Annotated in this window: 55 protein-coding genes (1 of these 55 cut by a window edge); 20 read left to right on the top strand and 35 right to left on the bottom strand. The window is 66.7% G+C overall.

The window, feature by feature from the left end; all coding sequences use genetic code 11:
• A protein-coding gene (locus K309_RS0120870; RefSeq protein WP_029048231.1) for an FtsK/SpoIIIE family DNA translocase crosses the window boundary here: on the bottom strand, positions 1-1,953 show its 5' portion. The gene continues 1,461 nt to the left of window position 1, outside the view; only the first 1,953 of its 3,414 coding nucleotides appear in the window; it begins with the start codon at positions 1,951-1,953; the stop codon falls past the left edge of the window.
• Between the two features lie 237 nt (positions 1,954-2,190).
• Between K309_RS0120870 and K309_RS0120865 the strand changes: the two genes are divergently transcribed.
• Positions 2,191-3,411, top strand: a complete 1,221-nt coding sequence (locus tag K309_RS0120865; RefSeq protein ID WP_029048230.1) for an EAL domain-containing response regulator — start codon at positions 2,191-2,193, stop codon at positions 3,409-3,411.
• 16 nt (positions 3,412-3,427) lie between these two features.
• Here the strand turns inward: K309_RS0120865 and K309_RS0120860 are convergent, their stop codons facing one another.
• The 3 genes from K309_RS0120860 to K309_RS0120850 form a co-directional block, all read right to left on the bottom strand.
• Positions 3,428-3,994: a DUF4136 domain-containing protein gene (locus tag K309_RS0120860; RefSeq protein ID WP_029048229.1), complete on the bottom strand. Its 567-nt coding sequence runs from the start codon at positions 3,992-3,994 to the stop codon at positions 3,428-3,430.
• 54 nt (positions 3,995-4,048) lie between these two features.
• Positions 4,049-4,468: a DoxX family protein gene (locus tag K309_RS0120855; protein WP_029048228.1), complete on the bottom strand. Its 420-nt coding sequence runs from the start codon at positions 4,466-4,468 to the stop codon at positions 4,049-4,051.
• A 221-nt stretch (positions 4,469-4,689) separates the two neighbouring features.
• Positions 4,690-5,637, bottom strand: coding sequence for a LysR family transcriptional regulator (locus K309_RS0120850; RefSeq protein WP_029048227.1), 948 nt, complete (start codon positions 5,635-5,637; stop codon positions 4,690-4,692).
• Between the two features lie 118 nt (positions 5,638-5,755).
• Between K309_RS0120850 and K309_RS0120845 the strand changes: the two genes are divergently transcribed.
• Together K309_RS0120845 and egtB are read left to right on the top strand one after the other, a co-directional pair.
• A complete protein-coding gene (locus K309_RS0120845) occupies positions 5,756-6,376 on the top strand; it encodes an FMN-dependent NADH-azoreductase (RefSeq protein ID WP_029048226.1) in 621 nt (206 codons plus the stop codon).
• A 205-nt stretch (positions 6,377-6,581) separates the two neighbouring features.
• Entirely contained in the window at positions 6,582-7,871 is a 1,290-nt protein-coding gene (gene egtB / locus K309_RS0120840; RefSeq protein WP_029048225.1) for an ergothioneine biosynthesis protein EgtB, read from the top strand.
• Positions 7,872-7,908: 37 nt separating this feature from the next.
• Here the strand turns inward: egtB and K309_RS0120835 are convergent, their stop codons facing one another.
• From K309_RS0120835 to mltG, 8 genes are all read right to left on the bottom strand, one after another.
• The gene (locus K309_RS0120835; RefSeq protein ID WP_035878006.1) at positions 7,909-8,316 is read right to left on the bottom strand and encodes a YkvA family protein; all 408 of its coding nucleotides are present in this window, start codon (positions 8,314-8,316) and stop codon (positions 7,909-7,911) included.
• A 13-nt stretch (positions 8,317-8,329) separates the two neighbouring features.
• Positions 8,330-9,088, bottom strand: coding sequence for an ankyrin repeat domain-containing protein (locus tag K309_RS0120830; RefSeq protein ID WP_029048223.1), 759 nt, complete (start codon positions 9,086-9,088; stop codon positions 8,330-8,332).
• Positions 9,081-9,875 (bottom strand): TatD family hydrolase, encoded by a 795-nt coding sequence (locus tag K309_RS0120825; protein WP_029048222.1) that lies wholly within the window; start codon positions 9,873-9,875, stop codon positions 9,081-9,083. Before K309_RS0120825 ends, K309_RS0120830 begins: the two co-directional genes overlap by 8 nt.
• 37 nt (positions 9,876-9,912) lie before the next feature.
• Positions 9,913-10,437: a GNAT family N-acetyltransferase gene (locus K309_RS0120820; protein ID WP_029048221.1), complete on the bottom strand. Its 525-nt coding sequence runs from the start codon at positions 10,435-10,437 to the stop codon at positions 9,913-9,915.
• 35 nt (positions 10,438-10,472) lie between these two features.
• Positions 10,473-10,877: a PilZ domain-containing protein gene (locus tag K309_RS0120815; protein ID WP_029048220.1), complete on the bottom strand. Its 405-nt coding sequence runs from the start codon at positions 10,875-10,877 to the stop codon at positions 10,473-10,475.
• Between the two features lie 63 nt (positions 10,878-10,940).
• A complete protein-coding gene (locus tag K309_RS0120810; protein WP_029048219.1) occupies positions 10,941-11,954 on the bottom strand; it encodes a DNA polymerase III subunit delta' in 1,014 nt (337 codons plus the stop codon).
• 108 nt (positions 11,955-12,062) lie between these two features.
• The gene (gene tmk, locus K309_RS0120805) at positions 12,063-12,674 is read right to left on the bottom strand and encodes a dTMP kinase (RefSeq protein WP_029048218.1); all 612 of its coding nucleotides are present in this window, start codon (positions 12,672-12,674) and stop codon (positions 12,063-12,065) included.
• 7 nt (positions 12,675-12,681) lie between these two features.
• On the bottom strand, positions 12,682-13,680 hold the full coding sequence (gene mltG / locus K309_RS0120800; protein ID WP_029048217.1) for an endolytic transglycosylase MltG: 999 nt from the start codon (positions 13,678-13,680) through the stop codon (positions 12,682-12,684).
• Between the two features lie 203 nt (positions 13,681-13,883).
• On the opposite strand from mltG, the gene ygfZ reads away from it, so the two are divergent.
• The 3 genes from ygfZ to K309_RS0120785 all read left to right on the top strand — a co-directional run bounded on the left by ygfZ (position 13,884) and on the right by K309_RS0120785 (position 16,118).
• Positions 13,884-14,900, top strand: coding sequence for a CAF17-like 4Fe-4S cluster assembly/insertion protein YgfZ (gene ygfZ, locus K309_RS0120795; protein ID WP_156914409.1), 1,017 nt, complete (start codon positions 13,884-13,886; stop codon positions 14,898-14,900).
• A 22-nt stretch (positions 14,901-14,922) separates the two neighbouring features.
• Positions 14,923-15,213 carry a DUF4936 family protein gene (locus K309_RS0120790; RefSeq protein WP_029048215.1) on the top strand — a complete coding sequence of 97 codons (291 nt, stop codon included), beginning with the start codon at positions 14,923-14,925 and terminating at the stop codon, positions 15,211-15,213.
• A 77-nt stretch (positions 15,214-15,290) separates the two neighbouring features.
• Positions 15,291-16,118 (top strand): NRDE family protein, encoded by an 828-nt coding sequence (locus K309_RS0120785; RefSeq protein ID WP_029048214.1) that lies wholly within the window; start codon positions 15,291-15,293, stop codon positions 16,116-16,118.
• Between the two features lie 16 nt (positions 16,119-16,134).
• On the opposite strand, the gene K309_RS0120780 is transcribed toward K309_RS0120785, so the two are convergent.
• Positions 16,135-16,563 (bottom strand): GNAT family N-acetyltransferase, encoded by a 429-nt coding sequence (locus K309_RS0120780; RefSeq protein ID WP_029048213.1) that lies wholly within the window; start codon positions 16,561-16,563, stop codon positions 16,135-16,137.
• A 200-nt stretch (positions 16,564-16,763) separates the two neighbouring features.
• Between K309_RS0120780 and K309_RS36955 the strand changes: the two genes are divergently transcribed.
• The 7 genes from K309_RS36955 (at position 16,764) to denD (ending at position 23,776) form a co-directional block, all read left to right on the top strand.
• Positions 16,764-17,531 carry a FadR/GntR family transcriptional regulator gene (locus K309_RS36955; RefSeq protein WP_051320529.1) on the top strand — a complete coding sequence of 256 codons (768 nt, stop codon included), beginning with the start codon at positions 16,764-16,766 and terminating at the stop codon, positions 17,529-17,531.
• A 51-nt stretch (positions 17,532-17,582) separates the two neighbouring features.
• Positions 17,583-18,476: an L-threonate dehydrogenase gene (ltnD, locus tag K309_RS0120770; protein WP_029048212.1), complete on the top strand. Its 894-nt coding sequence runs from the start codon at positions 17,583-17,585 to the stop codon at positions 18,474-18,476.
• A gap of 12 nt (positions 18,477-18,488) precedes the next feature.
• Positions 18,489-19,760, top strand: coding sequence for a 3-oxo-tetronate kinase (otnK, locus tag K309_RS0120765; protein WP_029048211.1), 1,272 nt, complete (start codon positions 18,489-18,491; stop codon positions 19,758-19,760).
• Positions 19,760-20,413 carry a 3-oxo-tetronate 4-phosphate decarboxylase gene (gene otnC, locus K309_RS0120760; protein WP_029048210.1) on the top strand — a complete coding sequence of 218 codons (654 nt, stop codon included), beginning with the start codon at positions 19,760-19,762 and terminating at the stop codon, positions 20,411-20,413. Before otnK ends, otnC begins: the two co-directional genes overlap by 1 nt.
• Before the next feature lie 148 nt (positions 20,414-20,561).
• Complete coding sequence (locus tag K309_RS0120755) at positions 20,562-21,926, top strand: MFS transporter (RefSeq protein WP_029048209.1); 1,365 nt, start codon at positions 20,562-20,564, stop codon at positions 21,924-21,926.
• A gap of 65 nt (positions 21,927-21,991) precedes the next feature.
• Positions 21,992-22,774 carry a 2-oxo-tetronate isomerase gene (gene otnI, locus K309_RS0120750; RefSeq protein ID WP_029048208.1) on the top strand — a complete coding sequence of 261 codons (783 nt, stop codon included), beginning with the start codon at positions 21,992-21,994 and terminating at the stop codon, positions 22,772-22,774.
• 27 nt (positions 22,775-22,801) lie between these two features.
• Positions 22,802-23,776: a D-erythronate dehydrogenase gene (denD, locus tag K309_RS0120745; RefSeq protein ID WP_029048207.1), complete on the top strand. Its 975-nt coding sequence runs from the start codon at positions 22,802-22,804 to the stop codon at positions 23,774-23,776.
• A gap of 131 nt (positions 23,777-23,907) precedes the next feature.
• Here the strand turns inward: denD and K309_RS0120740 are convergent, their stop codons facing one another.
• The 3 genes from K309_RS0120740 to K309_RS0120730 form a co-directional block, all read right to left on the bottom strand.
• Positions 23,908-24,345: a YbgC/FadM family acyl-CoA thioesterase gene (locus K309_RS0120740; RefSeq protein WP_029048206.1), complete on the bottom strand. Its 438-nt coding sequence runs from the start codon at positions 24,343-24,345 to the stop codon at positions 23,908-23,910.
• Between the two features lie 111 nt (positions 24,346-24,456).
• Positions 24,457-25,440 carry a tripartite tricarboxylate transporter substrate binding protein gene (locus K309_RS0120735; RefSeq protein WP_029048205.1) on the bottom strand — a complete coding sequence of 328 codons (984 nt, stop codon included), beginning with the start codon at positions 25,438-25,440 and terminating at the stop codon, positions 24,457-24,459.
• Positions 25,441-25,497: 57 nt separating this feature from the next.
• A complete protein-coding gene (locus K309_RS0120730; protein ID WP_051320528.1) occupies positions 25,498-26,505 on the bottom strand; it encodes an alpha/beta hydrolase in 1,008 nt (335 codons plus the stop codon).
• 310 nt (positions 26,506-26,815) lie between these two features.
• Between K309_RS0120730 and gbd the strand changes: the two genes are divergently transcribed.
• Positions 26,816-27,964, top strand: a complete 1,149-nt coding sequence (gene gbd / locus K309_RS0120725) for a 4-hydroxybutyrate dehydrogenase (RefSeq protein ID WP_029048203.1) — start codon at positions 26,816-26,818, stop codon at positions 27,962-27,964.
• 62 nt (positions 27,965-28,026) lie between these two features.
• Positions 28,027-28,548 (top strand): O-acetyl-ADP-ribose deacetylase, encoded by a 522-nt coding sequence (locus K309_RS0120720; RefSeq protein WP_029048202.1) that lies wholly within the window; start codon positions 28,027-28,029, stop codon positions 28,546-28,548.
• A gap of 92 nt (positions 28,549-28,640) precedes the next feature.
• Here K309_RS0120720 and K309_RS0120715 read toward each other — a convergent pair whose 3' ends face one another.
• From K309_RS0120715 to K309_RS0120630, 18 genes are all read right to left on the bottom strand, one after another.
• Positions 28,641-29,579, bottom strand: coding sequence for an alpha/beta fold hydrolase (locus tag K309_RS0120715; RefSeq protein ID WP_029048201.1), 939 nt, complete (start codon positions 29,577-29,579; stop codon positions 28,641-28,643).
• 32 nt (positions 29,580-29,611) lie between these two features.
• A complete protein-coding gene (locus K309_RS0120710) occupies positions 29,612-30,514 on the bottom strand; it encodes an SDR family oxidoreductase (protein WP_029048200.1) in 903 nt (300 codons plus the stop codon).
• Positions 30,515-30,578: 64 nt separating this feature from the next.
• The gene (locus K309_RS0120705; RefSeq protein ID WP_029048199.1) at positions 30,579-31,514 is read right to left on the bottom strand and encodes a glutathione S-transferase family protein; all 936 of its coding nucleotides are present in this window, start codon (positions 31,512-31,514) and stop codon (positions 30,579-30,581) included.
• An 81-nt stretch (positions 31,515-31,595) separates the two neighbouring features.
• Complete coding sequence (locus K309_RS0120700; RefSeq protein WP_029048198.1) at positions 31,596-32,450, bottom strand: class II aldolase/adducin family protein; 855 nt, start codon at positions 32,448-32,450, stop codon at positions 31,596-31,598.
• A 78-nt stretch (positions 32,451-32,528) separates the two neighbouring features.
• Positions 32,529-33,539, bottom strand: coding sequence for an NADP-dependent oxidoreductase (locus K309_RS0120695; protein WP_029048197.1), 1,011 nt, complete (start codon positions 33,537-33,539; stop codon positions 32,529-32,531).
• A gap of 87 nt (positions 33,540-33,626) precedes the next feature.
• Positions 33,627-34,064, bottom strand: coding sequence for a PaaI family thioesterase (locus K309_RS0120690; protein ID WP_029048196.1), 438 nt, complete (start codon positions 34,062-34,064; stop codon positions 33,627-33,629).
• Positions 34,065-34,190: 126 nt separating this feature from the next.
• Entirely contained in the window at positions 34,191-34,973 is a 783-nt protein-coding gene (locus tag K309_RS0120685) for an SDR family oxidoreductase (protein WP_029048195.1), read from the bottom strand.
• Positions 34,974-35,028: 55 nt separating this feature from the next.
• On the bottom strand, positions 35,029-36,891 hold the full coding sequence (locus K309_RS0120680; RefSeq protein WP_029048194.1) for an acyl-CoA dehydrogenase: 1,863 nt from the start codon (positions 36,889-36,891) through the stop codon (positions 35,029-35,031).
• Between the two features lie 247 nt (positions 36,892-37,138).
• Entirely contained in the window at positions 37,139-38,317 is a 1,179-nt protein-coding gene (locus K309_RS0120675; protein ID WP_029048193.1) for an acetyl-CoA C-acyltransferase, read from the bottom strand.
• A 46-nt stretch (positions 38,318-38,363) separates the two neighbouring features.
• Entirely contained in the window at positions 38,364-39,008 is a 645-nt protein-coding gene (pncA, locus tag K309_RS0120670) for a bifunctional nicotinamidase/pyrazinamidase (protein ID WP_029048192.1), read from the bottom strand.
• 43 nt (positions 39,009-39,051) lie between these two features.
• A complete protein-coding gene (locus K309_RS0120665; protein ID WP_029048191.1) occupies positions 39,052-41,133 on the bottom strand; it encodes a 3-hydroxyacyl-CoA dehydrogenase NAD-binding domain-containing protein in 2,082 nt (693 codons plus the stop codon).
• A gap of 584 nt (positions 41,134-41,717) precedes the next feature.
• Positions 41,718-43,991, bottom strand: coding sequence for a TonB-dependent receptor (locus K309_RS0120660; RefSeq protein ID WP_029048190.1), 2,274 nt, complete (start codon positions 43,989-43,991; stop codon positions 41,718-41,720).
• A gap of 353 nt (positions 43,992-44,344) precedes the next feature.
• Positions 44,345-45,058, bottom strand: a complete 714-nt coding sequence (locus K309_RS0120655) for an ABC transporter ATP-binding protein (RefSeq protein ID WP_029048189.1) — start codon at positions 45,056-45,058, stop codon at positions 44,345-44,347.
• Positions 45,058-45,831 (bottom strand): ABC transporter ATP-binding protein, encoded by a 774-nt coding sequence (locus K309_RS0120650; RefSeq protein WP_029048188.1) that lies wholly within the window; start codon positions 45,829-45,831, stop codon positions 45,058-45,060. Before K309_RS0120650 ends, K309_RS0120655 begins: the two co-directional genes overlap by 1 nt.
• Entirely contained in the window at positions 45,828-47,141 is a 1,314-nt protein-coding gene (locus K309_RS0120645; protein ID WP_029048187.1) for a branched-chain amino acid ABC transporter permease, read from the bottom strand. Before K309_RS0120645 ends, K309_RS0120650 begins: the two co-directional genes overlap by 4 nt.
• A 4-nt stretch (positions 47,142-47,145) precedes the next feature.
• On the bottom strand, positions 47,146-48,093 hold the full coding sequence (locus K309_RS0120640) for a branched-chain amino acid ABC transporter permease (RefSeq protein WP_029048186.1): 948 nt from the start codon (positions 48,091-48,093) through the stop codon (positions 47,146-47,148).
• A 235-nt stretch (positions 48,094-48,328) separates the two neighbouring features.
• Positions 48,329-49,579, bottom strand: a complete 1,251-nt coding sequence (locus K309_RS0120635; protein WP_029048185.1) for a branched-chain amino acid ABC transporter substrate-binding protein — start codon at positions 49,577-49,579, stop codon at positions 48,329-48,331.
• Positions 49,580-49,720: 141 nt separating this feature from the next.
• Positions 49,721-51,346: a 3-(methylthio)propionyl-CoA ligase gene (locus tag K309_RS0120630; RefSeq protein ID WP_029048184.1), complete on the bottom strand. Its 1,626-nt coding sequence runs from the start codon at positions 51,344-51,346 to the stop codon at positions 49,721-49,723.
• A 432-nt stretch (positions 51,347-51,778) separates the two neighbouring features.
• Here K309_RS0120630 and K309_RS0120625 point away from each other — a divergent pair, with 432 nt between their 5' ends.
• From K309_RS0120625 to K309_RS0120605, 5 genes are all read left to right on the top strand, one after another.
• A complete protein-coding gene (locus K309_RS0120625) occupies positions 51,779-53,374 on the top strand; it encodes a protein adenylyltransferase SelO (protein ID WP_029048183.1) in 1,596 nt (531 codons plus the stop codon).
• Positions 53,375-53,495: 121 nt separating this feature from the next.
• The gene (msrB, locus tag K309_RS0120620; RefSeq protein ID WP_029048182.1) at positions 53,496-53,960 is read left to right on the top strand and encodes a peptide-methionine (R)-S-oxide reductase MsrB; all 465 of its coding nucleotides are present in this window, start codon (positions 53,496-53,498) and stop codon (positions 53,958-53,960) included.
• Between the two features lie 39 nt (positions 53,961-53,999).
• On the top strand, positions 54,000-54,539 hold the full coding sequence (locus K309_RS0120615) for a septation protein A (protein WP_029048181.1): 540 nt from the start codon (positions 54,000-54,002) through the stop codon (positions 54,537-54,539).
• Between the two features lie 38 nt (positions 54,540-54,577).
• On the top strand, positions 54,578-54,892 hold the full coding sequence (locus tag K309_RS0120610; RefSeq protein WP_029048180.1) for a BolA family protein: 315 nt from the start codon (positions 54,578-54,580) through the stop codon (positions 54,890-54,892).
• 4 nt (positions 54,893-54,896) lie between these two features.
• Positions 54,897-55,691, top strand: a complete 795-nt coding sequence (locus tag K309_RS0120605; RefSeq protein WP_029048179.1) for a peptidylprolyl isomerase — start codon at positions 54,897-54,899, stop codon at positions 55,689-55,691.
• 475 nt (positions 55,692-56,166) lie between these two features.
• On the opposite strand, the gene K309_RS36950 is transcribed toward K309_RS0120605, so the two are convergent.
• Positions 56,167-56,482, bottom strand: a 316-nt coding sequence (locus K309_RS36950) for an integrase core domain-containing protein (protein WP_156914408.1), incomplete at its 5' end; no start/stop codon positions are given.

The following is a 56,482-nucleotide window of genomic DNA, read 5'->3' as shown; positions in this document are numbered from 1 at the left end:
GGCGGGCGGCAGGCGGTAGTCGACCGGCGGGCGCGGCGCGGGCGGTTCGGGAACCGGTGCGGGTGCGGGAGCGGGCTGGCTCATGGCCAGCGGCACCGTGCGGCCGACCACCGCCGGCAGCACGATGCGGGGCTTGGCCACGGGCGCGGCGATCACGGGCGGAGCCGGCTCGGATGCGACGGTTGCTTCCGCAGGTCCTGCTGCCGCCTCGAACGCGGCGGCCGCCACTTCTTCCTCTGGCTCGATGGCCTCGGTTGGCTCGACTGTTTCAACTGCCTCAACTGCCTCAACTGCCTCAACTACTTCAGCGGCTTCAGCGGCTTCAGCGGCTTCAATGGCTTCAATGGCTTCAATGGCTTCAACGGCCTCGACGACCTCCGCCTCGGCAGCAAGTTCGCCTGCGTCCATATCGGCAACGGCTTCGCCGACCAGGCCGTTGCCGTCCATCAGCGCTTCCGTGCCGCGGTCAGCGGCAGCTTCGGCCGAAACCGGAGCAGCCCCGCTCCCCTCCTCCATCGCCGAGATAGCGACAGCCTGTGCCACGGCACCGGCATCGTGAATGTCGTCAGACGGCAATGTCCCGACTGGCTGGATTTCCGGCTGTATTTCGTCTGCCTGGACCAGGCCGACTGCCTCGGCCTTCGGCGCAGCATCGATCTCCGCCACAACAGCCGTGGCGTCGGCAACGTCGGCCACCGCTTCGGCGACTTCCTGGGCGGGCGCGGGCAGCGTGCCGGCCTTGCCCGCCAGGGCCTGCAATTCCGCCAACAGCTCCAGTGCTTCCTGCCGGATCGCTGTCAGCGTGGCGGCATCGGTGTCGGCAATGTCCTTGTCGATGGCTGGCAGCGCAGCCGACTCCTCCGGCGCGGCAGCCGGCGCCGCGGCGTCGGGCTCGATCACGACCGCGTCAGCTGCGACATCCACGCTGGCCTCGGCCACCGCCGTATCCGGCACCGCCGGCTCGGCGACGGCAATCGCCGGCCCGACCGCTGCCTGCACAACGCTGGCCGCGGCGGCAGGCGTGAGGGCCGCCGACTGCGCCGCTGTCGCAGTTGCCACCGCCTTGGCCTGCGACTCCGGCAATGTCGTGATTGACGAGCGCACCAGTGGCTGCGGTTGTCGGAACGGACTGCTGACCACGGTCGCGCGCGGGGCTTGCGCAGAACGTGCGGCCGCCGGTGCCGGCGAGGGTGCCGGCGCTGCAGCCGCTGCCGGCTTGCGCGGCACCGGAACCGGCGCCGGTGCGGGCCTTGGCACCGGCACCGCTTGCACAACGGCCTGGGCCGCGCCCATCGCGGCGGAGGTTCCCGCGGCGCGCACGGTCTTGCCCGCCGCCGGCGCATCGGCAGCATGCAGCCAGAGCTCGCCCGGCTGCGGCGGCGATTCACGGGTACGCCGCGGCGGCTGCCACGCGGGCTGGCGCCGCGCCGAAACCGCTTCGAAACTGCGGTGGCGCTGGGGCGGCGCGCTCCAGTTGCCCTGAGCGGCGGTGGCGGCCTCGCGGCGCTCGGCGTCGCGCGGCACCTGCGGCGTGAAGGTATTGGCGAACGGGTTGGTGAAGGCAGGCGCCTGCTCGTCCGCCGGGGCATCAGCGGCCGCCGCGCGGCGCGGCTTGCGCGCGAACAGGCCGCGCCAGGTTTCGCCGAACACCATCGGTGCCGCCAGCGCCAGCACGCCCAGCATCAGCAGCAAGGCACCGGTCCAGCCGAACAGGTTGCCGAACATGCCGGCGAGCGCGCGGCCGGCGGAACCGCCCGCGGTGGACTCCGGATCGGCGCCGCCGGTCAGCGCCTCCAGGGAGGCGCTGGCACACAGCACTGCCAGCGTACCGAGCCAGGTACGCAGCGAACCCGGCCCGGCCAGCCGGCGATCACCGGCAAGCCAGCGCCCGGCCATCCGCCAGACCAGCGGCAGCACCCAGAAAGTCGAGAATCCGAACCAGCCCAAACCCATTATCGACATGCCATGTTCAAAACTACGGGCAGCGATTGTAGCGGGTATGGCAGCGGGTCATTGAACCGGAAAGCGCAAATATTCGTAACGCAGCGCGCTGCACCGGTTTTTATCGCTCGTTTCGCTGCTTCATGGCGACAAATCAGCAACGGCGGTCGGCATGCTCGCCCCACCGCTGGCCGGCACGCCGACGCCGCGCTACCATGCCCGGATGCGCTCGCCGCGCCCTCCCCTGCCATGCCGATCCGTTACGCTACCCTGCGCATCCTCGTTGTCGAAGACCACCCGTTCCAGCGGCTCGCGGCCGAGGGACTGCTGCGGCAATTGGGCGTGCAGACCGTGGTTTCGGCGGAGAGCGGCATGCAGGCCGCGGCACTGCTTGGGCGCCAGCCGTTCGACGCCGTGCTGTGCGACATCGAGATGCCCGGCGGCAATGGCCCGGAACTGATCGCCGAACTGCATCGCCGCGGCGCACACGCGTATGCCGCGGCGCCGCCGGTCTGGGTCTGGGTTACCGCGCTGGCCGAAGACATCCTGGAATCGAACCGGAGCCTGGCGCATGCCGCGGGCATTGCGCACGTGCATGCGTTGCGCAAGCCGCTGTCGCGCGATGCCGTGGAAGAGGTACTGGCCGCCGCGCTGGCGCCCGGCCCGAAAGACGACGCACAGATGCCCGCCGGCTTGCCCGACGATGCCGAGCTGACCGCCGCGGCGCGCTACGGTGATGGGCTGCTGGTGATGCTGCAGCCGCAGCACGATCTTGCCAGCGGCCGCCTGGCCGGTGCCGAAGCGCTGGTGCGCTGGCGCCATCCGGTCCACGGACTGCTGCGGCCCGATGCCTTTATCCCGCGACTGGAAGCGCTGGACGCCGCCCACCTGGTGTTTGAATTCGTCGTGCGCCAGTGCCTGGCGGCACAGCGGCAACTGCAAGCCGCAGGCATCGACATCACGCTGGGCATCAACGCCTCGGCGCAAACCCTGTGCCGGCCAGACGTGCTGGAACGGCTGGATACGCTGGTGTCGGCCAGCGGCGTGCCGCCGCGTGCATTGACGGTGGAACTGACCGAAGGCTATCCCGTGCCCGACACGGTGGCGCTGTCGGTCGCGCTGAACCGGCTACGGCTGAAGGGCTACGGCGTGGCAATCGACGATTTCGGCATCGGCATCGCCACGCTCAAGCTGCTGGCGGACCTGCCCTTTACCCAGCTCAAGCTGGACCGCTATTTCGTCGCGCAGATCGACGGCCACGGCCAGCGCGAAGCCATTTGCCGCCACATGATCGCGATGGCGCGCGACCTGGGGCTGGAATGCGTGGCCGAAGGGGTGGAAACGGAAGCGCAGCGGGCCGCGCTGCGCGCGCTGCGTTGCCCGCTCGGCCAGGGCTACCTGTGGTCGGCGCCCAAGCCCATTGACGCCTTTATCGCCGAGGCGATCGAGCGCGCGCCGCGCCCCGGCTAGCGCGGCCTGGCGCGGGCTATTGCCCCGCGCGGAACGGATACTTGGCGAAGATCTGCCCCACGACCTTGTCGATGCGCTGCTGCGCATTGGCCTTGTCGCCGGTATCCACGCTGCCCACCGCCACGCCTTCCCACACCAGCTTCTTTTCGCGGGCATCGACCAGGTCGATATTGAGCGTGCCTTCGGTATAGGTATAGACATCGTTGTAGAAGCCATAGCCGGGCCACGGCGCATAGAGGCCGCCGCGATAGCCGTAATAGCCCATCATCGGCGCCGGCGCCGGGCTGACCTGAACCTTTTCCTGCAGCCGGGCATTGAAGTTGACCAGCAGGTCCGGCGACTGCTGCGCGTAGCGGTAGCCGCGCGCTGTCATCTCGCGCTGCACCGCGCCCTTCAGGTACTGGGTGGTCAGGCTCTCGTACCCCTGTCGGTCGGTGCCCGGATGCTCGACGAAGCCGAAACTGCGGTAGGCGCCGAAGTTGGTCGAGCGGTTGTAGTCGGTCTTGATGTCAGGCGCGCTGGCGCAGCCTGCAACGGTCAGCGCCACCGCGACCAGCGGAAAGGACAGCCGGAAGGATTTCACGATACGTCTCCAGAGGCCACGGTCATGCTTCCGCGGCGCCTGCCCCACAGGGAGCTAGTTGAGCTTCCCGCTGATGCCGCCCACGCTGAGCCGGCCAGCGCCCAGCAGAGCCACGGCCAGTGCTGCGCCGAGGTACATGCCCTGAAGCTCCAGCGCCCAGCCGCCGGTATCGGCCAGCATGCCGAACTGCTTGCTGTGCACCAGGAACATCGCGAACAGCATGTTGGCGGCGACGACGACCGCCGCCAGCCGGCTCCACAACCCGATGATCAGCAGGATCGGCGCCAGCAGCTCGCCAATATAGACACCATAGGCGACCCAGGCCGGCAATCCCGCATCGGCGACCACCTTCGACACGAAACCGATGCCGGATGCGCCGGTCACCTTGGCGATGCCGTGCATCAGAATCAGCACGCCAAGCACGATGCGCAGCAACGCCTTGCCCAAATCCTGGGAACCCTGAGAGCCACCCATGGCCATTCTCCTTGCCGAGTTGTACGGGAACGGTCCGGCTTCCATGCGCCTTTACCCTCACGCGCTGGCTGCCGCCCCTGTACCTTAGTGCGAGCCGGCGTGAAGGTAAAGCCGCAATTGTCAGACTTACCTGCGCTGCGCCGATGACCCAAGGCCATAGTCCGGGTGCCGCATCCGCGCTCTTGCCGATCGCGCCAGACGTACCCGGCAAGTCGGTGGCGCTAGACCACCCTGTGCATGGCCGGCTGCCTCGCTTCGACCATGCCGGCCTTGCGCGCGCACTCGGGCAGGATTTCGCCCAGGAAATCGAGGAAGCGCCGGGTCGCCGGCGTGACGCCCTTGCGCGACGGGAAGACCGCATGCAGCGTGCCGACCGGCATCTCATATTGGGGCAGCAGCAGTTCAAGCTGGCCGCTGTCGATGGCGTCGCGGCAGTACATGCGCGGCAGCATGGCCACGCCCACGCCGGCGATCGCGGCCTCGCGCAGCAGCGCGAATTCATCGGTGACCAGGCGCGGGTCGTAGGCGATCTGGATGGTCTCGCCGGGCTTGCAGCGCAGCGTCCAGACGTGCTTGCCGTCATGCGGGTGCTGGCCCACGCCGGGCATGCCGTCGAGCGCCTGCGGCGTGCGCGGCCGGCCGATGCTGTCGAGCAGCCCGGGACTCGCCACCAGCATCAGCTGGCTCTCGCCGAAGGTGCGCACGGCCAGGCTTGAGTCCTCCATCACCTCGCGTACTCGCAGCGCGAGGTCGAAGCCTTCCGCGATCACGTCGACACGCCGGTTGGTGGCCTCCAGCTCGATCCGCACCGCGGGGTTGGCCCGCATGAAATGCCCGATGGCCGGCGCCAGCAGGATCTGTGCAATCGCCACCGGGCAGCTCACGCGCAGTGTGCCGCCGGGCTGCTCGCGCGCCTGCTCGATCACTTGGCGCGCGGCTTCGGCTTCATTGAGCATGGCGCGGCAACGTTCGTAGAACGACTCGCCGAGCGGCGTCACGCGCACCTGCCGCGTGGTCCGCCGCAGCAGCTGCACACCCAGGTCGCGCTCCAGCTGGGCGATGCGCCGGCTCAGGCGCGACTTGGGCACGCCGGTGGCGCGGCTGGCGGCCGAGAAGCTGCCGTGTTCCACCACCTGCGCGAACAGGGACAAGTCGTTGAGGTCTTGCATGACGGTTTGGCGTGGCGTTGCATCGATAGAACAATCATTTGCATTTTGCCTCACTACCGATACCAATGGCCAGCCAGTATCTTTCCTCCATCGCAACCGCCCCTTCGTGGAGATAGACATGAACATCCTGCAGATCGATTCCAGCGTCCTCGGCGACAACTCCGTTTCCCGCAACCTGACCGCCAGCGTGGTGGCCGACCTGGTCGCAGCCAACCCGGAGGCCAAGGTCACCGTGCGCGACCTGGACCAGGATGCGCCGGCGCACCTGTCGGGCAACCTGCTCCCGGTGCTGGGCGGTCCCAAGGATGGCCTGAGCGCCGTGCAGCAAGCCGAGCTGGAGCGCACCGAGCAGTTGCTGGCCGAATTCCTCGCCGCCGACGTGCTGGTGCTGGGCGTGCCTCAGTACAACTTCGGCATCCCGAGCCAGCTCAAGGCCTGGTTCGACCGCATCGCACAGGCTGGCCGCACCTTCAAGTACACCGAGAACGGCCCGGTCGGCCTGGCAGGCGGCAAGCGCGTGATCGTGGTGTCGTCGCGCGGCGGCGTGCGCCAGGATGCGAATGCGCTGGACCTGCACGAAGTCACTGTCGACGTGGTGCTGCGCTTCCTCGGCATCACCGACATCACTTACGTGCGTGCCCACGGCCTGGCCATGGGTCCGGAGTTCCGCGAAGCCGGGCTGGCCAGCGCCCGTACCGAAGTCGCGGCGCTGAACGACGCCACCCGGCTGGCTGCCTGAATGGCTTGCCGCAATGGCTGACTGAAGCCAGCGGGCCGCGGCGCACCGTGTAGGACGGCGCCTGCTCGCCCCGGCAACGGATCGGGTCTATGATGGTTCGGGGCGCTACGGCGCCCCGCGTGCCATTGGCGGCACTGGCGCAGCCAGCAAGGACGCGCCGGCCGGCCGCCTGCAGTCATCGATCGATCCATCCCCGGGAGCCCGCATGACTTCAGCCCTGTTGCCCGCCGCCGCCCTCCATCCCCCGCACGAACCTGCCCTCCTTTCGCAGTATCGCCACGTCCGCGCCAGCACCGAGACGCTGGTAGCCGACCTGTCCGATGCCGATGCCACCGTGCAGTCGATGGACGACGCCAGCCCGGCAAAATGGCACCTGGCGCACACCACCTGGTTCTTCGAGGAATTCGTGCTGGCCGCGCGCCTCCCCGACTATGAGCCGGTGGACCCGGACTACCGCTACCTGTTCAACTCCTATTACGAGGCAGTCGGCCCGCGCCATCCACGCCCGCAGCGCGGTCTGCTGACGCGCCCGTCGCTGGACGAGGTGCTGGCGTACCGCGAGGCCGTGGACGAGTCGATGATGGCGCTGCTCGGCAGCGCCCAGACCGACGCCGAGGCCGCGCTGATCACGCTCGGCCTGCAGCACGAGCAGCAGCACCAGGAACTCCTGCTGACCGACATCCTGCACCTGTTCGCGCAGAATCCGCTGCGGCCGGCCTTCGCGCCGGAGCTGCCCGAGCCGGTGATCGCGGACCCGCGCCCGGCGCCCGACTGGATCGGCTTCGACGGCGGCGTGGTCGAGATCGGCCATCGCGGCGAGAGCTTTGCCTTCGACTGCGAGGGGCCGTGCCACAAGGTTTACCTGCAGCCGTTCACGCTGTGCTCGCACCCGGTCACCAACCGCCAGTGGTTCGAGTTCATCGATGACGGCGGCTACCAGACCGCCGGCCTGTGGCTGTCCGACGGCTGGCGCTGGGCCTGCGAGCAAGGCATCCAGGCGCCGCTGTACTGGGAAGCGCGCGAAGGCACGTGGTGGCAGATGACGCTGCGCGGCATGCATCCGGTCGATCCGGACAGCCCGGTCACCCATATCAGCTTCTACGAGGCCGAAGCCTTTGCACGCTGGGCCGAGCGGAGGCTGCCGACCGAGGCGGAATGGGAGCACGCCGCGCGCAGCCTGCCGGCGACCGGGAATTTTGCCGAAGGCCGCGCGCTGCGGCCGCTGCCGGACCGGCAGAACACCTCGGGCGTGCTGCGCCAGATGTTCGGCGATGTCTGGGAATGGACCGGCAGCGCCTTCCTTCCTTATCCCGGCTTCCGCCCGAACCCCGGCGCACTCGGCGAGTACAACGGCAAGTTCATGAGCAGCCAGATGGTGCTGCGCGGCGGGTCGTGCGTCACGCCCGAATCGCATATCCGGGCAACCTACCGCAACTTCTTCTACCCGCACCAGCGCTGGCAGTTCACGGGCGTGCGGCTGGCGGACGACGTCTAGGCGCTGCCCTGCGTTCTAGCGCGGTGTCAGCGCGGTGTCAGCGCGGCGCCAGCCAGCGCCACGCCAGCCATGCCAGCAAGACCCACAGCAGCACGATGACCACGGCGGCCGCGCGATTGCGCGGCCGTTGCGCATGGGTGGCCTGCCAGGCCTCGGCGCGGCCGCGGCATTCCTCGGTGACCACGGGCGGAATCATCCGCAAAGCGAGCCAGATGCCCAGCGGCACGAGCACGACATCGTCGAGGTAGCCCAGCACCGGGATGAAATCGGGAATCAGGTCGATCGGGCTAAAGGCATAGCCGACCACCAGCACCGCCAGCAGCCGCGCGCCCCGCGGCGTGCCGGGGTGGCGGCTGCAGAACCACAGTGTCAGCAAGCTGGCCTTGAGCCGCCGTGCCCACTGGCGCAGGCGGCCCGGCGCGGCCGGGGCTGGCGCAGCATCCATGCCGGGGCGCTCCTTACCAGCCCTTGGTCTGCGGCGCGGCCGGGGCGTTGGCGGGACGCTGGCCGCCCGGCGTTCCGGTGGGCGCCTTCAGCGGCGGCGCCGGCACGATCGGCGTCTGCGGATAGAGCTTCTGCCAGCGCGACTTCAGGCCATTGGCGATCTCGGCCTGGTTGTAGCGCTCGGCAAAGTCGATCACGGTCATGCCCTGCTGGTTCTTCAGGCGCATGTCGGCGCCTTCGTCCAGCAGCAGCTTGACGGTCTCGATATGCCCCGCGCGCGCGGCCATCATCAGCGGCGTGGTGCCGTTGGGCGACTCCGCGTCGATATACGCGGCATGGTCGACCAGGTACTTGACCACGTTGTCATGGCCATTGGTGGCGGCATAGTGCAGCGGGGTCCAGCCGGTCTTGTTGATCTCGGCTTCCATCTCGTCGACCATCAGCTTGACCATATCGAGCTGGCCCTGCAGCGCCGCCATCATCAGCGGGGTCTCCCCGGCGGGGTTGGCCTTGTCGAAGTCGATGTCCTTGGCGCGGATCAGCACCGTTGCCGCCTTGAGCGACTTCTCGCGCAGCGCCAGCACCAGCACCGGGTTGCCGCGGCTGTCGGCGATATTGGGATCGACGCCCTTGGCCAGCAGCTTCTTGACGGTATTGGCGTCGTCGAACTCGACCGCCTTGCGCATGTCATCGGCGGGCGCGGCCTGCGCCAGCGTGGCCGCGGCCAGCACCACTGCGCCGGCGGCGCGGCGGAAAAACTTCAGGTCAAACATGAGCATTCCTGTCGATATGCCTGAATAGGTTGAAGAAATTCTCCGTCGTCTCCTCAGCCACCTGCGCCACCGGCACCCCTCTCAGTTGCGCAATGAACTCGCCTACGTGGCGCACCCAGGCCGGCTCGTTGGTCTTGCCGCGGTACGGCACGGGCGCCAGGTAGGGTGAATCGGTCTCGATCAGCATGCGGTCGAGCGGCACCTTGCGCGCGGTCTCCTGCAAATCGGCGGCGCTCTTGAAGGTGACGATGCCGGAAAACGAGATATGGAAGCCCTGGTCCAGCGCCTGCCGGGCGACGTCCCAGGTCTCGGTAAAGCAATGCATCACGCCGCCGGCTTCGCCCGCGTTCTCCTCACGCATGAGGCGCAGCGTATCGTCTGCGGACGAGCGGGTATGGATGATCAGCGGCTTGCCGGTCTGGCGCGCCGCGCGGATATGGTTGCGGAAGCGTTCGCGCTGCCATTCCATGTCGGCGATGCTGCGGCCGTTGAGTCGGTAGTAGTCCAGCCCGGTCTCGCCGGTGCCGACCACGCGCGGGTGCGCCGACAACTCAACCAGACGCTCGACGGATGGGTCTTCCCCCTCTTCATAGTCGGGATGCACGCCGACCGAGGCATACAGGTTGGGATGCTGCTCGGCCAGCGCCAGCACGCGCGGGAAGTCCTCCAGCGTCACCGAGATGCACAGCGCATGCGTGACCTGGTTGGCGCGCATGTTTTCCAGCAGTTCGGGCAGGCGCGCGGCCAGCTCGGGGAAATCGATATGGCAGTGGGAATCAACAAACATGGGAAATCTCTTGTCCTCGGCACTGATCTTCGGCCGTTCAGGCCTGCTGCCCGTCATCCACGCGGAGGCCGAGGATGATCAGGTCGCGCTCGACGCCGTCCAGCACCGCCACGCGCGGCAGGTCGCCCCAGCGGGTAAAGCCCATCGCGGCGAACAGGCCCAGGCTGGGAGCGTTGTGGCCAAAGATGAAGCCGAGCAGCGTATTCACGCCGACCGCGGGCGCGTGGTCGATGGCCTGCTGCAGCAGGTAGCGGCCCAGCCCCTGGCCGCGGCGTTCTGCGTCCAGGTAGATCGAGACCTCGGCGGTGCCGCCATAGGCCGGGCGGCCGTAGAAATCGGAAAAGCTCATCCAGCCAGCCATGCGGCCGTCGGCATCCTCGCACACCCAGAGCGGGCGGCGCCCGGGCTGGTGGGCGTCGAACCACGCCTGGCGCGAGGCCACGGTAACGGGTTCGGTATCGGCGGTGACCATGCGCGAGGGCACGGTGCTGTTATAGATCGCGACGATGCCCGGCAGATCGCGGGGCTCGGCAATACGCAGCGAAAAACGGGAAGAATTCATTAACAATCAATGGATTGCGAAACTGTTTTCGCACTTCATAAGGTTTGTGTGGGGCGCCCGGACTCCAGCAGCTTGCCCAGGATTTCCTCCACCGCGCGGCGCAGGTTGCGCCCGTTGTCGTCGTCGGGCAAGTGTACGCCGACGCCGGGGGTCTTCATCGGCGTGCCCGCCGGAGTGATCCAGGCCACCTGGCCCGCGATCTGGTATTTCTGCGGCCGGTCCAGCAGCGACAGCACCAGGAACACCTGCTCGCCCAGCCGGAATGGCCTGTTCGACGGCACGAAAATGCCCCCGCGTGCGAGGAACGGCATATAGGCCGCGTACAGACCGGCCTGGTCCTTGATCGACAACGACAGCACATTGGGACGCGATGCCGCCCCGCTGCCGGTCGGAGCGCCCAGCGGGGCGGTCGGTGGCGCCCCGGTCGCTGCAGTGTTCATGGTTGACCCCCCTGAATGACGATGCTGCTTGTTGTTATGGCTTTGTGCTGCAATGGCGCTGCCTTATCGGAACAGCTGCCGGTACTCCAGGAATACTGCCTCCATCACCAGCCTTGCCGCCAGCGGATGGTTCTCGCTGCGGCGATGCGCGGTCAGCCGCGCGGCATAGGCCTGCAGCCGGTGCGCGTCGGTAGCACCGGCGCAGCGCGCCAGCGCGGCGCGCTCCTTGGGGAAGTAGCGCGGCGCGGTGCCGCCGGCGACATCCAGCCGCAGCTTCAGCAGATCGTACGTCCAGCGCTGCAGGATGCCAAGCACGGCGGGCACCGGCAGCTTCTGCAGTTGTTCGGCGGCGGCAGAGGCGTCGAACGCGGCGCCCGCCCCCAGCTGACTGACCAGCAGGCGTTGCAGCGGCTGCTCCTCGGCCTCGGCCGCGTGCAGCGCGGTCAGCGGCGACCCGCCCGACTGCGCCAGCTGGGCCTCCGCATCGGCAACCCCCTGGCCTTGCAGCCACGCGAGCGCGGCCTCCGGCGCCGGGCGTTGCATGGAGAACTGGCGGCAGCGCGACAGGATGGTCGGCAGGATACGGTCGAGCCGGTCGGTCACCAGCAGGAATACGGTCGACGGCGGCGGTTCCTCCAGCGTCTTCAGCAGCGCGTTGGCGCCCTCGGTCTGCAGCGCATCGAGCGGATACACGACCACCACACGCAGGCCCGCGCGGTGCGTGCCGACGCCCACCGCATCGATCAGCGCACGCACCTGCTCCATGCGGATGATCTTGCTCGGCGCCTTTTTCTTGCCGCCTTCATCGGTATCGGGCTCGGCCGAGGCATCCAGCGCCTCGGGGCGCACGACAGTGAAATCGGGGTGGTTTCCCTGGCTGAACCAGTGGCACGCCGAACACTGGCCGCAGGGCTGGCCGTCGGGACGCGGTGCCTCGCACAGCAGCCCTTGCGCGAAATGCAGGGCCAGGTCGCGCTTGCCGATGCCTTGCTGGCCATGGATCAGCAATGCATGCGGGAGCCGTTCGCGCAGGATGCCGAGACGTTGCCAGTCTTCCTTCTGCCAGGGATAGAGCATGTGAATCAGTGGGTTAGCCGCGATCTTTGACGTGTTGGCTTAGAAAATCGGGTTATGGCAGCGCGGGGGCTTCGTCATCATCATCCGCATATAGTGCTGCCAGATCGATTAAAGGGTTGCGATGATTTGCCCAAGTTCCTCGCGGATCGCCTCGATGCTGCGCGTGGCGTCGATCACGCGGAAGCGCCCCGGCGCCGCGGCAGCACGGCGCAAGTACTCATCGCGGGTGCGCTGGAAGAACGCGCGCGATTCCGCCTCGAACTTGTCCGGTTCACGCGCCCCGGCCAGCCGCTCGCTGGCGGTTTCCAGCGGCACGTCGAACAGCAGCGTCAGGTCCGGCTGCAGGCCGTCCTGCACCCAGTCTTCCAGGACTTCGAGCCGCTGCCTCGGCAGGCCCCGGCCCCCGCCCTGGTAGGCGAAGGTGGCATCGGTAAACCGGTCCGAGATGACCCATTCGCCGCGCGCCAGTGCGGGCGCGATGACCTCGGCGATATGCTCGCGCCGCGCCGCGAACATCAGCAGCGCCTCGGTCTCGAGGTGCATTTTCCGGTGCAGCAGCAGCTGGCGCAGGTCTTCGCCCAGCGGCGTGCCGCCCGGCTCGCGGGTGGTGACCACGGCGGGAATGCCGGGGCGCGCGCGCAGCCGCCCCGCCACCCATTCGATATGGGTGCTCTTGCCGGCGCCGTCGATGCCTTCGAAGGTGATGAATTTTCCGCGCATGGAATGCCTATTTGCCGCGCTGGTACTTGTCGACCGCGCGGTTGTGTTCGGGTAGCGAGTTGGAGAAATGGCTGCTGCCGTCGCCGCGGGCGACGAAGTACAGCGCATCGGACGGTGCCGGCGCGGTGGCCGCCGCCAGCGAGGCCAGGCCCGGCAGCGCGATCGGCGTGGGCGGCAGGCCGGTGCGGGTGTATGTATTGTACGGGGTGTCAGCCTGCAGGTCGCGCTTGCGCAGGTCGCCGTCGAAGGTCTGGCCCAGGCCGTAGATCACGGTCGGGTCGGTCTGCAGCATCATGTTCTTGCGCAGGCGGTTGATAAACACCGCGGCGATCATCGGGCGCTCCGTGGCCTGCCCGGTTTCTTTCTCCACGATCGATGCCATCACCAGCGCTTCGTACGCGGACTTGTACGGCAGGTCGGGCGCGCGCGCGTTCCAGGCTTCATTGAGGCGGCGCTGCATGGCGCGATAGGCGTGCTTGTACAGGTCGATATCGCTGCTGCCGCGCGCAAACAGGTAGGTGTCCGGGAAGAACAGTCCCTCGGGCGAAGTCTCGGCGGCGCCGATCGCCTTCATCAGCTCCGCGTCGGACATGTCGCGCGTATCGTGGCGCAGCGCCGGGCTGGCATCGACCGCCGCGCGCATCTTGCGGAATTCCCAGCCCTCGATCACGGTGACCACGTAGTGCGTGACCTCGCCGCGCACCAGCTTGCCCATCACCGACAGCGGCGTGGCGCCGGTCTCGAATTCATAGCCGCCGGCCTTCAGGTCGGACCCGTGGCCAGTCAGGCGCACCAGCAACGCGAACAGCCGCGGGTCCATGCCGACGCCGCCGCGCTGGATCTGGCGGCCGACGCTGGCCACGCCGGAATTGGGCTTGATCACCACTTCGACGACCGGCGAACGGTTCAGCGCCAGCGGGTGATTGGCCCACCACGCAAAGCCGCCGGCGGCCGCCAGCGCAAGTACCAGGACCGCCAGGCCCAGGCGAAGGAAAAAACGTTTCATGTATCAGGATCGGGGGTGAGACTGCGGCGCCCCGGCCGAAAATCTCGTAGCCCCATATAATAACCGGCAGCCTCGCACCTACCATGCGCGGCGGCTCCTGCGCCTCTTGCGCACCCCGGCCGCGCGCGCCGCCAACGGTGCCTATGCAACCCGACACAACCCGACACGACCCGATTCGTCCCGACGATCGCCACGATTTCGCAATGCCAGTGATGAATGCCCAAGCCCCGGAACTCGCCGCCAGCCTTGAATCCTTGCAGTCCGGCGGAATCGTCTGTGCCCCCGCCGGGCTCGGACTGATCCGCGTGGCTGGCGACGATGCCGCCAGCTTCCTGCACACCCAACTCACCAATGCGGTCGAGGACCTGGAGCCGGGCACCGCGCGCCTGGCCGGCTACTGCTCGCCCAAGGGGCGCCTGCTCGCCTCCTTCCTGATGTGGCGCGATGCCGCAGGCATCGTGCTGCAGCTGTCCGCCGATATCCAGGCCGCGGTGCAGAAGCGGCTGTCGATGTTCGTGCTGCGCTCCAAGGCCAGGCTGGCCGATATCACGCCCGCCAGCGCGATCGTCGGCGTCGCCGGTGCCGGTGGCGCCGCCGCATTGGCCGCCGCGGACCTGCCGGCGCCGGAAGCGCCCTTTGCCGTGGCCGAGGCCAACGGCATCAGCGTGATCCGCCTGCCGGACGCCGCCGGCCAGCCGCGCTGGCAACTGGTGCTGCCCGCCGAGCGCGCCGACGCCGTGCGCGCGGCGCTGGCCGGCAAGCTGCAGGACGCGCCGCCGACGCTGTGGGACTGGCTGGAAGTGCAGTCCGGCCTGCCCCGCATCGTCGCCGCGACGCAGGAGCAGTTCGTGCCGCAGATGATCAATTTCGAGCTGGTCGGCGGCGTGAATTTCCGCAAGGGCTGCTACCCGGGCCAGGAAATCGTGGCGCGCAGCCAGTACCGCGGCACGCTCAAGCGCCGCATGTGGCTGGTGCAGGGCGATGGCGAGGTGCCTGTGCCCGCGGCGGAGGTCTACCGACCGGAAGACCCCGGCCAGCCGTGCGGCATGATCGTCAATGCCGCGCCCGCGCCGCAGGGCGGCTGGGCCGGGCTGGCCGAGCTGAAGATCGACGCCGCCGGCAGCGCGCTGCGGCTGGGCAGCGCCGAAGGCGCGCCGCTGGCGACCGCCACCTTGCCCTACGACGTGCCGCTGGGCGAAGCTGCCCAGGCGGCGGGCTGATTTTTCAGAAGCGGAACCTGCCATGAGCGACCACCTGTTCGTCTATTTCCGCGTGCCAGAGGCTGTTGCCGCCGAAGCGCTGCCGCTCTGGCACCGCTGGATGGAGACGGTTGCCGAGGCGACCGGAATTGGTGGTACGCTGATGCGCAGGCCCGAGACCCGAGCCGGCGTGCAGACCTGGATGGAATGCTACGCCGACGTGCCGCCCGCCTTCGATGTCACGCTGGCCGGCCTGTGGCGCCAGAGCGGGCTGGACCAGTGGGTGGACGGCGAGCGGCAGGCCGAACACTTTATCGACCTGGACGTGCTGTAGCGTCCCGGAACTGCCGAAACGCGAAGTACGCCGGAATCACCGCCCCCAGCGCCCCCGGCGGCAAAGGAAGTCGAACGATGTGCCTGATCCTGGTTGCCTGGCAATCCCACCCGGACTATGCCCTGGTCGTCGCCGGCAACCGCGATGAATTCTATGTCCGCCCCGCGGCGGCCGTGCACTGGTGGCAGGATGCGCCGCACGTGCTGGCCGGACGCGACCTGGCGGACGTCATCGGCGAGCCCGGCACCTGGATGGGCGTCAACGCCGACGGACGCTTTGCCGCGCTGACCAATTACCGGGCCCCGTCCGAGAAGCGCACCGACGCCCGCTCGCGCGGCGAGCTGGTGGCCGGCTTCCTGCGCGGCCATGACGCGCCGTCCGATTATCTCGACGGGCTGGCCGGCCAGGACGGCTGCTACAACGGCTTCAACCTGCTAGCCTGCGACCTGCGCGAACTCTGGTGGTACAGCAACCGCTCGGCCACGCGCCAGCCGCAGAAGCTGCGGCCGGGCCTGTACGGGTTGTCCAATGCGCTGCTCGACACCCCCTGGCCCAAGGTGCGCAGCCGCGTAGGCGCGCTCGCCGAGGTGCTGGCGGCCGACAGCGGGCGGGCCGATGCCAGTGCCGAACCGTACCTGCAAATGCTGGCCGACGAGCGGCAGGCTGCGGATTTCGAGCTGCCCTCCACCGGCGTCGCACCGGAGTGGGAGAAATTGCTGTCGTCGGCGTTTATCCGCTCGCAGTCATACGGCACCCGCGCGAGCACGGTGCTGCGCGTGCGGCACGACGGCCGCTTCGACCTGAGCGAGCGCAGCTTCGATGCCACCGGCCGCATCGGCGAGGTCTCATACCACGGCAAGCTGAACCTGCCGCGCGATACCCGCATCATGCAGGCACCGCGGTAATGGTGGCAGCGGGCGCTCAGCCCGCCAGCCGCTTGCGCATCTCGATATGCGGGATGCCGGCTTCTTCGAACTCCTCCCCCGACTGGGCAAACCCGGCGCGCACATAGAACGGCGCGGCATGGGTCTGAGCATTGAGCACCACTTCCGGGTAGCCGAGCTGCGCGGCCTTTTCCATCAGCGCCTGCAGCACCTGCGCGCCGACACCGGTGCCGCGCGCCCCTTTCAGCACCGCCATGCGGCCGATATGGCCATCGGGCAGCAGCCGGCCCGTGGCCACCGGCGTGCCATCCTCGGCCAGCGCCAGCGCGTGCCAGCTGGGCTCGTCCCATTCATCCCATTCGAGTTCCACCGGCACGTTCTGCTCTTCGACGAACACGGTGTAGCGGATCGCACGGGCACGTTCGCGCGCTTCGGACCAGGGGCAGATCAGGACGGTGACTGGCATGTGGTTGGTGGTTGAGGTCTGGCTTGAGTATCAACAATCCCGGACGGGCGCCCATGATACGCCAGCCCCGGGCAAGCGGCGAAGCACCAAAGTGGAGCATTGGCAACGGGAAACGCACCATACTAGGGTTTGCCCGGGGTCGGCATCGTTCCGGCAAATTTGTATGATGACCTTATTACCCAATAACCCGGGGAATCCGCATGTTCCAGAAAGTCCCTGCCCGCGCCCTGACCGACAACGTCGCCGAACAACTGCTGGACAAGATCCAGAACGGAGCCTTTGCCCGCGGCGACAAGCTGCCCACCGAGGCAGTGCTGTCCGAAGAGTTCGGCGTCAGCCGCACCGTGGTGCGCGAGGCGATTTCCCGGCTGAAGTACGAAGGCGTGGTCGAGTCGCGCCAGGGTAGCGGCGTGTTCGTGACGCTGCAGGCCGGCATCCGGCCGCTGCGCATCGACTACACCGACACCGGCACGCTGGAAGCTGTGCTGCAGATCGTCGAGCTGCGCCGCGCGATCGAGGCCGAAGTGGCCGCGCAGGCCGCCCGCCGCCGCACCGATGCGTCGATGGCCGCCATCGATGCCGCGCTGGCGCGCATCGACGAGGAAGTCGGGCAAGGCGGCGACGGCGTGGCCGCGGACGTGGCCTTCCATCGCGCCATCGCCGGCGCCACCGGCAACCCCTACTTCCTGAAGACGCTGGAATTCCTCAGCCAGTACCTGGAAACGGCCACCCGCGTGACCCGGACCAACGAGGCGCGCCGCGCCGACTTCTCGCGCCAGGTGCGCGAGGAACACCAGGCCATCGTCGCGGCGATCCGCGCCGGCGACCCGCTGGCCGCGCGCAATGCCGCGCAGAACCACATGTACAACGCCGCCCGCCGGCTGGCCCAGCTGGGCGCCGACGAGGATGCCGATGGTAGCGGCGCCGCCGGCGATGAAGCCGCCGGCACGCGGGGCGCGTCGAACTGACGCCGTCCGCACCCTTCAAGCCTTTCCCGTATCAGATTCAGGAGTCCTTCTATGTCCAGGAATATCGGCGTCATCGGCCTTGGTGCCATGGGCTTTGGTGTCGCGCAGTCGCTGCTGCGTGCCGGTTTCAACGTGCACGCCTGCGACCTGCGCCCCGAAGTGCTGCAGCGCTTTGCCGATGCAGGCGGCGTGCCGTGCGCGTCGCCCGCCGAACTGGGCAGCCGCTGCGACGTGGTGCTGACGCTGGTCGTCAATGCGCAGCAGACCGAGGCCGTGCTGTTCGGCGCCAACGGCGCCGTGGCCGGAATGCAGCCGGGCAAGCTGGTGATCGCCAGCGCCACGGTGCCGCCGGGCTTTGCCCAGACCCTGGGCCGCCGCCTCGCTGAAAAAGGCCTGCTGATGCTGGACGCGCCGGTCTCCGGCGGGGCCGCGCGCGCCGCCAGCGGCGAAATGACCATGATGACGTCGGGCCCCGCCGAAGCCTACGCACTGGCCGAGGACGTGCTGGCCGCCATCGCCGGCAAGGTATACCGCCTGGGCGCCGCCCACGGGGCGGGCTCCAAGGTCAAGATCATCAACCAGCTGCTGGCCGGCGTGCATATCGCCGCCGCGGCCGAGGCGATGGCGCTCGGCATGCGCGAAGGCGTGGACCCGGAAGCGCTCTATGACGTGATCACGCACAGCGCGGGCAACTCGTGGATGTTCGAGAACCGCGTGCCCCATATCCTGAAGGGCGACTACACCCCGCTGTCGGCGGTCGATATCTTCGTCAAGGACCTCGGCATGGTGCTCGACACCGCGCGCACCAGCAAATTCCCGCTGCCGCTGTCGGCCGCCGCACACCAGATGTTCATGATGGCTTCCACCGCCGGCCATGGCGGCGAAGACGATTCGGCCGTGATCAAGATCTTCCCGGGCATCGAACTGCCGGGCAAGGCCGAATAAGGGGCACAGACGATGACCGCGCTCCTGGGCTGTATCGCCGACGACTTTACCGGCGCCACCGACCTCGCCAACACGCTGGTGCGCAATGGCATGCGCACCGTGCAGACCATCGGCGTGCCTGAATCCGTGGCCGATATCGGCGCGGCCGATGCACTGGTGGTCGCGCTGAAGTCGCGCACCATTCCCGCCGCCGAAGCCGTGGCGCAGTCGCTGGCCGCGCTGGAATGGCTGCGCGCGCAGGGCTGCCGCCAGTTCGTGTTCAAGTACTGCTCGACCTTCGATTCGACCGATGCCGGCAATATCGGCCCGGTCGCCGAAGCACTGCTGGCCGCGCTGGACAGCGATTTCACCATCGCCTGCCCCGCCTTCCCCGAGAACGGCCGCACTATCTTCCGCGGCCACCTGTTCGTGGGCGATGCGCTGCTGAATGAATCCGGCATGGAGCACCATCCGCTGACGCCGATGACCGATGCAAGCCTGGTGCGCGTGCTGCAGCGCCAGAGCCAAAGCAAGGTCGGCCTGCTGCGCTACGACGCCGTGGCGCGCGGCGCGCAGGCCACGGCCGAGCGCATCGCGGCGCTGCGCCACGACGGCGTGCGGCTGGCGATCGCCGATGCGGTATCTGACGCCGACCTGTTCACGCTGGGCGAAGCCTGCGCCGGCCTGCCTTTGATCACCGGCGGCTCCGGCATCGCGCTTGGCCTGCCCGGGAATTTCCGCCGCGCCGGCCTGCTGCCGCAGCGCGGCGATGCCGACGCGGTTCCCGCCATCGATGGCCCGGGCGTGGTGCTGGCCGGTAGCGCCTCGCGCGCGACCAACGGGCAAGTGGCCCGCTGGCTGGAGCAAGGCCGCCCGGCGCTGCGCATCGACCCGCTCGCGCTGGCGCGCGGCGAAGCCGTGGCCGACGCCGCGCTGGACTTTGCCGCGTCGCATGACGAGCCGGTGCTGATCTACGCCACCTCCAGCCCCGACGAAGTCAAGGCCGTGCAGGCAGAGCTGGGCATCGAGCGTGCCGGCCACCTGGTCGAGCAATGCCTGGCCACGGTTGCCGCCGGGCTGCTCGCACGTGGCACGCGCCGCTTTGTGGTCGCCGGCGGCGAAACCTCCGGCGCCGTCGTTCAGGCGCTGGGCGTGCGCGCGCTGCGCATCGGCGCGCAGATCGCTCCCGGCGTGCCGGCCACGGTCACGCTGGGCGCCACGCCGCTGGCACTGGCGCTCAAGTCTGGCAATTTCGGCGGCCCCGACTTCTTCGACGAAGCGCTGCGGCAGCTGGGAGGTCAATGATGTCCACGGAAAGCCAGCTGCGCGAAGAGATCTGCCGCATCGGCGCCAGCCTCTACCAGCGCGGCTATACAGTCGGCTCGGCCGGCAATATCAGCGCGCGGCTGGACGACGGCTGGCTGATCACACCGACCGACGCCTGCCTGGGCATGATGGATCCCGCCGCGGTCGCCAAGGTAGCGACGGACGGCACCTGGGTGTCGGGCGACAAGCCGTCCAAGACGCTCACGCTCCATCGCGCGATCTACGACAACAACCCCGGGGCGCACGCCGTGGTGCACACGCACTCGACGCACCTCGTGGCCCTGACGCTGGCCGGTGTCTGGCAACCGGACGACGTACTGCCGCCGCTCACGCCGTACTACGTGATGAAGGTCGGCCATATCCCGCTGATTCCCTATCACCGGCCCGGCGATCCCGCGGTCGCCGCGCGCGTGGCTACGCTGGCCGCGCAGGTGCGCGGCGTCCTGCTGGAGCGCCTCGGTCCGGTGGTGTGGGAGTCCAGCGTCTCGCGCGCCGCGTTCGCGCTGGAAGAACTGGAGGAGACCGCCAAGCTATGGATGATGATGAAGGACACACCGGGCTTCGCCGCCCGCGCGGCGCTGCCCGAGGGCGCACTGGCTGAGTTGCGCGACGCCTTCCAGGCGCGCTGGTAGCACAGACACCCGTTTTTTCCTGACCACGGCCATACGGATCTGACCGGCGCGGTTGCCTTGCGGCCACCGTGCGGGGCACGCGCATGCCTGCGCATCGCGTGGCCGCAACCCATTACTAGACCAGACTCACCCTACCCGGAGACCACCGATGCCATCCAACCAACCGGCGGCCAGCGTGCCCGCCTTCGACAGCCTGGGCGGCAACGCCCGGCTCGATACCGACACCCAGATCGAGAAACGCGCCTATAACAAGGTGTTCTGGCGCATCATGCCGTTCCTGATGCTGTGCTACGTGGTCGCCTACCTCGACCGCGTCAACGTGGGTTTCGCCAAGCTGCAGATGGGCCAGGACCTGGCCTTTTCCGAGACCGTGTTCGGCCTGGGCGCCGGCCTGTTCTTCATCGGCTACTTCCTGTTCGAAGTGCCCAGCAACCTGCTGATGCACAAGATCGGCGCGCGCATCTGGATCGCGCGCATCATGATCACCTGGGGCATCATCTCGGCGCTGTTTGTGTTCGTGCAGACGCCGACCCAGTTCTACGTGATGCGCTTCCTGCTCGGCCTGGCCGAGGCGGGCTTCTATCCCGGCGTGATCCTGTACCTGACCTACTGGTACCCGGCCAACCGCCGCGCCAAGATGATCGCGCTGTTCATGTCGGGCATCCCGGTCGCCGGCATGTTCGGCAACCCGCTGTCGGGCTGGATCATGGATGCCTTCAATGGCACGCATGGCATGAGCGGCTGGCAATGGATGTTCCTGCTGGAAGCCCTGCCCGCGCTGGTGATCGGCGTAGTGACGATCTTCGTTCTGCGCGACGGCATCGACAAGGCACCGTGGCTCAGCGCCGATGAAAAGCGCGTGCTCAAGCGCAATGTTGAAGAAGACCAGCAGAAGGCCGGCGCCGCCGCCGGTCAGGCCCACGGCCACTCGCTGGGCGCTGTGTTCAGCGACCGCCGCGTGTGGTGGATGTGCCTGATCTACTTCTGCTTCGTCACCGGCCAGTATGCGCTGACCTTCTGGATGCCCACGCTGGTCAAGGCCAGCGGCGTCACCGGCAACCTGAAGATCGGCCTGCTGTCGGCAATCCCGTTCATCTGCGCCATCATCGTCATGAACATCCTCGGCCACAGCGCCGATGCGCGCCAGGAACGCCGCTGGCACCTGATCGTGCCGGCGCTGATGGGTGCGGCGGGCTTTGCCATTGCCGCCTCGTTCACCAACAATACGACCGTGTCCATCGCCGCGCTGTCGCTGGCCGCCGCCGGGGTGCTGACCTGCGCGCCGCTGTTCTGGTCGCTGCCCACCGCATTCCTGTCCGGCATTGCCGCCGCCTCCGGCATCGCCGTCGTGAACTCGGTCGGCAACCTGGCGGGTTTCGTGTCGCCGTACATGGTCGGCGCGCTCAAGGACCTGACGCACAGCACACAGCTGCCGATGTACGTGCTGTCCGCGATCCTGGTGGTCGGCGCCGTGCTGGTGTGGCTGACGCCGGCTAAACTGGTCAACCGCTGAAATCCGGCCGGTCCGGTCGCGCTGACCGCGACCGGACCGGCTTCGTCCTACGCCCTGGAGTTCCCATGCCGCGCTTCGCCGCAAATCTCTCGATGATGTACAACGAGCACGCTTTCCTGGATCGCTTCGCCGCTGCCGCGGCGGACGGCTTCCAGGCGGTGGAGTACCTGTTCCCGTACGAGCACCCCGCCGCCGAGCTGCGCGCGCGCCTGGACGCGAACGGTCTCACGCAGGCGCTGTTCAATGCCCCGCCGGGTGATTGGGCCGCCGGCGAGCGTGGCCTGGCATCGCTGCCGGGGCGCGAGTCGGAATTCCGCGACGCCGTGGGCCGCGCGCTGGAATACGCCGGCGTGATCGGCAATGACCGCGTGCACGTGATGGCAGGCCTGGTGCCGGCCGATGCCGACCGCGCGCGCTACCGTGCCACCTACCTGGAAAACGTCGCGTTCGCCGCGAAGGCGGCCGCCGCGCAAGGCGTGACCATCGTGCTGGAGCCAATCAACACGCGCGACATGCCGGGCTATTTCCTGAACCGCCAGGACGACGCGCAGGCGATCTGCAAGGAAGTCGGCGCGGCCAACCTGAAGGTGCAGTTCGACTGCTACCACTGCCAGATCGTCGAGGGCGATATCGCCATGAAGCTCAGGCGAGACATGCCCGGCATCGGCCATATCCAGATCGCCGGCGTGCCCGAGCGCCATGAGCCGGACCTGGGCGAGCTGAACTATCCGTACCTGTTCGACCTGATCGACACGCTCGGCTATCAGGGCTGGATCGGCTGCGAATACCGCCCGCGCGCCGGCACGTCCGAAGGGCTGGGCTGGCTCAAGCCCTACCTCGGCCGCTGATCCAACAACCATTACCGATCTCTTGCCATGAACGTACTGATTACCGGCGGCGCCGGCTTCCTCGGCCTGCAACTCGCCCGGCTGCTGCTGCAACGCGGCGCCCTGAACCTGGACGGCCAGGCCGTCGCCTTCGACCGCCTGACGCTGCTCGACGTGGTCGCGCCGCAAGGTCTTGACGATGCGCGCGTGCGCGTGGTGACCGGAGACTTGTCCGATCCTGCGGTACTGCGCCAGGCCATCGACAAGGACACCGGCGCGGTGTTCCACCTCGCCGCCGTGGTCAGCGGCCAGGCCGAGGCGGATTTCGAGCTGGGCATGCGCGTCAACCTCGACGCCTCGCGCGCGCTGCTCGAAACCTGCCGCGAGCTGGGCCACAAGCCGCGGGTGCTGTTCACCAGCTCGGTCGCGGTCTATGGCGGCGAGCTGCCGCCGGTGGTGCAGGACGACACCGCGCTGAACCCGCAATCGTCGTACGGCGTGCAGAAGGCGATCGGCGAACTGCTGCTGTCGGACTACAGCCGCCGCGGCTTCGTCGACGGCCGCGTGCTGCGCCTGCCGACTATCAGCGTGCGCCCGGGCAAGCCCAATGCGGCGGCCTCGTCGTTCGCCAGCGGCATCATCCGCGAGCCGCTGGCGGGCGTGACGGCCAACTGCCCGGTGGCGCCGGAAACGAAGCTGTGGCTGCTGTCGCCGCGCGCGGCGGTGGCGGCGCTGGTCAACGGCATCGAACTGGCCGGCGAACGGCTGGGCAACCGACGCGTGGTCAACCTGCCGGGGCTGTCGGTAACGGCGGCGGGCATGGTCGATGCGCTACGCCGCGTGGCCGGCGATGCGGTGGCGGATCGCGTGACGTGGGAACGCGAAGGGCGCGTCGAGAAGATCGTCGGCACGTGGCCGGCGGCGTGGAATGCCGAGCGGGCGCTGTCGCTGGGGTTCGAGAGCGATGCCAGCTTTGATGCGGTGATCCGGGCTTATATGGAGGATGCGGGGGTGGGGAAGTAAGCTGGCGCCGCGGCAAACTGGTCGTACGCAAAGACGCGGGAGCTTGCCATCACCCCCTGCAATCGCTCCCCTCTCGCGCGAAGTGGGAGAGGGGAGCAAACAAGCGGGATATGAAGCCTCGTCGGGGCGGGCTACCCCGCCGGCTTCACCACCTCATACCCCTCGATAATCTCCCGCACCACCCCCGGGATCGCCGCCGACTTCTGCGTCGCCGGATCCGCGCACACATAGACGATCTCACCGGTGATCAGGTGCTCGTCGCCCCGGTACATCTCCACCCGGAACAACATGCTGGACCGGCCCAGCCGCGCCATGCGCCCGCGCAGTTCCAGCTCATCGTCAAAGCGTGCCGACGCGTGATACTCCAGCGTGGACTTGACCACGAAGATATCGACGCCGTGCGCGTGCAGTACATCCTCCGGATAGCGGATTCCCAGCGCGCGCCAGTACTCGGTCACGCAGATATCGCAATACGTCAGGTAGTGCGCATTGAAGACGATCGACTGCGGATCGACTTCGGACCAGCGCACGCGCAGCGGGATGGTATGGCGGAACGCCTCTTTGGCCATTGACGTGGTCTCCTTGGTTGTTTGTCGGCGCGATGCAAAGCATCAGGCCGCCGTCCCGCCGGCACAGGGCCGGCAGGCGCGGCGGCCTGGTTGAATGCGTCTGGCGCTGGCTTACTGCGGCTTGGCCAGGCCCAGCTTCTCGATGATCGCCTTTTCCTTCTTGACGGTTTCGGCGGCGAACTGCGAGTACTGCTGGCTGTTCATGTAGAACGGCTCCATGTCGAACTTGGCCAGCGATTCGCGGTAGTTGGGCATTTCCATCGCCTTCTTGAAGGCGTCATGCAGCTTCTGCACGATCTTCGGATCGGTGCCCTTGGGCGCGACCAGGCCGAACGGCGAGGTCTGCACGATGCCCATGCCCAGTTCCTTCAGCGTCGGCACATTGGGGAAGCGCGCCGAGCGCTTTTCGCCCCAGGTCGACAGCAGGCGCAGCTTGCCCTGCTCCACGTACGGCGCCCAGGCTGGCGTGTCCGCCACCGACATCACGTGGCCGCCCAGCAGCGCCTGCATCGACTCGGCATTGCCCTTGTACGGGATGTGCGAGAACTGCACGCCCTGCTTCAGCGCCAGCTCTTCCATGGTCAGGTGCAGCGTGGTCATGCTGCCCGGCGAGCCGTAGGTCAGCTTGCCGGGATTGGCCTTGGCGTAGGCGACGTACTCCTGCATGGTCTTGATCGGCGAATCGGCCGGCACCACCAGGCCGAACGAATAGCCGGCCAGGTTGATGATGTAGCTCAGGTCCTTGACCGGGTCCCAGTTGATCTTGGTGGTGTACGGCAGGCGATAGACCGGCATGGCGACCTGCGCCAGCGTGTAGCCGTCGGGCGCGGTGGCCTGCATCATCTGCGCGGGCAGCACGCCGCCAGCGCCGGGCTTGTTCTCGACGATCACCGGCTGGCCCAGGATCTTGGAAGCGTTCTCGGCCAGGACGCGGAACGGGATGTCGGTGGAGCCGCCGGCGGTATAGCCGATCACCAGGCGGATCGGGCGCTGCGGGAACTTGTCTGCCTGCGCCTGGGCAGGCATGGCGGCCAGGCCGATGGCTGCGGTGGCGGCGGCGAGGCCCGCGCGGGCGATAAATTGGCGGCGTTGCATTTGACTAGGTCTCCTTGTGCTGCAAGTCACTGCTGGAAAGGTCGGTGCTGCGTGTTGTCAGGATAGGCCGAACGCGGCTCGCAGCGCGGCGACGGCATCGGCATGTGCCTGCGCCACCGCCGGCACGAACCGGCCCAGCTTGAAGAAATCATGGATCATGCCGGGGTAGTCCGCCAGCGTGGCCGGCACGCCGGCGGCGCGCAGCTTGGCGGCGTAGGCGACGCCTTCGTCATGCAGCGGGTCGTAGCCCGCCACGGTGATCCAGGCCGGGCACACATTGCGCACGTCGGCACCGCTGCCACCGCCGTCCAGCGGGGCGAAGCGCCAGTCGTCGCGGCTGGCTTCCTGGTCCAGGTACTGCGCGAAGAACCAGCGGATCATCTCGGCGGTCAGCAGATAGCCCTCGGCCAGCGCGCGATGCGATGGCGTGTCCTGGCGCGCGCAGGTGCCGGGATACAGCAGCATCTGCAGCACCGGCGCGAGCCCCGCGTTGCGCGCCTCCACGGCGCTGGCAGCGGCCAGCGTGCCGCCGGCGCTATCGCCGCCCAGCGCGATGCGGGCCGGGTCGGCACCCAGCCGCCCGGCCTCGGCAAAGATCCAGTGCAGCGCGTCGAATGCGTCGTTGGCGGCGGTTGGAAAGCGCCATTGCGGCCCGAGGCGGTAATCCACCGACAACACCATGCAATCGGCCTGCCCGCACAGCAGCCGGCACAATGCATCGTGCGAATTGACGCTGCCGACCGTAAAGCCGCCGCCGTGGAAGTACACCAGCAGCGGCAACGGCTCGGCCCAGCTGGCCTCGCGCGGCGTGTACAGCCGCGCCGGGATGGCATGGCCGTCACGCGCGGGCACGTGCAGGTCTTCGGTCGCGTGCACGGCGAGCGGGCTGATGTCGAGGATCGGCGCGCTCTTCTCGTAGGCGATCCTGGCGTCCTCCGGGTCCAGGGCATGGATCGGCGGCCGCTTGGCACGGGCGATCAGTTCCAGCAGCTGTGCCACCTGCGGGTCGAGCGGAGCCGACGGCAGGCCGGGCGTTTGGTTGACGGAGGATGGTACGGCGGACATGAAAAATCAGTTAAACCTGCGCTTCGGCTGCAATGGCGAGCGTCTCGTGGACGCTGCCCGCATCGGTGGAAGTTCGAATAGTGAACGATCGTTCGATTTCAGTATGATGCCAGATGTTTCTGAGACGACGCAGTACGAGATAACCCCGACAGCCCCATGTCAGCCTGCCACGCGGCCAGTTTTTGCGCGATGATCGGCTGACGCGCGGCGCGGGGGCTCCGACAACCCATTGAAACCGAAGGCGGCGCGCCTGGCCAGTGCCTTATCCGGACCCCGGTTCGCGGCAGATCCCTGCAGGAGACAAGCAAATATGGCGTTCATCTACTATCTGACCCACATCCACCTGGATTTCGGCGCGGTAAGCCTGCTCAAGTCGGAATGCGAGCGCATCGGCATCCGCCGTCCGCTGCTGGTCACCGACAAGGGCGTGGTTGCCGCCGGCGTGGCGCAGCGCGCCATCGACGCCATGCAGGGCCTGCCGGTCGCGGTATTCGACGAGACCCCGTCGAACCCGACCGAGGCGATGGTGCGCAAGGCCGCGGAGCAATACCGCGAAGCCAACTGCGACGGGCTGGTAGCCGTTGGCGGCGGATCGTCGATCGACCTGGCCAAGGGCATCGCCATCCTCGCCACGCATCCGGGCGAGCTGACCACCTATGCCACCATCGAAGGCGGCAGCGGCAAGATCACCGACCAGGCCGCGCCGCTGATCGCCGTGCCGACCACCTCGGGCACCGGCAGCGAAGTGGCGCGCGGCGCGATCATCATCCTGGACGACGGGCGCAAGCTGGGCTTCCATTCATGGCACCTGCTGCCCAAGTCGGCCATCTGCGATCCGGAGCTGACGCTGGGCCTGCCTGCCGGATTGACCGCGGCCACCGGCATGGACGCGATCGCGCACTGCATCGAGACTTACCTGGCGCCTGCCTTCAACCCGCCCGCCGACGGCATCGCGCTGGACGGCCTGGAGCGCGGCTGGACCCATATCGAGCGCGCCACCCGCGACGGCCAGGACCGCGATGCGCGGCTGAACATGATGAGCGCATCGATGCAGGGCGCGATGGCCTTCCAGAAGGGGCTGGGCTGCGTGCATTCGCTGTCGCACCCGCTGGGCGGGCTGAAGATCGACGGCCGCACCGGCCTGCATCACGGCACGCTCAACGCGGTGGTGATGCCGGCGGTGCTGCGCTTCAACGCCGACGCGCCCACCGTCGTGCGCGACGACCGCTATGCGCGCCTGCGCCGCGCCATGCATCTGCCCGACGGCGCCGATATCGCGCAGGCCGTGCACGACATGACGGCACGCCTGGGCCTGCCCACCGGCCTGCGCCAGATGGGCGTCACGGAGGACATGTTCGACAAGGTCATCGCCGGCGCGCTGGCCGACCATTGCCACAAGACCAACCCGAAAGAGGCCAGCGCGGCAGATTATCGGCGTATGCTTGAGCAATCCATGTAGTGCATAGCAGCAATGTGGCCCGCCGGCACCGCGGCGGGTGCGCTCTCAAACCAGGAGACGACATGACCGGCGAGCACCTGCAGGTAGTCCATGGCGACATCACCCGGATGGAAGTCGATGCCATCGTCAACGCAGCCAACAGCGGGCTGCTGGGCGGCGGCGGCGTCGACGGCGCCATCCACGGGGCCGGCGGCCCCGCCATCATGGAGGCCTGCCGCGCGATCCGCGACGCGCAGGGCGGCTGCCCCACCGGCGAGGCGGTCATCACCACGGGCGGGCGCCTGCCCGCGCCGTACGTGATCCACGCGGTTGGCCCGGTCTGGCATGGCGGCGGCCAGGGCGAGGACGAACAGCTCGCCAACGCCTACCGCAACAGCATCCGCGTGGCCGCGCAGCATCACCTGCGCACGCTCGCCTTCCCCAACATCAGCACGGGCATCTACGCCTTTCCGCGCGAGCGCGCGGCGGATATCGCCATCGCCGCGGTGCGCGAAGCGCTGGCGGCAGCGCCCGAGATCGAACAGGTGACCTTCGTCTGCTTCGACGACGAGAACTACCGGCTGTACCGCGAGCGCCTGGCCTGACGCTTGCGGCGGGCGTGCGGCGGGGCCTGCGCCAGAACCCGGGGCGCAGGCCCGTCTCCTTTCCGATCTTGTTGTGTCACCGCATGGCGGTACTAACCCGCTGGCAATGCGCTGCGGATCAGCAGATTGACATGCTCCGGCTGCTCGTGGATGACCCAGTGGGTACCGTCCGGGATGCGCTCCAGGCGCAAGTCCGTGACAAAGTCCTCCAGGCCATTGAGCAGCGATTTCGGCAAGGCGCGGTCACGTTCGCCCCAGATCACCAGCGTCGGCACGCGGACAACGAACCTGGCCGGATCTAGCTGCGACAGATCCGGCCCCGCCTCGCCGTCCCCCGGCGGCCGCATCGGCGAGGCGCGGTAGAAATTGACGCCGCCGGTCAGCGGATGCACGCCCTCTTCGCCAGGCTGCGACCACGCGGCATGGTAGCGTTCGCGTGTCTCCGGCGTGTACCATGCGGCCGGCTTGCCGTCGGCCTCGGCCAGCATGCGGTCCAGCAGCGCAAAGTCGTTGGCGGCCAATGCCTTTTCCGAACCGGACTTGCGCAGCCAGTTCATGTAGGCGGAGGCGGCCTGCTGCTCCGGATCGGTGGCCAGCGCGCGCGCGAACAGGTACGGGTGCGGCGAGTTGATGATGACGAGCTGGCGCACGAGTTGAGGGAACTGGATCGCCAGGTTCCAGCAGATCGCGCCGCCCCAGTCGTGCGCCACCACGATGGCCTGGTCATAGCCCAGCGCACCGATGAACTGCACCAGGTCTTCCACGATATGGCGCGGCCGGTAGGACTCCACGTCGCCCGGTTTGCTCGAAAGGTTGTAGCCGCGCAGGTCGGGCGCGACGGCGAAGTGCGTGTGCCCGAACTCGGCCAGCTGGGCTTCCCATTCGTACCAGAACTCGGGAAATCCGTGCACGAACAGCATCAGCGGCTTGCCGCGCTCGCCTGCGCTGGCGTAGTGCAGCCGGGTGCCGTTGGACAGGCTGGCGTATTGCAGGTGCCGGATCACGGCGGGGGCGGCCATGGTGGTCTCCATGTGCGTGGCTCCTCGTTGGTGGCTCTGGCGTGTCAGCCGCGCAGCGCGGCCACGAGGCCCGCGCGGACTTCGGGCTTGTCGGCAAAGGGATCGCCGGGGTTGCGCGGCCCGACGATGTCCTCGAAGCGCTGGCGCACCGGCGCCAGTGCCTGCGGATGCGAATAAATATAGAAGCTATCGGCGCGGATGGCATCGAAGGTTTTGTGCGCGACCTCGGCAGCAGTCACCTTGCCGGAGCCGACGGCCTTGTCGGACAGCGCCTGCGACACCAGCTGCGAGCGCGTCGGCGGCGCCTGGTTGGCCAGCTCCGCGGGCCGGTTGCGCTGCGACTGGCTGATGCCGGTGGGCACGAAGTACGGGCACAGTACCGAGCAGCGCACCTGCTCCGTGACCAGGCCGAGGTCCTGGTACAGCGATTCCGACAGTGACACCACCGCGTGCTTGGACACGTTGTACACGCCCATCGCAGGCGGGTTGAGCAAGCCCGCCATCGACGCGGTGTTGACGATATGGCCCTGGTACGACGGGTCCTTTTCCGCGGCGGCCAGCATCAGCGGCGTGAAAATGCGCACGCCGTGGATCACGCCGTAGAGATTGACGCCGAGCACCCATTCCCAGTCCTGCAGCGAGTTTTCCCAGAGCAGTCCGCCGGCGCCCACGCCGGCATTGTTGAACAGCAGGTTGACCTGCCCGAACGCCTCCATCGCCGCGTCGGCCAGCGCCTGCACCTGCTCGGCGCGCGACACGTCGGTGCGCAGCCCGATCACCGGCACGTTGCGCGCCTTGAATTCGGCCACGGTCGCGTCCAGGGCGTCTTCCTGCACGTCGGCCAGCACCAGCTTCATGCCGAGATCCGCCCCGATGCGGGCGAATTCCTTGCCGAACCCCGAAGCACCGCCGGTGATGACGGCTACCTTGTTGGAAAAATCCTTCATGTCGTCTGTCCTGTCGCGTGAAATCAATTGGAGGAATTGCCGCGCGCAGCGGCGCAGCGCCGGTTCAGGCGGCGCGCTGCACCTGGTAGCCCTGCCGCGGGAAATGCACGTTGAGCGCGCCCGCGCGCGGGTCCTGCCGGCGCAGCGTGACGCGGTGCGGGCCCAGCGCCAGCAGCACGCCGGCCACGGGGTCGCGCGCGTAGTCGCTGGGCGTGACCGTGACGGGGTCGCCCGGCTGCAGGCCTTCGCCCTCGCGCACGCCTTCTTCGAGCGCAACCGGATCCGCGCTGCGCGCCATGCCGATGGCCAGCTCGCCATCGATCACGCGCGGACGCCCGTGGCCGAAGGTATTCATGCGCGCATACCAGGCCTGCAGCCTGGGATAGGCCTCCAGCATCTGCGCCAGCGCGCCGGCGCGCCGGATAAACCAGAGGTTGTGGTACAGCGAGAAGTCCGCCACCGACAGCAATGGTCCGGCGACATGCTCCACGCCCGCGGCGAACTGCGCTTCGACCCTGCCAAAGGTCTCGTGCAGCTGCGCGGTGGCCTCGGGCAGCGGCATGCGCAGCGCATTGGTATCGCCGCGCATGGCCTTGCGGTCGGAGACAAAGGCCTGGATCTGCGCTGGCGACAGATGGCCCAGCATGCTGGCGACGCCGGCCGGCTGAAACACGTAGGTCGCCGCAGCGGTAAACAGCGCGCTGTCGAACCAGGCCGCCATCACTCGCGCCGCCGCGGCCTGCGCGGGTGGATACAGCGGCGGTGACGGCGCCAGCATGTCGATGACTTCGCAGATCAGTGCCGTGTCGCAGTAAATGTCGGCGCCGACCTGCATCACCGGCGTGCGACGGTAGCCGCCGGTCAGCGCCAGCAGATCTGGCTTGGGCAGGATGGCGGGAATTTCCACCGCCTGCCACGCCAGGCCTTTGGCGCCCAGCAGCAGCCGTACTTTTTCCGAGAACGGCGAGGTTGCGTACTGGTGAAGGATGATGTCTGCCATGCGTGCCACCTCACGGTTGTGGATCGACTGCAGGGATGGCCGCCATGCGGCGGCCGCATTGCAACGCTTTGCGGCGGCCGCTCAGTCCAGCAGGTCCGGCTGTTCCTTGACGATGCGCGCATACAGCGGCTGGAACTGGAACCAGCCCGCCTGCGCGGTGCCGACGATCGAATACGCCTGCCGTGCGGCAGCGTCGGCAATCACCTTCAGCGGCGCCTGCGTGCGCGCGGCGGCCGCTTCGGCCAGCAGCTGCACCTGGCAGGAACGTTCCATGGTGATGAACCACCACGCCGCTTCATCCACGGTCTTGCCGACCGTCAGCAGGCCGTGGTTCTGCAGGATCGCGGCCTTGTTCTGCCCGAGCGCGTTGGCGATGCGCTGGCCCTCGTCCAGCTCCACCACCACGCCGCCGAAATCGTCATAGACCGCGTGGTCGTTGTAGAACGCGCACACGTCCTGCGTCAGCGCGTCGAGCGGGCGGCCCAGCGTCGACCAGGCGCGGCCATAGGTGCTGTGCGAGTGCGCGGCAGCGACCGCGTCGGGACGGGTCTGATGCACGCGCGAATGGATCGCAAAGGCCGCGGCATTGACCGGGTAGTCGCCCTCCACCACGTCGCCGTGGTGGTCGCAGCGGATCAGGTTGGAGACATTGACCTGGCTGAAATGCACGCCGAACGGATTGACCCAGAACGTGTCGGGAAACTCGGGATCGCGCGCGGTGATATGTCCGGCCACGCCCTCGTCGAAACCGAATTTCGAGAACAGACGGAAGGCGGCGGCCAGGCGCTGCTTGCGATGCAGGCGCTCCTCGCCTACGGTGGCGAACTGCGGCGGCCGCGGCAGGTTGCGGTAGCGGGCCTTGACCTCTTCAGGCAAGCCGGCGCCGATATCGTCGCTTGTGCCTTGCCGGACTTGCGGAACTTGCGGGGCATTCATGGGTGTCTCCTCCTCTTGTCTTGCCTGCGTTGTCCTGCGCGGCACGCCCCGTGGGAACGCAGCGTGCCGGTGCTGCGCTCAGACCAGCTTGACCAGCTGCTTGCCGAAGTTCTTGCCCTTGAGCAGGCCCATGAAGGCTTCAGGCGCGCTCGCCAGGCCTTCGGCAATGCTCTCGCGGAACTTCAGTTTGCCCTGCGCGACCGCCGTGCCCAGCTCCTTCAGCGCCTGCGGCCACACGTCCATGTGCTCTGAGACGATAAAGCCCTCGATGGTCAGGCGCGAGATCAGGATCAGCTGCGGGTTCTTCAGCGGCAGCGGCTGGCCGTCATAGCCGGCGATCATGCCGCACATGGCGATGCGGCCGAAGGCATTCATGCGCGACAGCACGGCGTCGAAGATCTCGCCGCCGACGTTCTCGAAATAGCCGTCGATGCCGTCGGGCGTGGCCTCCTTGAGCATGGTGTAGAGCTCTTTCGGGTCTTTCGCCGCCTTGTAGTCGATACAGGCGTCGAAGCCCAGCTCATTGACCACGTAGTCGCACTTGTCCTTGCCGCCGGCAAAGCCGACCGCGCGGCAGCCGGCCAGCCTGGCCAGCTGTCCCACCACGCTGCCGACCGCGCCCGACGCGGCGCTGACCGCAATGGTCTTGCCCGCCTTGGGCTGGATGATCTTGTTCAGGCCATACCACGCGGTCACGCCCGGCATGCCGACCGCGCCCAGGTAGGCCGACAGCGGGATATGCGTGGTATCGACCGGCTGCAGGCCGGTGCCGTCGCTGACGCCCATTTCCTGCCAGCCGAACATGCCGACCACCTTGTCGCCCGGCTTGAACTTGCTGTTCTTGCTTTCCACCACTTCGCCGACGGTGCCGCCGATCATCACCTCATTGAGCGGCTGCGGCGCGGCATACGACTTGCTGTCGTTCATGCGGCCGCGCATGTAGGGATCGAGCGACAGGTAATGGTTGCGCACCAGCACCTGGCCGTCGGCAATCTGCGGCACTGGCACTTCTTCCAGCCGGAAATTGGCCGGCGTCACCGCGCCCTCGGGACGCGAGGCCAGGACGATGCGCTTGAACGTGTTGGACATGGTGGGGTTCCTTCCAATGGGAGATGGAAACTGCGTGGAAAGTGCTATGCGGGGCGCGAGCCGCCCCGCCTGCCCTGGTGCCGGCGTTCAGCCGTCGGCGCCGGTATCGGTTTCGCCCGGGCGCTGCGGCGGCATGCGCCGGATGTACTTGAACGTGCCCGAGCCGCGCGCCACGGTCTTGCCGTCGGCATCGACGATCTCGGCCTCGCAGAACACCATGGTAGTGGTGCGGTGCACGGTGGTGCCGCGCGCGGTCAGGTGGCCGCGGCCCGGCGCCATGAAGCTGCTCTTCATCTCGATGGTGACCACGCCGCGGCCATCTGCGTCGCTGCTGCGGCCGGCCACCGCCATGGCCACGTCGAGCAGCGTCATGATCACGCCGCCGTGGGCCATGTCCCAGCTGTTCTGGTGGCGCTTTTCGACCGGCAGCGCGATCTCGCTGCGCCCGCCTTCCGCGAGGCTGCAGGTCACGCCGAGATCAGAAAGGAACGGGATATGGCTCAGGGAGCCGGTGTACTGGTTCATGGCAATGCGAGTGGAAGTGGGGGTTGGAGAGGCGCCGGCGGCAGCTTTCCCGCCGGCGCCGATCCCGCATTATTGCCGCAAACGCCGGCTGTCGCTCACGCCGCGCTCAGACGCGCTCAGACGCGCTCAGACCGCGCTGACGCCGCCGTCGACCGCCAGGATCTGCCCGGTGATGTGCTTGCCGGCATCGCTGGCAAACAGCAGCGCAGCGCCCTTGAGGTCTTCGTCGTCGCCCAGGCGGTGCAGCGGCACGCCGGCGCACATCGCGTCGACGCCCATGCGCTCGAGCGAGCCCTTGGTCATCTTCGACGGGAAGAAGCCCGGCGCCAGCGCGTTGACGGTGATGTTGTGCTCGCCCCACTCGCCCGCCAGCGTGCGGGTGAAGTTGACCACCGCGCCCTTCGAGGTGTTGTAGGCGATGGTCTCCATCGACCCCGGCGGATTGCCGGCCAGGCCCGCGATCGACGCCACGTTGATGATGCGGCCGTAGCGGCGCGGGATCATCGACAGCTTGCCGATGCGCTGGCTCAGCAGGAACAGGCCGCGGATATTCAGGTTCATCACCTTGTCCCACGCTTCCACCGGATGGTCTTCGGCCGGCGCGCCCCAGGTGGCGCCGGCGTTGTTGACGAGGATGTCGACGTGGCCAAGCTTTGCGATCGCTTCGTCGGCGAGCCGCGCGATCTCGGACTCCTGCGAGCCGTCGGCGGCGATCCAGTCGGCCTCGATGCCGAGGCCCTTCAGGTGTTCCTGCGCCGCGCGCAGCTCGTCGGCCTTGCGGGCCGACAGCACGATACGCGCGCCCTGCTCGCCCAGTGCTTCGGCGATCTGCAGGCCAAGGCCGCGCGAGCCGCCGGTAATCAGCGCGGTCTTGCCCTTCAGGTCAAACAGTTGCTGGATGGTGCGCATGTTGTCTCTTCCTTGGTTGTCTTTGAATGATGTAGTACGCGGTCAGAACCAGCGCTCAGAACCAGGCGTCCTGCATGTCCAGCGTGGTGCGGTCGAGCGATGCCAGCAAGTCGAGCTGGGGGCCGACCCTGGGCAGCTCGAAGCGGAAGAAGTACGCCGCCGCCGCCAGCTTGCCGCGATAGAAGTCCTGGTCCTCCTTGCCGCTCGCCTGCGCCAGCGCGGCTTGCGCCAGCAGTGCCTGCTCCAGCCAGATCCACGCGACCACCACGTGCCCGAAGGCTTCGAGGTAGACCGAGGCGTTGGCCAGCGTCACGTTGGCATCGCCGGCACTCCACAGCGTCTGGGTCACTTCGGCAAGGCGCTTCGTTGCGGCGCCGAGCGCGCGCGCCTGCTGGGCCAGTTCGGCGTTGTCCGCGGCCAGCGCGCGGGCGATGGTGTCCTGCACGCGCTCGCCCAGCAGCCTGAACGCGGCGCCATCCTTCATCACCACCTTGCGGCCCAGCAGGTCCAGCCCCTGGATGCCATGCGTGCCTTCGTGGATCGGGTTCAGGCGGTTGTCGCGGTAGAACTGCTCGACGTTGTATTCGCGGGTGTAGCCGTAGCCGCCGTGCACCTGGATCGCCAGGTTGTTGGCTTCCAGGCACCATTGCGACGGCCAGCTCTTGGCGATCGGGGTCAGGATGTCGAGCAGCAGCGCCAGGCGCGCATGCGCCTCCTGGTCGCCGGCGGCGGCAGCGGCTTCTTCCTCGTCCACCAGCCGCGCGCAGTACAGGTTCAGCGCCAGGCCGCCCTCGACATAGCTCTTCTGCGCCAGCAGCATGCGGCGGATATCGGCGTGCTCGACCAGCTTCACCTGCGGGCTGGCCGCATCCTTCCCGCCGGGGCCGACGGGGCGGCCTTGCGGACGGTTGCGCGCGTAGTCCAGCGCATGCAGGTAGCCGGTATAACCGAGCATCACCGCACCCAGGCCCACGCCGATGCGCGCCTCATTCATCATGTGGAACATGCAGGCCAGGCCCTTGTGCGGCTCGCCCACCAGGTAGCCGATGGCACCGGCCTTGCCGCCCGGCTTGTACTTCATGCCTTCACCGAAATTCAGCAGGCAGTTGGTGGTGCCGCGGTAGCCCATCTTGTGGTTCAGGCCGGCCAGCACCACGTCGTTGTGCTCGCCGAGCGAGCCATCCTCGTTGACCAGGTACTTGGGCACGATAAACAGCGAGATGCCCTTCACGCCCGGGATCAGCTTGCCGTCCGGGCCGGGGATCTTGGCCAGCACAAGGTGGACGATGTTGTCCGACAGCTCGTGCTCGCCGGCGGAAATCCACATCTTGTTGCCGCGCAGCCGGTATTGCGCGCCCAGCGGCGATTCGCCCTCATACTCGGCGCGCGTCGTGATATCCGACAGCGACGAGCCGGCCTGCGGCTCCGACAGGCACATGGTGCCGAAGAAGCGCCCTTCCATCTCCGGCTTGACGAAGGTCTCGACCTGCGCCGGCGTGCCGTGCGTCAGCAGCAGGTTGGCGTTGCCGATGGTCAGGAACGGGTAGGAGCTGGTGCCGACGTTGGCGCCCTTGAAGTAGGCGAAGCCGGCTTTCTCGACTACCACCGGCAGCTGCATGCCGCCCAGTTCGTAGTCCTGTCCGGCAGCCATCAGGCCGGCCTCGCAGAAAGCCTTCAGCGCGGTGCTGACCTCGGGGATGATGCTGACGGTCTCGCCGTCGAATTCGGGTTCGTGCTGGTCGTTCTTTTTGTTGTGCGGCGCGAACAGGTCGGTGGCGATCTTCTCGCAGGTATCCAGCGCGGCATCGAAGGTCTCGCGCGAGTGGTCGGCGTAGCGCGGAATGCGGGTCAGTTCATCGACCTTGAGCCATTCGTACAGAATGAAGTTCAGGTCGCGGCGGGAAAGGATCATCGACATGGTGTCTCCAGGCGGAGCGCTGCATGGGCGCTCGCGAATTCATGTAGCTTTCTTGCCCGAACCGCCGGAACCCTGGAATACACCCCGTGGGTGCTCCCTCTCCCGCTTGCGGGAGAGGGTTGGGGTGAGGGCCGGGCGGTACTACGAAGTCCGGGCCGGCGGCATGCCACCGCCTGCCCTCACCCCTGCCCCTCTCCCGCGAGCGAGAGAGGGGAGCAAACCGGCAGCGCGCCGGCGTCGCTGGCGATTACAGGACTTCGAACAACCCCGCTGCGCCCTGCCCGCCACCGATGCACATGGTCACCACCACGTACTTCACGCCGCGGCGCTTGCCTTCGATCAGCGCATGGCCGACCAGGCGCGCGCCCGACACGCCGTACGGATGGCCCACCGCGATGGCGCCGCCGTTGACGTTGAGGCGGTCCATCGGGATGCCCAGCTTGTCGGCGCAGTACAGCACCTGCACCGCGAAGGCTTCGTTCAGCTCCCACAGGCCGATGTCCTCGACCTTCAGGCCGGCCTTCTTCAGCAGCTTGGGCACCGCGAACACGGGGCCGATGCCCATCTCGTCCGGCTCGCAACCCGCCACGGCAAACCCGCGGAACACGCCCAGCGGCTGCAGGCCGCGGGCCTCGGCCACGCGCGCATTCATCACCACGGCCGCCGAGGCGCCGTCCGAGAACTGCGAGGCATTGCCGGCGGTGATCACGCCGCCCGGCACCGCGCTGCGGATCTTGGCCACGCCTTCCAGCGTGGTGTCGGCGCGGATGCCTTCGTCGCGGTCGATGGTGACTTCCTTCGTCACCAGCTGGCCGGTGGACTTGTCGGCGACGCCGGCAAGCACCGTCATCGGCACGATCTCGTCCTTGAACTTGCCGGCTTCCTGCGCGGCGGCGGCGCGTTGCTGGCTGCGCACGCCGTATTCGTCCTGGCGATCCTTCGAGACGTTGTAGCGCTTGGCCACGTTCTCGGCGGTCTGCAGCATGTTCCAGTAGATTTCCGGCTTGTTCTTGACCAGCCAGCTTTCCTGGACCATGTGGCGGTTCATTTCCTGCTGCACGCAGGAGATGCTTTCCACGCCGCCGGCGACAAAGATGTCGCCCTCATCGGCGATCACCCGCTGTGCGGCCATGGCGATGGTCTGCAGGCCCGACGAGCAGAAGCGGTTGACGGTGGCACCGGGCACGGTGACCGGGCAACCGGCGCGCAGCGCGATCTGGCGCGCGATATTGGCACCGGTGGCGCCTTCCGGGTTGGCGCAGCCCATCAGCACGTCTTCCACTTCCGCCGCGTCGATCTTGGCGCGGGCGATGGCGTGCTGCACGGCGTGGCCACCCAGCGTGGCACCGTGGGTCATGTTGAAGGCGCCCTTCCAGCTCTTGGCCAGGCCGGTCCGTGCGGTGGATACGATGACTGCTTCGTTCATGTGTTGCTCCTCGGAATCTTGTGTCGTTCAGTTCGGTGGTTTTGGTTCAGCCCTGGCCCTTGAGCACATCCGCGGACATCACGCGCGCGACGCCGGCGGCGCCGAGGTCCTGCCATGCCCTGGCCAGCGACCCCTGCAGGTCGATGGCGCGGCACGCATCCTCGATCACCGCGGCCTCGAAGCCCGCGGCGCGCGCATCGAGCGCGCTCCAGGCCACGCAGTAGTCCGTCGCCAGCCCGGCGCAGAACACGCGCTTCACGCCATGCTCGCGCAGGTAGCCTGCCAGCCCGGTGCGCGTGGTGCGGTCCGCTTCAAGGAAGGCGGAGTAGCTGTCCACGTCGGCATGGTGGCCCTTGCGGATCACCAGCCGGGCGTGCGGCACGTGCAGGCCCGCATGCAGCGCGGCGCCGGGGGTGTCCTGCACGCAGTGCACCGGCCACAACACCTGCTCGCCATACGGCAGCGTGAGCATCTGGAACGGCTGCGTGCCGGCATGGTTGGCCGCGAATGAAACGTGCGCGGCCGGATGCCAGTCCTGCGTCACCACCACATGCCCGAACGCGCGCGCCAGCCGGTTGATGACGGGCACCACCTCATCCCCGTTGGGCACGGCAAGCGCGCCGCCCGGCATGAAGTCGTTCTGCACGTCGATCACCAGCAGGCAATCGTCCGGTCCGATGGTGGTGTTCATGGCCGCTCCTGGCTGAACCCTCGTGGCGTCTTAGCCGTTAACGTTAGCCATTGAAGCCCTTGCCTTCGTCCGCCAGCTTCTGCAGCAGCGGCGCGACCTGCCAGGCTTCGCCGTGGTAGCCCTTGGCGTAGCGCTTCATGGCCAGCGCCACGTTGTACAGGCCGACCTGGTCCGCATACAGCATCGGGCCACCGCGGAACAGCGGGAAGCCGTAGCCGGTCAGGTACACCATGTCGATATCCGAGGCCTTTGAAGCAATGCCCTCTTCCAGGATCTTGGCGCCTTCGTTGACCAGCGCGAACACCAGGCGCTCGACGATCTCTTCGTCCGAGATCTTGCGGCGCGTGATGCCCAGGTCCTTGGAGTGCTGCACGATCATGTCGTTGACCTGCTGGTTCGGGTACGGCTTGCGGTCGCCCGCCTTGTAGTCGTACCAGCCCGCGCCGGTCTTCTGGCCGTAACGGCCCATCTCGCACAGCAGGTCGGCGGTCTTGGAGTACTGGATCTCAGGCTTGTCCACCGCGCGGCGCTTGCGGATGGCCCAGCCGATGTCGTTGCCGGCCAGGTCGCCCATGCGGAACGGGCCCATGGCAAAGCCGAACTTTTCGATGGCCTTGTCGACCTGTTCCGGCAGCGCGCCTTCGTCCAGCAGGTAGCCGGCCTGGCGGCTGTACTGCTCGATCATGCGGTTGCCGATAAAGCCGTCGCACACGCCCGACACCACCGCGGTCTTCTTGATCTTCTTGCCGATCTGCATGACCGTGGCCAGCACGTCCTTGCCGGTCTTCTCGCCGCGCACCACTTCCAGCAGCTTCATCACGTTGGCCGGGCTGAAGAAGTGCATGCCGACCACGTCCTGCGGACGTTTGGTGAACGAGGCGATCTTGTTCACGTCAAGCGTGGAGGTATTCGAAGCCAGGATGGCGCCCTGCTTCATCACTTCGTCCAGCTTCTTGAAGACGATTTCCTTGACGCCCATTTCTTCGAACACGGCCTCGATGACCATGTCGGCATCCTTGATGTCGTCATAGGACAGCGTGGTGCTCAGCAGGCCCATGCGCTGCTCGACCTTCTCTTGCGTGAGCTTGCCCTTCTTGGCGCTGTTCTCGTAGTTCTTGCGGATGATGCCGACGCCGCGGTCCAGCGCTTCCTGCTTGGTTTCCAGGATGGTGACCGGGATGCCCGCGTTCAGGAAGTTCATGCTGATGCCGCCGCCCATCGTGCCGGCGCCGATCACGGCAACCTTCTCGATCTTGCGCACGGGGGTGCCTTCGGGCACGTCGGGAATCTTGCTGGCGGCACGCTCGCCAAAGAAGGCGTGGCGCAGCGCGCGCGATTCCGGCGTGGTCACGAGGTACAGGAAGCCCTCGCGCTCTTCCTTCAGGCCTTGCTCGAACGGCTTGAGCGAGCCGGCCACCGCTTCCAGGCACTTCAGCGGCGCAGGGAAGTTCTTGGCCATCGCGGCCACGGTGTTGCGGGCAAAGCCGAGGTAGCCTTCCGCGTTCTCGTGGCGCACCTTCAGGTCGCGCACCTTCGGGTGCGGGCCGCTGGCGGCGCCGACGTTCTGCGCGAACTTGACCGCCGCGGGCAGCACGTCGCCCTCGACGATTTCATCGAACAGCTTGGTGCCGGCGAACTTCTCGGATAGCACCGGGGTGCCGGACACGATCATGTTGGCGGCGGCCTCGAGGCCGATCACACGCGGCAGGCGCTGCGTGCCGCCGGCGCCGGGAAGCAGGCCCAGCTTCACTTCCGGCAGCGCGATCTGCGCGCCCTTGGAGGCCACGCGGTAGTTACAGCCCAGCGCCAGTTCCAGGCCGCCACCCATGGCCACCGAATGCACGGCGGCAACCACCGGCTTGGACGAGGCTTCCAGCACGCGGATCACCGAGTGCAGCGTCGGCTCCTGCATGGCCTTGGGGGTATTGAATTCACGGATATCGGCGCCGCCCGAGAATGCCTTGCCGGCGCCGGTGATGACGATCGCCTTGACGGCGGCATCGTCCAGCGCACGGGTCATGCCTTCGACGATGCCAAGACGGGTGCTGTGACCCAGGCCGTTGACAGGGGGATTGTCGAGCGTGATGACGGCTACGCCGTCCTGAACCTGATACTGCGCTGTCATGCTGGTTCCTTTTGCTAAAGGTTGTCTCGGGATTCGAATTCTCGAATTATTGTTTTGCTGCCAGGTGCGAGGGCGCGGTTGGCACAGGGTAAACCCGCCGCGATTCCCGCTTGCCACAAGCCTTCAGGGGCTTGGGCGAAACAAGCATACACAAAATAGCACGGTCGTTCAATTTTAATTTCGGGGGTTTTGGGGTGGCATGCGTGGGGTGAATTTGGGCTTTTATTGCGGTGCATGGAAGGTCTGAGCTGAGGATGGCGTCATCCGTTCGCTGATGGCGCATCGGGCACATCTTGAGGGAGTTGGGTTTAAGGTCAGTATGGGCGTTAAATTCGGGCTGAGGCGGTTGAGTTGCATCGGAACTGGGGTGGTCTTGGCGTCGCTGTTGGTGACATGCTGTCGGCCGTTGAAGCTTTGTTGTCGCCATTGATGACATGCTGTCGGCTTGTGAACCGCCCGGTTCCGCGGACCTGGGCGGAACCAGGCGGCTCAACGGCCGACAGCATGTCACCAAGCAAGCCCCAAAAAACAAAAACGGCCCGCCTCCCGCCAATCGCGAGAGCCGGGCCGCAATCCCAAAAAGCTTAGAACTTGAAGTTAGCCGTCACCATCCCAAACCGCCCAGCCCCCAGCGCACCGTAGTGGTTGTGCGCCTTGGTGTAATAGGTCTTGTCAAACAGATTCTGCACATTCAACTGCAACGACAGGCTCTTGTTGACGCGGTAAGCCGCCATCAGGTCAAACCGCCAGTACGACGGCACATACAGCGAGTTGGCCGGATTGGCATAGACCTTGTCGACATAGTACGCACCACCGCCAACCGTCAGCGCCGGCAGCACCTGATAGGTAGTCCACAGACTGAAGCTGTTCTTCGGTGTATTCGGGAACTGGTTCCCATTGTTGGCCGCATTGGTAGCCTGCGGGCCATTATCGATCAGCTCGCTGTTCAGATACGTATAGCCACCAAACAACCCCCACTTGTCAGTCAGGTTGCCGGCAAACCCCAACTCGAAGCCTTTCACGCGCTGCTTGCCAGCATTGACCGTCGTGTTGGCATCAACCGCCACACGCGCATTGTTCTTCTCGATCTGGAAGATCGCACCAGTCAGTGACAGGCGCTTGTCCAGCAGGTCCCACTTGGTGCCGATTTCCACCGAGCGCGCGGTTTCCGGCTCCAGGTTGCGCTGTGCCGCCGTGATGTTGTCGGCGCCATCGCCGTTGGTCGAACCCGGCGGCGTCGACGACGTGCCGTACGACACGTAGATGCTGCCGAAGTCGACCGGCTTGTAGACCACGCCCGCCTGGTAGTTAAAGAAATTCGACTTGTTGCGAATATCGACCTGCGCCACGGCCGCGCCGGTATTCGGGTTGGTATAGGCGTTGGCGAAAGCGTGCGTATCGTAGCTGTCGTAACGAACGCCACCGTTGACCATCCACTGCTTGGTAAGCTCGACCGTATCGAACAGGTAGACCGAGCGCGTGCTGGTGGTGGTGGTGTTGGTGGTGTACGGCATCTTGGTGATGTTGCCGCGCCACGGGTCGTTCGGGTTCGGGTTGGCCAGCGGCGCGCAGTCGAAGCTGGCCACCAGCGATGCGTTGCAGGTGCCGGCGGCGGCCGCGGGATTGGCCGAGACGACGTTGTAAGGCGTGTTGTTGGTATCGTCGCGGCTGAACTCGAAGCCGAACAGCACGCTGTGCTTGAGGCTGCCGGTATCGAACTTGGCGGTCAGGTCGGTCTGGTTGGTCAGCGTCTCGGTGGCCGAGTCGCGGTTCTTGGTGTTGCGCCAGACAAAGCCGCGCGGCACGTTGCCGCGGCTGTCGTCAGGATTGGTGACGATGTAATCGTTGCTGGCGCGGCCCCAGCGCGTGGTATTGCTGAATACCAGGCCGTTGCGGAAGTCATGCTGGACCGTGGCCGTCGCAATATCCGACTGCGTCTTCTGGAAATCGCGACCGGTCAGGCCATAGAAGTTGTTGCGGTCGACGGCAACCGGCTGCGACGGATTGGCCTTGGTCGACTGGCTCGCCGGGCGCGAGTACGGAATGCTGTAGTCCGGCATGCCGTTGCCCTGCAGGTGGTAGTACGACAGCGTGACCTTCGTATCGGACTTCATGCCGAACGTCACCGACGGCGCAAAGCCCCAGGAGTTCTGGTCGACTTCGTCGCGGCCCGGCACGTTGGCGGTATAGCCCAGCGCGTTCAGGCGCACGGCGGTATTGTCGTTGATCACGTAGTTGCCGTCGGCCGTGGCGCGGAAGTAAGAGTCCGTGCCCACGCCGATCGAACCCTGCGCGAAGTTCTCCGCCTGCGGCAGCTTCGACACGATATTGATCATGCCGCCCGCCGAGCCCTTGCCGCCAAAAGCAGAGCTCGGGCCCTTGATAACCTCGATGTTCTCGATGTTGAAGGTATCGCGGGTCTGCGAAGCGGTGTCGCGCACGCCGTCGACATAGATGCTCGACATCGAGTCAAAACCGCGGATGAAAGGACGGTCGCCGATCGGGTTGCCGCCTTCGCCGGCGCCGAAGGTGATGCCCGGCGTGGTGCGCAGCGCATCCTGCAGCGAGTTCGAACCCGATTGCTGGATCACCTCGGCCGGCACCACGGTCACGGACTTGGGCGTATCGAGCAGCGGCGCGGTGAACTTGGGTGACTGCGCCTCTTCCACCTTGTAGCCGTCCTCGCGCTTGCCGGTCACGGTGACCCGCTCCAGCGTCACCGGCGCGGCCTTGCCGGTGGTGGTGGCGGCAGGCTGGCTCTCCTGCGCCGATGCGCCCTGCATGGCAAACGCGGCGACGGCACCTGCCAGCGCAGCGGCGAGCGGGGTCAATTCAAACGACTTCTGGTTTCCTTTCACGGTCTTGCCTTCCCTGTGTTGTCTTGTAGTTCTTGACGCGAACAAGCGTGGTCATGAAGACAAGCCCAAGGAAGCGCAACCACCGTCACCCGTGAATCAAGTCATCCATCCCCGGCGGGCGATTATATGGATGCCGGAATCGAAGTACAAATGCGAATCATTCCCAATTCAGAATTAAGACAAATTTACAACAGTGTTACAAAGAGACTTGTCAACGACAGGAAAGTTGAGTACTCAACTTTATCGAGAGGATCGAAGCGGCTTGGGGTGTCGAAGGCGCAGCTTTCCCCTGAGCGGCAATGAGAACATGAAGTCGCGCCGACGCTACATGGGCTGCAGCGCCGGCGGAACGCTCAAACCTCCAGCCACTCCTTCCGGATCTGCGAGTTCGCCTTGAGCTCGCCGGGCGTGCCCTCGAACACGATATGCCCGTGTCCCATGACATAGACCCGCTGTGAGATATCCAGCGCAATCGCCAGCTTCTGCTCGATCAGCAGTACAGAGACGCCCCGCTCTTTCAGCGTCTTCAGGTAGTCCCCCACCAGCGCCACGATCATCGGCGCCAGCCCTTCGGTGGGCTCGTCGATCAGCACCAGGTCCGGATCGCCCATCAGCGTGCGGCACAGCGTCAGCATCTGCTGCTCGCCGCCGGACAACACGCCCGCCGCGGTGTTCTCGCGTTCCCTGAGCCGGGGGAACATGTTGAACATGTCCTCCACGGACCAGCGAGGCTTTGGCTGCCGCGGATTGCGCTTCTCGCCCAGCAGCAGGTTCTGCCGCACCGTCAGCGTCGGGAAAATGTCCCGGTTCTCCGGCACATAGCCGATGCCGAGGTGCGCGATCTCGAACGTGCGCCGTCCCAGGATCTCCTCGCCGCGGAACTTCACCGAGCCCTCGGCCTTGACCATGCCGAGGATGGCCTTGGCCATGGTCGAGCGCCCGACACCATTGCGCCCCAGCAGCGCGACGATCTCGCCTTCGCCGATATGCGCATCGACGCCATGCAGGATATGGCTCTTGCCGTAGTAGGCATGCAGGCCCGTGACTTCCAGCATCCGCTTGCCCATCAGTGCGCTCCCTCGGTGGCGTCTTCGTCCAGCGTGGTCCCCAGGTAGGCTTCCTTGACCTTGCGGTTGTTGCGGATCGCCTGCGGGGTATCGGTGGCAATCACTTCGCCGTAGACCAGCACCGAAATGCGGTCGGCCAGACCGAACACCACGCTCATGTCGTGCTCCACCATCACCAGCGTCTTGCCGACGGTGACCTTGCGGATCAGCTCGACCGCATGGTCGGACTCGGAGCGGCTCATGCCCGCGGTAGGCTCGTCCAGCAGAATCACCTCGGCCCCGCCGGCGATGGTGATGCCGATCTCCAGTGCGCGCTGCTCGGCGTAGGTCAGCAGGCCCGCCTGCGTATTGCGCCGGTGCTGCATGCCGATCAGTTCCAGTACCTCATCGGCCCGCTCGCGCGCATCGCGCAAACCCGTCAGCCGGTGCCAGAACGAATACTTGTAGCCGAGCGACCACAGCACCGCGCAGCGCAGATTCTCGAACACCGACAGCCGATGGAAGATATTGGTGATCTGGAAGCTGCGCGACAGCCCCATGCGGTTGATCACGAACGGCTGCAGCCCGCCGATCTCCTGCCCGTTCAGGCGCACCGTACCGCTGGTGGGCGCAAAGCGGCCCGAGATCAGGTTGAAGGTGGTGGACTTGCCCGCTCCGTTGGGACCGATCAGCGCGTGGCGCTCGCCCTTCGGGATGCTCAGGTTCACACCGCGGATGATCTCCGTCTGGCCGAACTTCTTGCGTACCTCGGTCAGTTCCAGTGCCGCCGTCATGCCGTGCCTCCCGCGATCTCCGCCTGCACCTTGTCCCATTCCGCGCGCGATGCGCGCACCGTCAGCCGCCATGCGGCCAGCCCCGCGGCCCACAGCAGCGCCGCCACCGCCCATGGCGTCCAGGTCGCGGCATCGAAGCCGACGCCGAACAGCTTCATGGCCGTGCCATTGGCGCTGTCGACCTGCACCTTGTAGACCAGCTCGACCGTCACGATCACCGCCAGCAGCAGCACCACGCCGGCCGCGCCGGCCCTGGCGTAGGACGGCAGCATGCGGCGCAGCTTGCCCTTCGCCGCCAGCGGCAACTGCATCAGCAGCAGGCTGGCCAGGCCGCCCGGCACGAACATCACCATCAGCACGAAGAACAGGCCCAGGTACAGCAGCCACGCCTTGGTCAGGTCCGACAGCGCCACCGCGAACAGCACGAACACCACCGCGCCGATGATCGGCCCGAAGAACACGCCCGCGCCGCCGATGAACACCGCCAGCAGCACGCCGCCGGAGCGCACCGCGCTGACGTTCTCGGCCGAGACGATCTCGAAGTTGATCGCCGCGAGCGCACCGGAAATCCCCGCGAAGAACGCCGACAGCACCAGCACCAGGTAGCGCACGCGCTGGGTGTTGTAGCCGATGAACTCGACCCGCTCGGGGTTGTCGCGCACCGCGTTGGCGATGCGGCCCAGCGGCGTCTGCGTCCACGCGTACATGGCCACCATCGACACCAGGCACCACACCGCGATCAGGTAGTAGACCTGGCGCCCGGGCCCGAAGGTGAGGCCCAGGAACGGGTCGCCGACCACGCGGTTGGTGGAGATGCCGCCCTCGCCGCCGAAGAACTCGGGGAACATCAGCGAGCTGGCGAACACCATCTCGCCGATGCCCATGGTGATCATGGCAAAGGTGGTGCCGGCCTTCTTGGTGGTGACATAGCCGAAGATCACACCGAAGAACGCGCCGGCCAGCCCGCCCACCAGCGGCAGCATCGACACCGGCAGCCATACCGTGCCGGCGCCAACCATGTTCAGCACGTGCACCGCAATGAAGGCGCCCAGCCCGGAATACACCGCATGGCCGAACGACAGCATGCCGGTCTGCCCGAGCAGCATGTTGTACGACAGCGCAAAGATGATCATGATGCCCATCTGCGACATCAGCGTGATGGCGAAGCCCCCGGTAAACACCAGCGGCAGCACCAGCATGATGAGAATCGTCAGGCTCCAGATAACCCAGCGCGCCAGGTTCAGCGGTCGGTAGCGCAGGGTGCGGCCGGTCGACACCGGCTCGCGCGGTTGTTGCATCGCTTGCTCCATGGCCTCAGCTCTCCCGGGTTCCCATCAGTCCACGCGGGCGGAAGATCAGCATCACCACCAGCAACAGGTATGGCAGCACCGGCGCCACCTGGGCCACCGTGAGCTTCCACAAGGCATAGAACGGCGTGGCTTCGCTGACTGCCATGCCAAGGCTGCGCAGCAGCCCGGCGAGCGATGCGTCGATCGTGACCGCGAAGGTCTGCAGCACGCCAATCAGGATCGACGCGATGAAGGCCCCCACCAGCGACCCCATGCCACCGACCACCGCCACCACGAATACGATCGACCCGACCGCCGCCGCCATCGACGGCTCGGTGACAAAGGCATTGCCGCCGATCACGCCGGCCAGCCCCGCCAGCGCGGCGCCGCCGCCAAACACCATCATGAACACGCGCGGCACATTGTGGCCCAGCGCCTCGACCATTTCCGGATGGGTCAGCGCGGCCTGGATCACCAGGCCGATGCGGGTACGCGTCAGTACCAGGTAGATCGCCACCAGCATGCCCAGCGACACCAGCATCATGAAGGCGCGGTATTTGGGAAAAGTCGAGGTGAACACCTGGAACAGCGGCCCTTCCAGCTCGGCCGGGATGCGGTATGGCACCGCTGCCAGCCCCCACACCAGCTTGACGCCCTCTTCGATCAGGTAGGCCAGGCCGAAGGTGAACAGCAGCTCGGCCACGTGGCCGTATTTGTGCACGGTGCGCAGGCCGAAGCGCTCCACCAGCGCGCCCGCGCCCGCGACCAGCAGCGGCGCGAAGATCAGCGCCGGCCAGAAGCCGACCTTGCTGGCGATGGTGTAGGCGAAATACGCGCCCAGCATATAGAAGCTGGCGTGCGCGAAATTGAGCACGCCCATCATGCTGAAGATCAGGGTCAGGCCCGACGACAGCATGAACAGCAGCAGCCCGTAGCTGATGCCGTTGAGCAGGGAGATGACGAAAAATTCCACAGCGTGTCCTTCAAGCTGTTGCCGCCGCAGTGGCCGCAGTCACGTTTGGCCGGCGTCCGTCCGGCTGGATGGGGGTGAGCGTCCCCCTCCGCAGGGCGCATGGCGCCCCGGACGCTACCGCTATCGATCCAGAAAGACCGAGAGTATGCAGGATCGGGCCGCCACCACACTGTCACGCTCGCTGTCACGCCTTGTCACGCCGCGTGTCATCGTGGCCGGCCCGCCATGGACAGGATCAGCCCGGCCGCTTCATCTGGCAGGAGGTGGGCTGCGCGGACACGTACTGGTCCATCTGCGCGTTGGTCTTCCAGCCGTACCCGGTGTTCTCCTGGTCGTACTTGATCTCCTTGCCGTCGATCTTGGTCCAGGTAGCCACCACCAGCGGCTGCTGGGCCTGGTGGTCGGTATTGCGCATCTCGACCAGGCCGTTCATGCTCTCGACCTTGATGCCTTCCAGCGCCTTGGCCACCTTGACCGGGTCGGTCGAGTTGGCATCCTTGAACGCCTTGGACAGCATGGCGATGCCGGTGTAGGACGCCATCACGTAGAAGTCATCGTTGTACTTCTTCTTGAAGCCCTCGATGACGTCGGAGCCCTTGAACCCCTTGTTGTTGGGGTTGTAGTAGCCCACGTACTTGACGTGCTCGGCACCGGCCGCGCCCATGGCGGTCGGCACGCCAGTGGTGCCGGCGTAGTAGGTGTAGTAGTTGGTGGTCAGGCCGGCGTCCTTGCCCGCCTTGATCAGCAGCGCCAGGTCGCTGCCCCAGTTGCCGGTGATCACGGTATCCGCGCCCGAGGCCTTGATCTTGGCCGCATACGGCGCAAAGTCCTTCACCTGCGCCAGCGGGTGCAGGTCTTCACCCACGATCTGGATGTCCGGGCGCTTGCGCTTCAGGTAGTCCTTGGCCGCCTTGGCGACCTGGTGCCCGAACGAGTAATTCTGGTTGATCAGGTAAACCTTCTTGACGCCGGGATCCTTGGCCAGGAAGGTGGTCAGCGCCTCCATCTTCATGTCCGAGTTGGCGTCGAGCCGGAAATGCCAGTAGTTGCACTTGGCATTGGTCATGTCCGGGTCCACCGCGGCGTAGTTCAGGTAGATGATTTCCTTGCCGGGGTTGCGCTCGTTGTGCTTGGCCACCGCATCCTGCAGCGCCAGCCCGACCGACGAGCCATTACCCTGCACGATATAGCGGATATTCTGGTCGATCGCCTGCTTCAAAATGGTCAGGCTTTCCTGCGGCGAGAGCTTGTTGTCGAAGCCCACCACCTCGAACTTGTGCGCGCCGGCCCAGCCCTTCTGGTTGGCCACGTCGGCCACGAACTGCCAGCTCTTGAGCTGGTTCTGCCCAACGGGGGCCATCAGCCCCGAAAGCGGATCGATGAAGGCGATCTTCACCGTATCCGCGAGTGCCGAACCCGAAACCAGCGCAGAACCCATTGCGGCGAACATGGCCACGCCAGCCACCAGCGGACGCATCTTGGTCATACTGTCTCCTTCACTCTTGTCGTTGGCTTGTCATTGATTGCGGCCGGCGGCGTGGCGCCCTCCTGTTCGCGCCATGCAGCCGGACCCCGGCAGCGCCGTGCCGCAAGCAGGCACGGCGCACCGGCTGCTGCCCTGCCCGCCTCAGGCGGCAGGCAGCTTGTAGTCCTTGAACTGTTCGCGCAGCTTGAGCTTCTGCATCTTGCCGGTGGCAGTCAGCGGAATCTCGGTGACAAAGGCCACATCGTCCGGGATCCACCACTTGGCGACCTTGCCCTCGAAGAACTGCAGCAGTTCCTCGCGCGTGACCTCTGCGCCGGGCTTCTTCACCACCACCAGCAGCGGACGCTCGTCCCACTTGGGGTGGTAGGCCGAGATGCAGGCCGCCATATGCACCGCGGGGTGCGCGGCGGCGACGTTCTCGATGTCGATCGACGAAATCCATTCGCCGCCGGACTTGATCACGTCCTTGCTGCGGTCCGTGATCTGCATGAAGCCGTCTTCATCGATGGTGGCGACGTCGCCGGTCGGGAACCAGCCGTCGACCAGCGGGTTGCTGCCGTTGCGGTAGTACTGGTCGATGATCCATGGCCCGCGCACCATCAGGTCGCCGAAGGCCTTGCCGTCCCACGGCAGTTCCTTGCCTTCGCCGTCGACGATCTTCATGTCGACGCCGAAAATCACGCGGCCCTGCTTCTCCTGGATCTTGTGGCGGTCGGCATCGGACAGGTCCTCATGCTTGGCCAGCAACTTGCACGAGGTGCCCAGCGGCGACATCTCGGTCATGCCCCAGGCGTGGATGACATCCACGTCCAGCGCCTCGAGCGCGCGGATCATGGCCGGCGGCGCGGCCGACCCGCCAATCACGGTGCGGCGGAAGGTGGAGAACTTCAGGTTGTTCGACTGCACGTATTGCAGCAGGCCGAGCCACACCGTCGGCACGCCGGCGGAGAAGGTCACCTTCTCCTGCTCGAACAGCTCATAGAGCGAGGCTCCGTCAAGCTTGGCGCCCGGGAACACCAGCTTGGCGCCGACCAGCGGCACCGAGTACGGCAGGCCCCAGGCGTTGACGTGGAACATCGGCACCACAGGCAGGATCACGTCGCGTGCCGAGCAGCCGAGCGCGTCGGGCAGCGCCGACGCGTACGAGTGCAGCACGGTGGAGCGGTGTGAATACAGCGCGCCCTTGGGATTGCCGGTGGTGCCCGAGGTGTAGCACAGGCTCGACGCGAGGTTCTCGTCGAACTGCGGCCATTCGTAATTGCCGTCCTGCGCTTCGACCAGTTCCTCGTAGCACAGCAGCGGCACCTTGGACTCGGCCGGCATGTGGGCGCGATCGGTCATCGCGACCCAGCCTTTCACATTGGGGCAATGCGGCGCGACGCCCTCTACCAGGGGCAGGAAGGTCAGGTCGAAAAAGACGTAGCTGTCTTCGGCGTGGTTGACGATATAGGCGATCTGCTCGGGGAACAGGCGCGGGTTGATGGTATGGCAGACGGCGCCCATGCCCGATACGCCGTAGTAGACCTCGAGGTGGCGGTAGCCGTTCCACGCCAGCGTGCCGACGCGCTCGCCCTGCTGCACGCCCAGCGCGCCGAGCGCCTGCGCCACCTTGCGGGCGCGCAGTTCGCAATCGCGGTAGGTATAGCGGTGCAGGTCGCCCTCGGTGCGGCGCGAAACGATTTCCGTAGACCCGTAATAACGGGCGGCGTGCTTGATGATGGAGGAAATGAGCAGCGGCGCACTCATCATTTGACCCATCAATGCCATGAAACTGCCTCCTGAAGTCTGGTGGATTCGTCTAAAAAACGAACAACCGTACTATTTTTTGGCGGTTGTCCGTGTGCCTCGAAACAGCGTTACTGCGATTCTGTTGTGCACTGCCGTACCGCTGTGGTGAAGCCGTGAGGTGAAGCCGTGGTCAAGCCGTGGTCATCGGGGCCGCAATTCTGCGAAATCCATGCACCGGATTCATGTGCGCACTGAAGGAGGGAAATAACTGCGCGGTGCCTGGCGGTCTCACCAGATGTGAGCCGTTGAGGACGTACAATACTGCGTGGCATGTTGCACCTCAACATGTCGTTTTCCCTAGCCATCCACGCATTCCCGTGCCCTCGTCATGCGGCGTCGCCCCGCCCCGGAAGCGGCCCTGCGCGCCGCGCCCGACCCGCGGATTGCACTTGCCGCGCGCCCTCTTTCGCGATGCCAGACACGACCCAGCCCAACGCCCTGCACGTCTCCGATAACGACTCCGATCCCAACGGTGACGCGGCGCTCGCCGTACCCTTCTCCACCACACCCGGCTTCTCCATGCTTGGCGAGAAATTCTTTACGCGCCTGCGGCCAACGCCGTTGCCATCGCCCTACCTGGTCGGCGTGGCGCCGGCCGCCGCGGCGCTGCTCGGCTGGGATGCCGGCGCCGGTGCCGCGCCAGGCTTTGTCGAGACCTTTGTCGGCAACCAGGTGCCCCGCTGGGCCGACCCGATTGCCACCGTCTATTCCGGACACCAGTTCGGCATCTGGGCCGGGCAGCTCGGCGACGGCCGCGCGATCCGGCTGGCGCAGGCCGACACGGCTGCCGGCCCCTGGGAAATCCAGCTCAAGGGCGCCGGGCTGACGCCCTACTCGCGCATGGCCGATGGCCGCGCGGTGCTGCGCTCGTCGATCCGCGAGTACCTGTGTTCGGAAGCGATGGCCGCGCTGGGCGTGCCGACCACGCGCGCACTCAGCATCGTCGGCTCGGACGCGCCGGTGCGGCGCGAAACCATCGAGACCTCGGCGGTGGTCACGCGCCTGGCGCCGACCTTTGTCCGCTTCGGCCATTTCGAGCATTTCGCCGCGCATGACGACGTGGCCTCGCTGCGCCAACTGGCGGACTTCGTCATCGACAACTTCATGCCGGCCTGCCGCGACGATGCACAGCCCTACCAGGCGCTGCTGCGCGAAGTCTCGCTGCGCACCGCCGACCTGGTCGCGCACTGGCAGGCCATCGGTTTCTGCCATGGCGTGATGAACACCGACAATATGTCGATCCTGGGCCTGACCATCGACTATGGCCCGTTCGGCTTCCTCGATGCATTCGACGCCAACCATATCTGCAACCACTCCGATACGCAGGGCCGCTACGCCTACAGCCAGCAACCGCAAGTCGCGTTCTGGAACCTGCACTGCCTGGCGCAGGCGCTGCTGCCGCTGTGGCTGCCGCGGGAAGACGCCGACAAGGAAGCCGCCCGCGATGCCGCCATCGAGGCGGCGCGCGCAGCCATCGACCCGTTCCGCGACCGCTATGCCGCCGCCTTCTTCCGCCACTACCGCGCCAAGCTGGGCCTGCGCCCGCCGGCCGGCGGCGACGGGGTTGCGAACGACAAGGCCGACGAACCGCTGCTGACCAGCCTGTTCCAGCTGCTGCACGGGCAGCGTGTCGACTACACCCTGTTCTGGCGCAAGCTGTGCGGCATCTCGTCGCAGGATGCCTCGCGCGATGCGCCGGTGCGCGACCTGTTCCTGGACCGCGCCGCCTTCGACGCCTGGGCCGCCGACTACCGCGCGCGGCTGCGTGCGGAGCAATCGGACGACGCCGCGCGCGAACTGGAAATGCGGGCGGTGAACCCCAAATACGTGCTGCGCAACCACCTTGCCGAAACCGCGATCCGGCGCGCGCGCGAAAAGGATTTCAGCGAGGTCGAGCGCCTGCTGGCGGTGCTGTCGAGCCCATTCGACGAGCAGCCCGAGGCGGAGCACTACGCTGCGCTGCCGCCCGACTGGGCAGCCGGGCTTGAAGTCAGCTGCTCGTCATGACCGGATTGCGCATGCGCCGGAGCCTGCACGCCGGCGCAGTACGGTGTAAGGTTCGCGCCAGTGCCCCGACCAACGAAGGTTCCGGGGCCATGACCCCGGGCAAGACCGCGAGGAAACGACAATGACCACCACCAAGACCGACGCCGAGTGGCGTGAACAGCTCTCCGACATCGAATATCGCGTGACGCGCGAAGCCGCGACCGAGCGGCCCTTCACCGGCCGCTACTGGGACCACTGGGAACGCGGCATCTACAACTGCGTCGGCTGCGGCACGCCGCTGTTCGAGTCCGCCACGAAATTTGACGCCGGCTGCGGCTGGCCCAGCTATTTCCGCCCCATCAATGGCGAGGTAATTGCCGAACACGCCGACCACACCCACGGCATGGTGCGGGTGGAAGTCCGCTGCAAGGAATGCGGCAGCCACCTGGGCCATGTGTTCGAGGACGGACCGGCCCCGACCGGCCTGCGCTATTGCATCAACTCGGCTGCGTTAAAATTCGATGATCGCGACCCGGCGCAGCGTGAGGCGGATCATGCCCACGATGCCGGCAGCGGCAACGAACCCCGGCGCGATCCGCAGCGCTGACAAGCCCCGGCCATCGCGCCGGCAACAACCTGGTACCGCATGAAATTCCTGTTCGACCTGTTCCCGGTCATCCTGTTTTTCGCCGCCTTCAAGCTGGCCGACATCTACACCGCCACCGCCGTGGCCATTGCCGCCACGGTGGTGCAGATCGGCTGGGTCTGGTTCCGCCACCGCAAGGTCGAGCCGATGCAGTGGGTCAGCCTGCTGATCATCGCGGTCTTTGGCGGCGCCACGCTGGTGCTGCACAACGAAACCTTCATCAAGTGGAAGCCGACCGTGCTCTACTGGATGTTCGCCGTGGCGCTGCTGGGCTCGGTAATGGTCTGGCGCAAGAACCTGATCCGCGCGATGATGGAAAAGCAGGTCACGCTGCCCGATCCGGTGTGGACGCGCCTGAATGCCGCCTGGGCCGGTTTCTTCGCCGTCATGGGCGTGCTGAATCTCTACGTGGCCTACCAGTTTTCCACGGACGTCTGGGTCAACTTCAAGCTGTTCGGCAGCATGGGGCTGATGCTGGCGTTCATCGTCGCGCAGAGCGTCTGGCTGTCGCGTCATATGCCTGAGAACAGCCAGGACTGACGCTCCCGGCCGTCTTATCTCCGAGAAGGAAACTACCGATGGCAGCCAATCCCGCCACGATCGAGGCGCTGCTGCGTGAAGCGCTCGCCCCCAGCCACCTCGCCGTGCGCGACGACAGCGCACTGCATGCCGGACACGCCGGCGCCGCATCCGGCGGTGGACATTACGACGTGACAATCGTCAGCGAGCGCTTTGCAGGTCACAGCCGGGTTGCGCGACACCGCATGGTGTATGATGCGCTGCGCAGTCTGTTCCCCACGCAGATCCACGCCCTGGCCGTGACTGCGTACACCGACCAAGAGTACCAATCGCGCGCCCAGGAGCGCGCTTCTTCCAGCAACTCTCAGACCTGATTCCATGAAGACCACCGTCCTCTCGTTCAGCCTGGCGGCTGTGCTTGCAGCTGGCAGCCTGCCGGCCATCGCCCAGAATGCCGCCGTCGTGAATGGCAAGGCCATTCCGTCGACAAAGCTGGACAAGTTGATCGCCGGCACCGGCCAGCCCGACAACCCGGAGCTGCGCAAGCGTGGCCGCGACATGCTGATCGACCGCGAACTGCTCGTGCAGGAAGCCAACAAGCGCGGTATCACCCAGCGCGACGACGTGCAGGAGCAACTGGAACAGGCACGCCTGAACGTGCTGGCCGGCGCGGTGTTCGAGGACTACGTCAAGACCCACGGCGCCAGCGACGCCGAGCTGCGCAAGCAGTACGACAAGATCAAGTCGCAATTCGGCAACGGCAAGGAATACCATGCCCGCCATATCCTGGTGGAGAAGGAAGCCGACGCCAAGGCGATCATTGCCAGGATCAAGGGCGGCGCCAAGTTCGAGGAACAGGCCAAGGCCGCGTCGAAGGACCCGGGCTCGGCCGCCAACGGTGGCGACCTGGACTGGGCCAACAGCAGCAGCTACGTGCCGGAATTCTCGGCGGCCATGACCGGCCTGAAGAAGGGCCAGATGACCGATACGCCGGTCAAGACCCAGTTCGGCTGGCACATCATCGAGCTGGTGGACGTGCGCGAAGCCAAGATCCCGTCGTTCGAAGAGGTCAAGCCGCAGCTGATGCAGATGCTGATGGGCGACCAGAACTGGCAACGCGAGCAGTTCCAGGCCATGATGAAGTCGCTGAAGGACAAGGCGAAAATCCAGTAATCACGGACCGGTCGCCCCCACCGGTTCTGCAAGGTTGAACGATGCAGCGTGTGGAGACGACCGCCCCCTACTGGCAACTGTGGCATCTCACGTCCCGGGGCATGTGCTATTGCGCGTTGGCCTGGGCGTCTTTGGACGGCGCCGCTCCAGGCTGGCGCCAGCTCCATTCCTACCTTCCCCTGCGTGACCGTTATGCGCCTGAGAAGATCCTGCATGCCGTGGTGGCGTACAAGGAGGCTCGGGGTGAGATCAGGCCGCCTCCTGGATTTGAGGCGGGGCGGATGCTCACTTATGCATATGCGTCGTGGAGTTCGCGGTTGATAGCGCCGGATTTGGGATGAATCGGCTTTCGTAGATTGTCTGGCCCTCGCAGCTGATGAGATGTTGTTGGCCGTTGAACCGCCTGGTTCCGCCCTCCTGGGCGGGTCACTTTTTGGCCGAGCGGTGTGTGTCAAGGTAGTTGTCGCGTCCGCCGTTATGCTGCTTTCCGGTGCTCCTTAGCTTCCAGCTCAGCTCGCTCGGGGTTCAGGTAGACCACTGGCTCCAGCTTCCAATTCCGGATCCCTCGCGACCAGCGCTGCGGATGTCGGGTGCGGGCTGCCAGATATAGCATCGTGCGTCGCGCCAGTAAGGGCGGCGCTTCCCCGCGGTGCCGCTGGTTCGGCGTGACGTACTTCAGGCCGCTGTGGCGATGCTCCTCGTTGTACCAGCACACAAACCGGTGCACCCAGTCGCGCGCCTGCTGCAGCGTATTGAAGGGCCGATCCGGCCACAGCGGGCAGTACTTGGCC

Origin of the sequence: Cupriavidus phytohabitans, assembly GCF_000426345.1 — a bacterium.
GTDB lineage: Bacteria > Pseudomonadota > Gammaproteobacteria > Burkholderiales > Burkholderiaceae > Cupriavidus.
The sequence above is the reverse complement of the archived record's forward strand: the minus strand, read 5'-3'. Positions and strand labels throughout refer to the sequence as shown.

Bases quoted from the DNA above. Each gene is read 5' to 3' on its own strand.
- K309_RS0120865 (WP_029048230.1), top strand. From the start codon at position 2,191: ATGCCGATCCGTTACGCTACCCTGCGCATCCTCGTTGTCGAAGACCAC.
- K309_RS0120855 (WP_029048228.1), bottom strand. From the start codon at position 4,468: ATGGGTGGCTCTCAGGGTTCCCAGGATTTGGGCAAGGCGTTGCTGCGC.
- K309_RS0120850 (WP_029048227.1), bottom strand. From the start codon at position 5,637: ATGCAAGACCTCAACGACTTGTCCCTGTTCGCGCAGGTGGTGGAACAC.
- K309_RS0120845 (WP_029048226.1), top strand. From the start codon at position 5,756: ATGAACATCCTGCAGATCGATTCCAGCGTCCTCGGCGACAACTCCGTT.
- egtB (WP_029048225.1), top strand. From the start codon at position 6,582: ATGACTTCAGCCCTGTTGCCCGCCGCCGCCCTCCATCCCCCGCACGAA.
- K309_RS0120835 (WP_035878006.1), bottom strand. From the start codon at position 8,316: ATGGATGCTGCGCCAGCCCCGGCCGCGCCGGGCCGCCTGCGCCAGTGG.
- K309_RS0120830 (WP_029048223.1), bottom strand. From the start codon at position 9,088: ATGTTTGACCTGAAGTTTTTCCGCCGCGCCGCCGGCGCAGTGGTGCTG.
- K309_RS0120825 (WP_029048222.1), bottom strand. From the start codon at position 9,875: ATGTTTGTTGATTCCCACTGCCATATCGATTTCCCCGAGCTGGCCGCG.
- K309_RS0120820 (WP_029048221.1), bottom strand. From the start codon at position 10,437: ATGAATTCTTCCCGTTTTTCGCTGCGTATTGCCGAGCCCCGCGATCTG.
- K309_RS0120815 (WP_029048220.1), bottom strand. From the start codon at position 10,877: ATGAACACTGCAGCGACCGGGGCGCCACCGACCGCCCCGCTGGGCGCT.
- K309_RS0120810 (WP_029048219.1), bottom strand. From the start codon at position 11,954: ATGCTCTATCCCTGGCAGAAGGAAGACTGGCAACGTCTCGGCATCCTG.
- tmk (WP_029048218.1), bottom strand. From the start codon at position 12,674: ATGCGCGGAAAATTCATCACCTTCGAAGGCATCGACGGCGCCGGCAAG.
- mltG (WP_029048217.1), bottom strand. From the start codon at position 13,680: ATGAAACGTTTTTTCCTTCGCCTGGGCCTGGCGGTCCTGGTACTTGCG.
- ygfZ (WP_156914409.1), top strand. From the start codon at position 13,884: ATGCCAGTGATGAATGCCCAAGCCCCGGAACTCGCCGCCAGCCTTGAA.
- K309_RS0120790 (WP_029048215.1), top strand. From the start codon at position 14,923: ATGAGCGACCACCTGTTCGTCTATTTCCGCGTGCCAGAGGCTGTTGCC.
- K309_RS0120785 (WP_029048214.1), top strand. From the start codon at position 15,291: ATGTGCCTGATCCTGGTTGCCTGGCAATCCCACCCGGACTATGCCCTG.
- K309_RS0120780 (WP_029048213.1), bottom strand. From the start codon at position 16,563: ATGCCAGTCACCGTCCTGATCTGCCCCTGGTCCGAAGCGCGCGAACGT.
- K309_RS36955 (WP_051320529.1), top strand. From the start codon at position 16,764: ATGTTCCAGAAAGTCCCTGCCCGCGCCCTGACCGACAACGTCGCCGAA.
- ltnD (WP_029048212.1), top strand. From the start codon at position 17,583: ATGTCCAGGAATATCGGCGTCATCGGCCTTGGTGCCATGGGCTTTGGT.
- otnK (WP_029048211.1), top strand. From the start codon at position 18,489: ATGACCGCGCTCCTGGGCTGTATCGCCGACGACTTTACCGGCGCCACC.
- otnC (WP_029048210.1), top strand. From the start codon at position 19,760: ATGTCCACGGAAAGCCAGCTGCGCGAAGAGATCTGCCGCATCGGCGCC.
- K309_RS0120755 (WP_029048209.1), top strand. From the start codon at position 20,562: ATGCCATCCAACCAACCGGCGGCCAGCGTGCCCGCCTTCGACAGCCTG.
- otnI (WP_029048208.1), top strand. From the start codon at position 21,992: ATGCCGCGCTTCGCCGCAAATCTCTCGATGATGTACAACGAGCACGCT.
- denD (WP_029048207.1), top strand. From the start codon at position 22,802: ATGAACGTACTGATTACCGGCGGCGCCGGCTTCCTCGGCCTGCAACTC.
- K309_RS0120740 (WP_029048206.1), bottom strand. From the start codon at position 24,345: ATGGCCAAAGAGGCGTTCCGCCATACCATCCCGCTGCGCGTGCGCTGG.
- K309_RS0120735 (WP_029048205.1), bottom strand. From the start codon at position 25,440: ATGCAACGCCGCCAATTTATCGCCCGCGCGGGCCTCGCCGCCGCCACC.
- K309_RS0120730 (WP_051320528.1), bottom strand. From the start codon at position 26,505: ATGTCCGCCGTACCATCCTCCGTCAACCAAACGCCCGGCCTGCCGTCG.
- gbd (WP_029048203.1), top strand. From the start codon at position 26,816: ATGGCGTTCATCTACTATCTGACCCACATCCACCTGGATTTCGGCGCG.
- K309_RS0120720 (WP_029048202.1), top strand. From the start codon at position 28,027: ATGACCGGCGAGCACCTGCAGGTAGTCCATGGCGACATCACCCGGATG.
- K309_RS0120715 (WP_029048201.1), bottom strand. From the start codon at position 29,579: ATGGAGACCACCATGGCCGCCCCCGCCGTGATCCGGCACCTGCAATAC.
- K309_RS0120710 (WP_029048200.1), bottom strand. From the start codon at position 30,514: ATGAAGGATTTTTCCAACAAGGTAGCCGTCATCACCGGCGGTGCTTCG.
- K309_RS0120705 (WP_029048199.1), bottom strand. From the start codon at position 31,514: ATGGCAGACATCATCCTTCACCAGTACGCAACCTCGCCGTTCTCGGAA.
- K309_RS0120700 (WP_029048198.1), bottom strand. From the start codon at position 32,450: ATGAATGCCCCGCAAGTTCCGCAAGTCCGGCAAGGCACAAGCGACGAT.
- K309_RS0120695 (WP_029048197.1), bottom strand. From the start codon at position 33,539: ATGTCCAACACGTTCAAGCGCATCGTCCTGGCCTCGCGTCCCGAGGGC.
- K309_RS0120690 (WP_029048196.1), bottom strand. From the start codon at position 34,064: ATGAACCAGTACACCGGCTCCCTGAGCCATATCCCGTTCCTTTCTGAT.
- K309_RS0120685 (WP_029048195.1), bottom strand. From the start codon at position 34,973: ATGCGCACCATCCAGCAACTGTTTGACCTGAAGGGCAAGACCGCGCTG.
- K309_RS0120680 (WP_029048194.1), bottom strand. From the start codon at position 36,891: ATGTCGATGATCCTTTCCCGCCGCGACCTGAACTTCATTCTGTACGAA.
- K309_RS0120675 (WP_029048193.1), bottom strand. From the start codon at position 38,317: ATGAACGAAGCAGTCATCGTATCCACCGCACGGACCGGCCTGGCCAAG.
- pncA (WP_029048192.1), bottom strand. From the start codon at position 39,008: ATGAACACCACCATCGGACCGGACGATTGCCTGCTGGTGATCGACGTG.
- K309_RS0120665 (WP_029048191.1), bottom strand. From the start codon at position 41,133: ATGACAGCGCAGTATCAGGTTCAGGACGGCGTAGCCGTCATCACGCTC.
- K309_RS0120655 (WP_029048189.1), bottom strand. From the start codon at position 45,058: ATGGGCAAGCGGATGCTGGAAGTCACGGGCCTGCATGCCTACTACGGC.
- K309_RS0120650 (WP_029048188.1), bottom strand. From the start codon at position 45,831: ATGACGGCGGCACTGGAACTGACCGAGGTACGCAAGAAGTTCGGCCAG.
- K309_RS0120645 (WP_029048187.1), bottom strand. From the start codon at position 47,141: ATGGAGCAAGCGATGCAACAACCGCGCGAGCCGGTGTCGACCGGCCGC.
- K309_RS0120635 (WP_029048185.1), bottom strand. From the start codon at position 49,579: ATGACCAAGATGCGTCCGCTGGTGGCTGGCGTGGCCATGTTCGCCGCA.
- K309_RS0120630 (WP_029048184.1), bottom strand. From the start codon at position 51,346: ATGGCATTGATGGGTCAAATGATGAGTGCGCCGCTGCTCATTTCCTCC.
- K309_RS0120625 (WP_029048183.1), top strand. From the start codon at position 51,779: ATGCCAGACACGACCCAGCCCAACGCCCTGCACGTCTCCGATAACGAC.
- msrB (WP_029048182.1), top strand. From the start codon at position 53,496: ATGACCACCACCAAGACCGACGCCGAGTGGCGTGAACAGCTCTCCGAC.
- K309_RS0120615 (WP_029048181.1), top strand. From the start codon at position 54,000: ATGAAATTCCTGTTCGACCTGTTCCCGGTCATCCTGTTTTTCGCCGCC.
- K309_RS0120610 (WP_029048180.1), top strand. From the start codon at position 54,578: ATGGCAGCCAATCCCGCCACGATCGAGGCGCTGCTGCGTGAAGCGCTC.
- K309_RS0120605 (WP_029048179.1), top strand. From the start codon at position 54,897: ATGAAGACCACCGTCCTCTCGTTCAGCCTGGCGGCTGTGCTTGCAGCT.